At 71.9% G+C, this 56,154-nt stretch carries 54 protein-coding genes (2 of these 54 running past the window's edge); 43 read left to right on the top strand and 11 right to left on the bottom strand.

The window, feature by feature from the left end; all coding sequences use genetic code 11:
* From Leucomu_RS14780 to Leucomu_RS14770, 3 genes are all read right to left on the bottom strand, one after another.
* Positions 1–925: the 5' portion of a Gfo/Idh/MocA family oxidoreductase gene (locus Leucomu_RS14780; protein ID WP_128387691.1), read on the bottom strand. The gene continues 104 nt to the left of window position 1, outside the view; 925 of the gene's 1,029 nt are visible here — the first part of the coding sequence; the start codon lies at positions 923–925; the stop codon falls past the left edge of the window.
* A gap of 116 nt (positions 926–1,041) precedes the next feature.
* Positions 1,042–2,037, bottom strand: coding sequence for a sugar phosphate isomerase/epimerase family protein (locus tag Leucomu_RS14775; RefSeq protein ID WP_128387690.1), 996 nt, complete (start codon positions 2,035–2,037; stop codon positions 1,042–1,044).
* Positions 2,038–2,206: 169 nt separating this feature from the next.
* A complete protein-coding gene (locus Leucomu_RS14770) occupies positions 2,207–3,397 on the bottom strand; it encodes a Gfo/Idh/MocA family protein (protein ID WP_128387689.1) in 1,191 nt (396 codons plus the stop codon).
* A 143-nt stretch (positions 3,398–3,540) separates the two neighbouring features.
* Between Leucomu_RS14770 and Leucomu_RS14765 the strand changes: the two genes are divergently transcribed.
* From Leucomu_RS14765 to Leucomu_RS14740, 5 genes are all read left to right on the top strand, one after another.
* Positions 3,541–4,635 carry a LacI family DNA-binding transcriptional regulator gene (locus Leucomu_RS14765; protein WP_128387688.1) on the top strand — a complete coding sequence of 365 codons (1,095 nt, stop codon included), beginning with the start codon at positions 3,541–3,543 and terminating at the stop codon, positions 4,633–4,635.
* 469 nt (positions 4,636–5,104) lie between these two features.
* Positions 5,105–6,112 (top strand): inositol 2-dehydrogenase, encoded by a 1,008-nt coding sequence (iolG, locus tag Leucomu_RS14755; protein ID WP_017884046.1) that lies wholly within the window; start codon positions 5,105–5,107, stop codon positions 6,110–6,112.
* A gap of 43 nt (positions 6,113–6,155) precedes the next feature.
* Entirely contained in the window at positions 6,156–6,980 is an 825-nt protein-coding gene (locus Leucomu_RS14750; protein WP_228407126.1) for a TIM barrel protein, read from the top strand.
* Between the two features lie 9 nt (positions 6,981–6,989).
* Positions 6,990–7,169, top strand: a complete 180-nt coding sequence (locus tag Leucomu_RS14745; protein WP_017884044.1) for a hypothetical protein — start codon at positions 6,990–6,992, stop codon at positions 7,167–7,169.
* Positions 7,170–7,195: 26 nt separating this feature from the next.
* Positions 7,196–8,293 (top strand): LacI family DNA-binding transcriptional regulator, encoded by a 1,098-nt coding sequence (locus tag Leucomu_RS14740; RefSeq protein WP_017884043.1) that lies wholly within the window; start codon positions 7,196–7,198, stop codon positions 8,291–8,293.
* A gap of 138 nt (positions 8,294–8,431) precedes the next feature.
* Here Leucomu_RS14740 and Leucomu_RS14735 read toward each other — a convergent pair whose 3' ends face one another.
* The gene (locus Leucomu_RS14735; protein WP_128387687.1) at positions 8,432–9,604 is read right to left on the bottom strand and encodes a Gfo/Idh/MocA family protein; all 1,173 of its coding nucleotides are present in this window, start codon (positions 9,602–9,604) and stop codon (positions 8,432–8,434) included.
* A complete protein-coding gene (locus Leucomu_RS14730) occupies positions 9,601–10,290 on the bottom strand; it encodes a GntR family transcriptional regulator (RefSeq protein ID WP_017884041.1) in 690 nt (229 codons plus the stop codon). Before Leucomu_RS14730 ends, Leucomu_RS14735 begins: the two co-directional genes overlap by 4 nt.
* 194 nt (positions 10,291–10,484) lie before the next feature.
* Between Leucomu_RS14730 and Leucomu_RS14725 the strand changes: the two genes are divergently transcribed.
* From Leucomu_RS14725 to Leucomu_RS14670, 12 genes are all read left to right on the top strand, one after another.
* Positions 10,485–11,513, top strand: a complete 1,029-nt coding sequence (locus Leucomu_RS14725; protein ID WP_017884040.1) for a sugar ABC transporter substrate-binding protein — start codon at positions 10,485–10,487, stop codon at positions 11,511–11,513.
* Positions 11,506–12,987: a sugar ABC transporter ATP-binding protein gene (locus tag Leucomu_RS14720; RefSeq protein ID WP_164884583.1), complete on the top strand. Its 1,482-nt coding sequence runs from the start codon at positions 11,506–11,508 to the stop codon at positions 12,985–12,987. Before Leucomu_RS14725 ends, Leucomu_RS14720 begins: the two co-directional genes overlap by 8 nt.
* A 22-nt stretch (positions 12,988–13,009) precedes the next feature.
* Complete coding sequence (locus Leucomu_RS14715; protein ID WP_128387685.1) at positions 13,010–14,068, top strand: ABC transporter permease; 1,059 nt, start codon at positions 13,010–13,012, stop codon at positions 14,066–14,068.
* Between the two features lie 25 nt (positions 14,069–14,093).
* Positions 14,094–15,272, top strand: a complete 1,179-nt coding sequence (locus Leucomu_RS14710; RefSeq protein ID WP_128387684.1) for a M24 family metallopeptidase — start codon at positions 14,094–14,096, stop codon at positions 15,270–15,272.
* Entirely contained in the window at positions 15,269–15,769 is a 501-nt protein-coding gene (locus Leucomu_RS14705; RefSeq protein ID WP_017884036.1) for a VOC family protein, read from the top strand. Before Leucomu_RS14710 ends, Leucomu_RS14705 begins: the two co-directional genes overlap by 4 nt.
* Complete coding sequence (locus tag Leucomu_RS14700; RefSeq protein ID WP_128387683.1) at positions 15,766–16,827, top strand: zinc-dependent alcohol dehydrogenase; 1,062 nt, start codon at positions 15,766–15,768, stop codon at positions 16,825–16,827. Before Leucomu_RS14705 ends, Leucomu_RS14700 begins: the two co-directional genes overlap by 4 nt.
* 14 nt (positions 16,828–16,841) lie before the next feature.
* A complete protein-coding gene (locus Leucomu_RS14695) occupies positions 16,842–17,660 on the top strand; it encodes an SDR family NAD(P)-dependent oxidoreductase (protein WP_017884034.1) in 819 nt (272 codons plus the stop codon).
* Positions 17,657–18,532 (top strand): sugar phosphate isomerase/epimerase family protein, encoded by an 876-nt coding sequence (locus Leucomu_RS14690; RefSeq protein WP_128387682.1) that lies wholly within the window; start codon positions 17,657–17,659, stop codon positions 18,530–18,532. The genes Leucomu_RS14695 and Leucomu_RS14690 overlap by 4 nt, the downstream gene beginning before the upstream one ends.
* Before the next feature lie 222 nt (positions 18,533–18,754).
* The gene (locus tag Leucomu_RS14685) at positions 18,755–20,134 is read left to right on the top strand and encodes an aldehyde dehydrogenase family protein (RefSeq protein ID WP_228407125.1); all 1,380 of its coding nucleotides are present in this window, start codon (positions 18,755–18,757) and stop codon (positions 20,132–20,134) included.
* A gap of 118 nt (positions 20,135–20,252) precedes the next feature.
* On the top strand, positions 20,253–22,202 hold the full coding sequence (iolD, locus tag Leucomu_RS14680; protein WP_128387681.1) for a 3D-(3,5/4)-trihydroxycyclohexane-1,2-dione acylhydrolase (decyclizing): 1,950 nt from the start codon (positions 20,253–20,255) through the stop codon (positions 22,200–22,202).
* Positions 22,190–22,999 carry an HpcH/HpaI aldolase family protein gene (locus Leucomu_RS14675; protein ID WP_017884030.1) on the top strand — a complete coding sequence of 270 codons (810 nt, stop codon included), beginning with the start codon at positions 22,190–22,192 and terminating at the stop codon, positions 22,997–22,999. The genes iolD and Leucomu_RS14675 overlap by 13 nt, the downstream gene beginning before the upstream one ends.
* Complete coding sequence (locus Leucomu_RS14670) at positions 22,996–23,928, top strand: NAD(P)-dependent oxidoreductase (protein ID WP_128387680.1); 933 nt, start codon at positions 22,996–22,998, stop codon at positions 23,926–23,928. Before Leucomu_RS14675 ends, Leucomu_RS14670 begins: the two co-directional genes overlap by 4 nt.
* A gap of 39 nt (positions 23,929–23,967) precedes the next feature.
* On the opposite strand, the gene Leucomu_RS14665 is transcribed toward Leucomu_RS14670, so the two are convergent.
* Positions 23,968–24,843, bottom strand: coding sequence for a sugar phosphate isomerase/epimerase family protein (locus tag Leucomu_RS14665; protein WP_128387679.1), 876 nt, complete (start codon positions 24,841–24,843; stop codon positions 23,968–23,970).
* Between the two features lie 325 nt (positions 24,844–25,168).
* Here Leucomu_RS14665 and Leucomu_RS14660 point away from each other — a divergent pair, with 325 nt between their 5' ends.
* The 11 genes from Leucomu_RS14660 to Leucomu_RS14610 all read left to right on the top strand — a co-directional run bounded on the left by Leucomu_RS14660 (position 25,169) and on the right by Leucomu_RS14610 (position 35,936).
* Complete coding sequence (locus Leucomu_RS14660) at positions 25,169–26,167, top strand: substrate-binding domain-containing protein (RefSeq protein WP_031290007.1); 999 nt, start codon at positions 25,169–25,171, stop codon at positions 26,165–26,167.
* Positions 26,168–26,188: 21 nt separating this feature from the next.
* Positions 26,189–27,235: an ABC transporter permease gene (locus tag Leucomu_RS14655; protein WP_017884026.1), complete on the top strand. Its 1,047-nt coding sequence runs from the start codon at positions 26,189–26,191 to the stop codon at positions 27,233–27,235.
* The gene (locus tag Leucomu_RS14650; protein WP_017884025.1) at positions 27,232–28,164 is read left to right on the top strand and encodes an ATP-binding cassette domain-containing protein; all 933 of its coding nucleotides are present in this window, start codon (positions 27,232–27,234) and stop codon (positions 28,162–28,164) included. The genes Leucomu_RS14655 and Leucomu_RS14650 overlap by 4 nt, the downstream gene beginning before the upstream one ends.
* Before the next feature lie 85 nt (positions 28,165–28,249).
* Positions 28,250–29,005, top strand: coding sequence for an MFS transporter (locus tag Leucomu_RS14645; RefSeq protein ID WP_128387678.1), 756 nt, complete (start codon positions 28,250–28,252; stop codon positions 29,003–29,005).
* Positions 28,921–29,454, top strand: coding sequence for an MFS transporter (locus Leucomu_RS14640; RefSeq protein ID WP_164884582.1), 534 nt, complete (start codon positions 28,921–28,923; stop codon positions 29,452–29,454). The genes Leucomu_RS14645 and Leucomu_RS14640 overlap by 85 nt, the downstream gene beginning before the upstream one ends.
* Positions 29,455–29,636: 182 nt before the next feature.
* Complete coding sequence (locus tag Leucomu_RS14635; protein ID WP_128387676.1) at positions 29,637–30,860, top strand: Gfo/Idh/MocA family protein; 1,224 nt, start codon at positions 29,637–29,639, stop codon at positions 30,858–30,860.
* Positions 30,861–30,937: 77 nt separating this feature from the next.
* The gene (locus tag Leucomu_RS14630; RefSeq protein WP_128387675.1) at positions 30,938–31,807 is read left to right on the top strand and encodes a sugar phosphate isomerase/epimerase family protein; all 870 of its coding nucleotides are present in this window, start codon (positions 30,938–30,940) and stop codon (positions 31,805–31,807) included.
* On the top strand, positions 31,804–32,841 hold the full coding sequence (locus Leucomu_RS14625; protein WP_128387674.1) for a Gfo/Idh/MocA family protein: 1,038 nt from the start codon (positions 31,804–31,806) through the stop codon (positions 32,839–32,841). The genes Leucomu_RS14630 and Leucomu_RS14625 overlap by 4 nt, the downstream gene beginning before the upstream one ends.
* 92 nt (positions 32,842–32,933) lie before the next feature.
* Entirely contained in the window at positions 32,934–33,761 is an 828-nt protein-coding gene (locus tag Leucomu_RS14620) for an SDR family oxidoreductase (RefSeq protein ID WP_128387673.1), read from the top strand.
* A gap of 49 nt (positions 33,762–33,810) precedes the next feature.
* Positions 33,811–34,896, top strand: a complete 1,086-nt coding sequence (locus tag Leucomu_RS14615) for a Gfo/Idh/MocA family protein (protein ID WP_128387672.1) — start codon at positions 33,811–33,813, stop codon at positions 34,894–34,896.
* The gene (locus tag Leucomu_RS14610) at positions 34,893–35,936 is read left to right on the top strand and encodes a Gfo/Idh/MocA family protein (RefSeq protein WP_228407124.1); all 1,044 of its coding nucleotides are present in this window, start codon (positions 34,893–34,895) and stop codon (positions 35,934–35,936) included. The genes Leucomu_RS14615 and Leucomu_RS14610 overlap by 4 nt, the downstream gene beginning before the upstream one ends.
* A 61-nt stretch (positions 35,937–35,997) precedes the next feature.
* Here Leucomu_RS14610 and Leucomu_RS14605 read toward each other — a convergent pair whose 3' ends face one another.
* Complete coding sequence (locus Leucomu_RS14605) at positions 35,998–37,404, bottom strand: amidase (protein ID WP_128387671.1); 1,407 nt, start codon at positions 37,402–37,404, stop codon at positions 35,998–36,000.
* A gap of 163 nt (positions 37,405–37,567) precedes the next feature.
* Between Leucomu_RS14605 and Leucomu_RS14600 the strand changes: the two genes are divergently transcribed.
* The 9 genes from Leucomu_RS14600 (at position 37,568) to Leucomu_RS14560 (ending at position 45,297) form a co-directional block, all read left to right on the top strand.
* Positions 37,568–38,716 carry a metal ABC transporter substrate-binding protein gene (locus Leucomu_RS14600; protein WP_128387670.1) on the top strand — a complete coding sequence of 383 codons (1,149 nt, stop codon included), beginning with the start codon at positions 37,568–37,570 and terminating at the stop codon, positions 38,714–38,716.
* On the top strand, positions 38,713–39,516 hold the full coding sequence (locus Leucomu_RS14595; RefSeq protein WP_128387669.1) for a metal ABC transporter ATP-binding protein: 804 nt from the start codon (positions 38,713–38,715) through the stop codon (positions 39,514–39,516). Before Leucomu_RS14600 ends, Leucomu_RS14595 begins: the two co-directional genes overlap by 4 nt.
* Complete coding sequence (locus tag Leucomu_RS14590; RefSeq protein ID WP_128387668.1) at positions 39,516–40,376, top strand: metal ABC transporter permease; 861 nt, start codon at positions 39,516–39,518, stop codon at positions 40,374–40,376. Before Leucomu_RS14595 ends, Leucomu_RS14590 begins: the two co-directional genes overlap by 1 nt.
* The gene (locus tag Leucomu_RS14585) at positions 40,373–41,242 is read left to right on the top strand and encodes a metal ABC transporter permease (RefSeq protein WP_128387667.1); all 870 of its coding nucleotides are present in this window, start codon (positions 40,373–40,375) and stop codon (positions 41,240–41,242) included. Before Leucomu_RS14590 ends, Leucomu_RS14585 begins: the two co-directional genes overlap by 4 nt.
* A 96-nt stretch (positions 41,243–41,338) precedes the next feature.
* On the top strand, positions 41,339–41,758 hold the full coding sequence (locus Leucomu_RS14580; protein ID WP_017884012.1) for a Fur family transcriptional regulator: 420 nt from the start codon (positions 41,339–41,341) through the stop codon (positions 41,756–41,758).
* Positions 41,759–41,989: 231 nt separating this feature from the next.
* Complete coding sequence (locus tag Leucomu_RS14575) at positions 41,990–42,709, top strand: amino acid ABC transporter ATP-binding protein (RefSeq protein ID WP_407656662.1); 720 nt, start codon at positions 41,990–41,992, stop codon at positions 42,707–42,709.
* Between the two features lie 78 nt (positions 42,710–42,787).
* A complete protein-coding gene (locus tag Leucomu_RS14570) occupies positions 42,788–43,669 on the top strand; it encodes a glutamate ABC transporter substrate-binding protein (protein WP_128387666.1) in 882 nt (293 codons plus the stop codon).
* 57 nt (positions 43,670–43,726) lie between these two features.
* Positions 43,727–44,377 (top strand): amino acid ABC transporter permease, encoded by a 651-nt coding sequence (locus tag Leucomu_RS14565; RefSeq protein WP_128387665.1) that lies wholly within the window; start codon positions 43,727–43,729, stop codon positions 44,375–44,377.
* Complete coding sequence (locus tag Leucomu_RS14560) at positions 44,374–45,297, top strand: amino acid ABC transporter permease (protein ID WP_128387664.1); 924 nt, start codon at positions 44,374–44,376, stop codon at positions 45,295–45,297. Before Leucomu_RS14565 ends, Leucomu_RS14560 begins: the two co-directional genes overlap by 4 nt.
* Here Leucomu_RS14560 and Leucomu_RS14555 read toward each other — a convergent pair.
* Both Leucomu_RS14555 and Leucomu_RS14550 read right to left on the bottom strand, forming a co-directional pair.
* Complete coding sequence (locus Leucomu_RS14555; protein ID WP_128387663.1) at positions 45,266–48,952, bottom strand: efflux RND transporter permease subunit; 3,687 nt, start codon at positions 48,950–48,952, stop codon at positions 45,266–45,268. The two genes, Leucomu_RS14560 and Leucomu_RS14555, sit on opposite strands and share 32 nt — an antisense overlap.
* Before the next feature lie 263 nt (positions 48,953–49,215).
* Positions 49,216–49,995, bottom strand: a complete 780-nt coding sequence (locus tag Leucomu_RS14550; protein WP_128387662.1) for an SGNH/GDSL hydrolase family protein — start codon at positions 49,993–49,995, stop codon at positions 49,216–49,218.
* Between the two features lie 161 nt (positions 49,996–50,156).
* Between Leucomu_RS14550 and Leucomu_RS14545 the strand changes: the two genes are divergently transcribed.
* From Leucomu_RS14545 to Leucomu_RS14520, 6 genes are all read left to right on the top strand, one after another.
* Positions 50,157–51,437 (top strand): dicarboxylate/amino acid:cation symporter, encoded by a 1,281-nt coding sequence (locus Leucomu_RS14545; RefSeq protein WP_128387661.1) that lies wholly within the window; start codon positions 50,157–50,159, stop codon positions 51,435–51,437.
* Positions 51,438–51,666: 229 nt separating this feature from the next.
* Positions 51,667–51,903, top strand: a complete 237-nt coding sequence (rpmB, locus tag Leucomu_RS14540; protein ID WP_017884004.1) for a 50S ribosomal protein L28 — start codon at positions 51,667–51,669, stop codon at positions 51,901–51,903.
* On the top strand, positions 51,903–52,070 hold the full coding sequence (rpmG, locus tag Leucomu_RS14535; protein ID WP_017884003.1) for a 50S ribosomal protein L33: 168 nt from the start codon (positions 51,903–51,905) through the stop codon (positions 52,068–52,070). The genes rpmB and rpmG overlap by 1 nt, the downstream gene beginning before the upstream one ends.
* 2 nt (positions 52,071–52,072) lie before the next feature.
* Positions 52,073–52,378 carry a 30S ribosomal protein S14 gene (gene rpsN, locus Leucomu_RS14530; RefSeq protein WP_128387660.1) on the top strand — a complete coding sequence of 102 codons (306 nt, stop codon included), beginning with the start codon at positions 52,073–52,075 and terminating at the stop codon, positions 52,376–52,378.
* A 287-nt stretch (positions 52,379–52,665) separates the two neighbouring features.
* Complete coding sequence (locus Leucomu_RS14525; RefSeq protein WP_017884001.1) at positions 52,666–52,944, top strand: HU family DNA-binding protein; 279 nt, start codon at positions 52,666–52,668, stop codon at positions 52,942–52,944.
* A gap of 128 nt (positions 52,945–53,072) precedes the next feature.
* A complete protein-coding gene (locus Leucomu_RS14520) occupies positions 53,073–55,133 on the top strand; it encodes a cytochrome c oxidase assembly protein (protein ID WP_194294562.1) in 2,061 nt (686 codons plus the stop codon).
* A 63-nt stretch (positions 55,134–55,196) separates the two neighbouring features.
* Here Leucomu_RS14520 and Leucomu_RS14515 read toward each other — a convergent pair whose 3' ends face one another.
* Both Leucomu_RS14515 and dcd read right to left on the bottom strand, forming a co-directional pair.
* Positions 55,197–55,838: a LysE family translocator gene (locus Leucomu_RS14515; protein ID WP_128387659.1), complete on the bottom strand. Its 642-nt coding sequence runs from the start codon at positions 55,836–55,838 to the stop codon at positions 55,197–55,199.
* A 21-nt stretch (positions 55,839–55,859) separates the two neighbouring features.
* Positions 55,860–56,154 carry the 3' end of a dCTP deaminase gene (gene dcd / locus Leucomu_RS14510; protein WP_128387658.1) on the bottom strand. Its footprint extends 311 nt past the window's final position, so the window shows 295 of its 606 coding nt (coding positions 312–606); its start codon lies off the right edge, out of view; the stop codon is at positions 55,860–55,862.

Genomic DNA, 56,154 nt, shown 5'->3' with positions numbered 1-56,154 from the left:
GTGCACCCTCGGCGAGCGCCGCGTGCAGACCGCGGTAGAACGCCGAGTAGTCACCGGCGGCCGAGGGCACCCGCCGCTCGCCCGCCGCAGTCGAGAGCACGCCCCAGCGCTCCTCCCGCTCCACGCCCCACTGCGCGGCCGCCGCGGGCCGCTCGCCCGCCATGATCCGGTCGAACTGCACGTCATGCATGCGCGACGCATACGATCCCTCGCTGCCGTAGACCACCATGCGGCGCTCCGACCGGCGCCCCAGCTTGCTCGCCGAGACTGCGCTGTAGACCCCCGAGCCGTGGTGCAGCCCGAGCGCGAAGCCGACGTCGACCCTGCCGCCGTCGACGTCGAGCCAGTCGAGGTGCCCGTCGAACCGGGCCACCGGCCCGAACAGCTGGATCGCCTGGTCGACGACGTGCGCCCCGAGGTCGCGCAGCAGGCCGTCGTCGGGCCCGGACTCGAGTGTGCCCGGGTCGTCCTGATCCAGCACCAGCTCCGCGCGCCACGGCGTGCCGAGCGCGCCCGACTCGAGCGCGCCGCGCAGCGTGACGAGATCCGTGTCCCAGCGCCGGTTCTGGAACACCGTCAGCACCCGGCCCGCGGCCCGCGCGGCGTCGGCCAACTCGCGGGCGCCCGAGAGATGCGGGGCGAACGGTTTGTCGGCCACCACGTGCGCGCCCCGCGCGAGCGCTCGCAGCACCAGCTCGCGGCGGGTACCCGGGGGCGTGGAGGTGACCACCGCGTCGACGCCGGCGTCGAGGAGGTCGTCGAGCGAATCGAAGGCCGGCACCCCGGGCGCCTCCTCGACGAGCTGCGCGCGGCGCGCGGGCGAGCGGGTGACGACACCCGCGATCCGCCACTCCGCCGCGGCCTGGATGTAGGGCAGGTGGAAGAGCCGGCCTCCGGCTCCGTAGCCGACGAGTCCGATGCGCATGGGGCTCCCTTCGAGACGTGCTGCGGTTCCGAGCGTACCCGGGGCGGCGAACGCGGCAGGGGTCGGCGGGTCCGATCCGCCGGCGATCCCGCCTGCGCCCGCCGCCCGGCCCGCGCCTACAGCGCGGCGGCGGCGTCGCGCAGCACCCGCGAGGCCACCTCGAGGCCCTCGATGCGCCCGAGCGACACGTCCTCGTGCTCGATATTGACCCACATCTCGGGATCCACGTCGCGCAGCGCCCGCAGGAACTCGGTCCAGAATGCCGTGTCGTGGCCCCTGCCGAGCGCCACGAAGTCCCACGCCGACTGCTTCGGCCACTCGTTCGCCCACTCGTCGCCGCCAAGGTTCGTGCGGGGCTCGTCGGGCGACAGACGGCGGAACGAGTTGTCGAGCACGCCGTTGAGGCGCGCGAACTCAAGGTTCACGCGCACGTCCTTCGCGGCGGCGTGGAAGACCAGCTCGCCGAGGTGCCGCACGACCGCGACCGGGTCCATCTGCTGCCAGAACAGGTGCGAGGCGTCGAGCTCGACCCCCACGTGGGTCGCGCCCGTCAGCTCGATGAGCTTGTGCACGTCGGCCGAGTTGAACACGAGGTTCTGCGGGTGCAGTTCGAGCGCCACCTTCACCCCGTGGTCGGCGGCGAAGCGGTCGATCTCGCGCCAGAACGCCGCCGCGATGTCCCACTGGTAGTCGAGCACGTCGAGCGCGGCCGAGTTCCACGCGTTGACCACCCAGTTGACGACGGTCGAGCCGGGCTCACCGCCCGGCAGGCCCGACATGGTGACCACGCGGTTCTGGCCGAGCCGCGCGGCGAGCTCGATCGAGCGGCGCACGTCGGCGGCGTGTGCGTCGCCGATGAGCGGCTTCGGGTGCAGCGGATTGCCGTTGCAGTTGAGGCCGGCGATCTGCACGCCGGTGCCCTCGAACCGGCCGAGGAACTCGTCGCGGGCCGCGTCGGAGGTGAGGATCTGCTCGCGGTTCGGCACGTGCACCGGGGGCAGGAAACCGCCCGTGTTCAGCTCGATGCCGGTGAGGCCGAGGCGCTGCACGACCGCGATCGCCTCGGGGAGGCTGCGGTCGTGCAGGATCGCGTTGTAGACGCCGAGTTTCATGTGCGGTGCTTTCTGTTGAAGGTGGTTGCTCGGGGGCTTGCTTGGTTGCTCGGTTGCCCGACTGGCTGCCCGCTCGTCGAAGCCGGTTGGGGGCCGGGACTGGCGAGCCGCACCGGTGGGCGGGGGAGCGGCGGGTGGGGAAGGGGCTCGGAGCCGGTGCTGGGCGGGATCAGCGCACCGTGATCTCGGATCCGCCCCGCGCGGCCGACTCCGCCACCGCGGCGAGGAACTCCATGTTGTGCACGCCGTCGTCGAAGGTGCGGCAGCGGGGCAGCGATTCGGCCTCCGGGATGCCTGCGACCTCCTCGAGGAATGCGCGGGCCTGGTGCACGAACAGGTCGTTCTGGCCGATGCCGACACCCGGTGCATCCATCGCCCAGCCCCCGGCGTAGTGGGGGTGCTCGGGGCCGAGCGGCACGGTACGGTAGCCGGCGAGGTCGGTCTGCTCGTCGTGCAGCATGACCTCGACCTGGCCGGGATTGGTCTGGCTCCAGCGTGCGGCGCCCTTCGAGCCGAAGATCTCGAGGGAGAGGTCGTTCGGGTGCCCGGCGGCGACGCGCGATACCTCGAGCGTGCCGACGCAGCGCTCGAACTGCGCATTGAAGGTGGCGTAATCGTCGTTCTCGACCGGCGCGAGCTCGTCGCTCACGTTGCCGCGGGTGTGACCGACGACGGCGCCGAGCGGCTTCGGGCGCTCGGTGATCGAGGTGTGGAAGCGGCCGCCCGAGACCCGCTGAACGTCGCCGCAGAGGTACTCGGCGATGTAGCTGAGGTGGCTGCCGACGTCACCGAGGGCGCCCGATCCGGCGGGGCCCTGGTATCGCCAGCTCATGGGCGCGTCGGGTCGGCAGCCGTAGTCGGTCCAGTAGCGACCCGAGAAGTGCAGCACGTCGCCGAGGCGACCGTCGTCGATGAGGCTGCGAATGAAGGCGATGCCCGGGGCGCGCAGGTAGCTGTAGCCGATGCGGGCGAGCGCGCCTCGGTCTGCGGCGGCGCGCGCGGCCTCGGCCATGGCGCGCGCGTCGTCGATGGTGTCGCTCAGCGGCTTCTCGCAGAGCACGTGCTTGCCCGCGGCGAGCAGGGCCTCGACGATCTCGCGGTGCAGGAAGTTCGCCACGACCACGCTCACCACGTCGATGCCGTCGTCGTCGACGATGGCGCGCCAGTCGGAGTCGTGGCGTTCGAAGCCGTAGCGAGCGGCGGCCTCGGCGCCGAGTTCGACGTTGATGTCGGCGATCGAGGCGAGGCGGATGGGGGGCAGCGTGGGCTTGTAGAGCGTGGAGGCTGCGCGGTAGGCGGCGGCGTGGGCCTTGCCGGCCATGCCTGCGCCGATGACGGCGACGCCGAGTGATGCGGTCACGGATCTGGTCCTTTCGGAGGGCGGTGGAGGGGTGCGGAGACGGCGGAGCGCGTATGTCACATTGCGTTGGAGCGCTCCAATGAGGATCACGCTAACCTTGACTGGTCGCCGCTGTCAACGCGAAACACCGAGAGGAGATCCCGATGCGCAGACCGCCCACCATCTACGACGTGGCCGAGCGCGCGGGCGTCTCGAAGTCCCTCGTCTCGCTCGTGCTGCGCGACTCCCCCCGGGTGAGCGACGAGAAGCGCGCGGCGGTGCTCGCGGCCGTCGCCGAGCTCGACTACACGCCGAGCCGCCTCGCGGCCGGGCTCGCCGGAACGCGCACGCGCGGCATCGGCGTGGTCGTCGACGAGTTCGAGAACCTGTGGTTCGCGCCCGCGCTCGCCGGGCTGCGCGCGGCCGTCGCCGACGGCGGCTACAGCCTCAGCGTGGCCGACGCCGCCCTCAACGCTCATCTCGGGCTCGACCCGCTCGAGGTGTTCCGCTCGCTGCGGGTCGACGGCGTCGTGCTCGCCGGCGAGGCGCCCGCCGAGTCCGCCGCGCGGCTGAGCGTGCCCGCGGTGGTGCTCGGCACACGATCGCTCCGTCTGCCGGGGGCGCCGGTCATCGCGAGCGACGAGACCGCGGGGGGCCGGCTCGCCACCGCGCACCTCGCCGACCTCGGGCACCGCGACATCGTGTGCGTCGGCGGGCCCGGCGCGAGCGCTGCGACTCGCGAGGCGGGCTATCTCGCCGAGATGCGGGATCGCGGCCTGCCCCCGCGGGTGCTGCGGGCGCAGCAGACGAGCGAGGCCGCGGGGCGCGCGGCTGCGGCCGGGCTGTTCGCGGGATCCGGATCCCGAACCGGTTCCGAATCGCCCCCCACCGCGGTGTTCGCCGTGAACGACCCGATGGCGGTGGGTGTGATCGGCGCGGCCCGGGATCGCGGCCTCGAGGTGCCGCGCGACCTGTCAGTGGTCGGCTACGACGACTCGCCGCTCGCGGCATACGAGCTCGTCTCGCTGACCTCCGTGAGCGGTGACCCGCGAGAGCTGGGCGAGGCTGCGGGTCGCGCGCTCGTCGCGCTGATCGCGGGCGGAGCGGAGCGTCCGGGTTCAGAGGAGGCCGCCGATCGTGCCTCGGTCGCGCGCGGGGGCGGCTTCGTCGACCCCGACGCGACGGGCGGCGAGCCCGATGCGGGCGGGCTGCTCACTCCCGGGCTCGTGCTGCGGCGCTCGACGGCCGCGCGCGCCTGAGGCGCTGCCGCGCTGTCGCGCTGTCGCGCTCCGGCGATCCCTCCGCGCCCCCTGCGATCCCTTCGCGCCCCCCTGCGGCCCGCCGCCCCCAACAGCACCGATCGACGCACGAGCACCCGTTGTCCCGCTCCATTCGGTGCTTGAGGGTCGATCGGTGCTGGAAGGCGGGATTCGGAGGTTTGGAGGTTTGGGGGTCTGGAGGTTGGGGGGTTGGAGGTTTGGGGATTGGGGTCGGGGTTGGGGGTTGGGGGTTGGGGCCGGGGTTGGGGGTCGGGGCTGGGGCCGGGGGCGCGGGAAGCCCGGTGCTCGGCGCGGCTCCGGAGCGCCGTGGGCGACGACCGCCGGGGCTCGGCGACGCGGCTCTATTTGTACCGGTCCAATAGTCGTATACTGATCGCGACCCAATTGTCTTATCAAACCGGGCGAGGGTGATCCTCGCAGCCCGGCCCAGACCCAGAGGAACCACGCAATGACGCAGACCCCGGTTCGTTTCGGACTCATCGGCACCGGCCGCATCGGCCAGGTGCACGCCGCCAGCATCGCCGCCGCCCCCGACGCGGCGCTCTCGTGGGTGGCCGACCCGTTCGTCGACGGCGCCCGCGGTGTGGTCGAGCGCTTCGGCGGCACCGCGACCGACTCTCCGGAAGCGCTCATCGCGTCGGGCGAGATCGACGCCGTGCTCATCGCCTCGCCCACCCCCACCCACGTCGATCTCATCGAGGCCTCGGTCAAGGCCGGCCTGCCCGTGCTCTGCGAGAAGCCCATCGACCTCGACATCGCTCGCGTCGATGCACTGCGCCCGCTGGTGGCATCGAGCGGCGTGCCCGTCGCGCTCGGCTTCAACCGCCGCTTCGACCGCGACTTCGCCGCGGTGCGGGCCCGCGTCGCCGCGGGCGAGATCGGCGAGCTCGAGCAGCTCATCATCATCAGCCGCGACCCGGCCGCCCCGCCGGCCGACTACGTCGCGGTCTCGGGCGGCATCTTCCGCGACATGACGATCCACGACTTCGACATGGCCCGCTTCTTCCTGCCCGAGATCGTGTCGGTCAGCGCCACCGGCACGCAGGCCTTCGACCCCGGCGCCCGCCAGCACGGCGACTTCGACACGGCCGTCACCACGCTGCGCACCGCCTCGGGCGCGGTGGTCACCATCGTCAACTCGCGGCACAGCGCGATCGGCTACGACCAGCGGATCGAGGCCTTCGGCGCCAACGGCATGCTGCAGGTCGCCAATGCGCCCACCAGCCTCGTGAGCGCCTCGACGGCCGCGGCGGTCGACGCGAAGCCCGCCTTCGGCGCCTTCTTCCTCGAGCGCTACGCGCAGGCCTACGCCGATGAGCTCGTGGAGTTCGTGAAGCTCGTGCGGGGCGAGGCGTCGACCAGCCCCACGTTCGAGGACGGTCGCGCCGCCCTCGTCCTCGCCGATGCCGCCCAGCGCTCCGCCGTGGAGGGCGTCGCGGTGCCCGTCGAGCTCTGAGCCGGCCCCGCCGACCGCACCACCACGTCCACCGAGAGGGCCGATGATGACCTACCGACTCGCCGCCTGCGCGGAGATGCTCTTCCTCGAACTGCCGTTCGAGGAGCGCGTGCGCCGCATCCACGACCGGGGCTTCCTCGTCGAGATCTGGGACTGGAGCTCGAAGGACCTCGCCGCGCTCGCCGCGACCGGCGCCGAGTTCTCGTCGATGACGGGCTACCTGCGCGGCGACCTCACGACCGACGAGGGCCGCGCCGAGCTGATCGCCACCGCGCGGGAGTCGCTGCGCGCCGCCGAGGTCATCGACTCGCCCCGCCTCAACCTGCACGGCACGGGTCTCGGCGAGGGCGGCCTGCCGGTCGTGCCCCGCGAGAGCGTGGACGGCGACGACTGGATCCGCGCCGCCGACACCCTGCGCGAGCTCGCCGCGCTCGGCGAGGAGACGGGGCGCACCTTCGTGCTCGAGAACCTCAACCTCGCGGTCGACCACCCGGGCACCCCGTTCGCGCGAGCGGCCGACACCCTCGCGCTCGTGCGGGCGGTCGACCGGCCCGGCATGCGCCTCAACCTCGACCTGTACCATGCGCAGATCGGCGAGGGGAACCTCGTCTCGCTCGTCACCGAGGCCCTGCCGTGGATCGGGGAGATCCAGGTCGCCGACGTGCCCGGCCGCTGTGAGCCCGGCACCGGGGAGATCCGCTACGAAGCCGTCGCCGCCGCGCTGCGCCGGCTCGGCTACGAAGGCGTGATCGGCATGGAGGCCTGGGCCAGCGGCGATCCGGACGCCGCACTCGACGCCTTCGCGGCGGCGTTCGGCGAGGGACCGGGCGCCGACGGCCCCGGCGCCGGCTCCGGCGCGAGTGCGTAGGCTCGGATCGTGAGCGGGGATCGTGAGCGCAACGCCTACCGCGCGGTGGTGTTCGCCGTGCTGATCGCCGGGGCGCTCGGCTTCCTCTGGTATCTCGGCCAGGGCGGCGAGGGGCTGGGCGAGGGCGGTATCTTCCGCTTCTTCTCCGATCCGGCGAGCACTCCGGCGCCTCCGGTCCCGGGCGAGTGACCGCGCCGAGCCCTAGGATGTGAGGGATGCCGCAGCGGAGTGCGGCGACCGGTGAGGCGGCGGAGGTGACGATGGCGGAGCAGACCCAGGATCGGCTGCAGGATCCGACCGCGCCCGTTCGCCCGCCCACGATCCGCGACGTCGCCCGGGAGGCGGGGGTCTCGAAGTCGCTCGTGTCGCTCGTCTTCAACGGCGGCGAGAACGTGAGCGAGGAGCGCAGGCTGCGCGTGCTGCGCGCGGCCGAGCGGCTCGGCTACCGGCCCAATCTGGTCGCGCAGTCGCTCTCGGCCGGGCGCCGCGACCTCGTGGCGATCCTCGTCTCCAATCTCTCGAATCCGATCTTCGCCGACATCGTGGGCGCCGCGAAGGCCCGCCTCAGCGAGGCCGGCCAGCGCACCATGATCGTGACCGCCCAGGTCGACGACGGCAGCGGCGAGCCCGTGCTCGACCGCGACAACCTCGCGGTGCTGCGCGACCTCCGCCCCGCGGGGCTGCTGACGGTCGGCACGATCCCCGAGTTCTCCGAGCTGTCCGACCTGACCGCCACGATCCCCACGGTCGTGGCGAGCGCGATCGACGCGACCGACGACACGGTGGCGGCGGTGCGCACGGACGACGACGCGGGCATCGACCTCGTGGTCGACCACCTCGTCGACCGCGGGCTCGAGCGCATCGTCTTCGTGGGCGGCGACGGCGGCACGGTCTCGGCGTCGCGCGAGCGCGCCTTCCGGGCGGCCGTGGGCCGTCGCGGGCTCGGGGAGTCGGCCCGGGTGGAGCGCGCCGACTTCACCGAGGCCGGCGCCCGCCGTGCGGTGGAGCGCATCCTCGCGGCCGGCCCGCCGCCCGAGGCGATCGTCGCGGTGAACGACCTCACCGCGCTCGGGGTGATCGCCGCGCTCGAGGAGGGCGGCGTGCGAGTGCCGGAGGGGTGCCGCGTGACGGGCTACGACGACTCGACGCTCGCGGCGATCCCGCGCATCTCGCTCACCAGCGTCGACCCGCACAACCGTCGCATCGGGCGCGAGGCGGCCGAGGCGCTGCTCGCCGCCTCGGGCCCGTTCCGCCGCGGGCGCGAGGTGCTGATCCTGCCCAGCCTCGTGGTGCGCGGGTCGACCGCGGGCTGAGCGGCGCCCGGCCCCGGCGCCCGGCCCCCGGCCCTCCGCTGCCGCGGACCCTCCGCCGAGGAACGGGGGCGCGCCACTCCGCTTCGCCTCGGGGCGCCGGCGCGACGAGACTCCCGGTTGCCGATGCGGCCGAATCCCTTAGCTCACCGCGATCCAGCTTCCCGATGCCGTCGACCGCCTGAGCGCATCCTCCACCCTCGCGACCCGCAGGGCGTCGTCGATGGTCGCCGCCTCGGACGGCATGCCGCGGAGCAGCTTCACCAGTTCGCCGAGCTCGATGAGCTTCACGTCGTCGAAACCGATGCCGAGCCCCGGGCCGGGCAGGAAACGACCGTACTCGGGCATGCCCGCGTCGACGTACTCCTTCGAGACCGCCGACATGGTGCGATCGCGCCACAGGAACTCGTTGGGGTGCTCCGAGTTCCAGCTCGCGTAGCCGAGGCTGCCGTGGATCTCGATCACGAGGGCGTTCTCGCCCGAGCGGGATACGCGGCTCGCGTTGAGGGTGCCGAAGGACCCGTTCGCGAACGACGCGAGTGTCACCGCGATGTCGTCGTTGTCGACCTCGCCGACCTCGTTGAGCGCCCGCCCGCCGAAGTGGCCGCCCGTGCCTGCCGGGAGCGGGCGAGAAGCGTGAACCGTCCGCAGCCTTCCCACGACCTCGGCGACGGGGCCGTTCAGGTACTGCGCGAGATCGATGAGGTGGCTCAGGATGTCGCTTGAGGCGCCGCCCCCGGCCTGGGCCTCGGAGAACCGCCAGGTGAGCGGAGCCGCCGGGTCGGTCGCGAAGCCCGCGTCGTAGTGACCGCGAACGTGCTCGACGGTGCCGATGCGGCCGTCCGCGATGCGGGTGCGCAGTTCGCGCACGGCAGGGGAGGACCGGTAGTTGTGCCCGACCACCAGGACGGTGCCGTTGCGCTGCACGGCGTCGTGGACGCGCTGCACCTCCTCGAGCGTGCGCCCGACCGGCTTCTCGATCCAGACCGCCTTGCCGGCGTTCGCGGCCGAGACGGCGAGATCGGCGTGCTCCGAGTTCGGGGTGCAGATCGAGACGAGGTCGACGTCGGCGGCCGTCGCGGCCGCTCCCGGCGCCGCGACGGTCCGCTCGAACCCCCAGCGCCGCTCGGCCTCCTCGCGCAGCGACTCCGCCCGGCTGGCGGCTACGGCGAGCGAGAACGAGACGTCGAGCTCCGGGTAGGCCTCGGCGAAGCGCCGGTAGCAGCGCGCGTGGAGCCCTCCCATCCAGCCGAGTCCGGCCACCGCGACGCGGACGGCCGACGGCGAGGAGGCCGCGGAGCGTCGTGCGCTCATGCGTCTGCGCCGGTGCCGAAGTTGATGTGGCGGAGGAGGCGCGCCGCGATCCCGTCGATGTGTTGCACGACGGCGTCGCGCAGCAGTTCCGGCGATCCCGCCTCCATGGCGTCGAGCGCGACCATGTGCTCGTCGATGGATGCGCGTAGGTGCTCGTGCAGCGGGTCAGCGAAGACCCGCACGCGCGCGAGCGGGCCATGGAGGCGCTCGATGAGGTGGATCAGCATCGGGTTGCCGCACCGCTCGATGTACAGGTCGTGGAAGGCGAAGTCGGCCTCGCTGAAGGAGTGGTGGGGCGCGTCCGTCGCGAGCTCCGACCGCACCTTCTCCATCAGCGCCCGCACGCGGGCGATCGCCGCCGGGGGGATGTCTCTCGCGAGGAAGGCGGCTTCCGCCTCGAGCGCGCGCCGCACCTGGTAGATCTGGGTGACGAACTCCGAGGTGATGGGCGGAACGCTGAACCCCCGCGGGCCCGACTCGTTCAGCATGCCCTCGTCCTGGAGCCGACGGATCGCCTCCCGGAGCGGCGACCTGCTGACCGAGAGCTGCCGCGCGAGATCGTTCTCGCTCAGGATCGTCTCCGGCGTGATCGTGCCGGAGACGATCAGATCCTGAATCGCGTCGTACGCCTGCTCGGCGAGCGAGGGGCCGCGCTGCAGCGCGCTTCCCGGCTGAAACGTAGTCATGTTCGTTACCAGTCTCCAGATCTCCGCATCCTCGAGGATCTCGCGAATCGTGTGCCATCGCGTTTCCTGATCGTTTCAGCGGAGTTTCAGTTTTATTGACAACCTATCGGAATCATCCTAACGTGTATACAGGCGACTGACGACTGGCGACAGCCACTCGCTTCGGCTCAATGGAGAGACAGAGGAGAAACTTGATGCTCAGAAAGCTTGCACAGGCAACGCTGGCGCTCACGGCAGTCGGCGCGCTCGTCGGAGTGACGGCTTGCTCATCGGGCGGCGGAAACGGCGAGGGCGGCGGAGCGGGTGACGCCGGCATCACCATCGGCTACTCGGGATACACCGTGTCGAACCCATTCTTCGCCGGCCTGCTCGAGGGGCTCGAGCGCGGTGCCGAGGAGACCGGGGTGACCCTGATCACCACCAACGCGAACGGCGACCCGAACCAGCAGGTCACCGACGTGGAGAACCTGATCACCCAGGGCGTCGACTACATCGCGATCAACCCGGCCGATGGCAAGGCCATCGTGCCGGCCGTCAGGGCGGCTGACGCGGCGGGAATCCCCGTCATCGCACTGGCCGATTCGATCCCGAGCGACCTGATCACGTTCACCGTCAGCCAGAACCACGTCGACGCGGGCAAGATGGCGGGCGAGGAGATCGTCTCGTTCCTGGAGGATCGCTACGGCGAGGCGAAGGGCAACGTCGTCAACATCCAGGGCGCTGCCGGATCGCCCGCCGCCATCGACCGGGACAAGGGCTTCCTGGAGGTCATGGACGCCCACCCGGACGTGCAGGTCGTCGCGACGGCCGACGGGGGCTGGGACACCGCGATCTCGAACGAGGTCATGACCGACATCCTGCAGGCGCAGCCCGAGATCGACGCGGTCTTCTCGGGGAACGGGGCCGAGGCGGTCGGCGTCAGCCGCGCGATCGAGTCCGCCGGACGCTTCGCGCCGATCGGCGAGGACGGCCACATCTTCGTGATCGGCATCGACGGCCCGAAGCCCGCGATCGAGAACATCCGCGCCGGCATCCAGGACGCCGAGATCAGCCAGCAGCCGATCGCCATGGCCGAGGAGGCCGTACGATTGATCGTCAAGCTGCACAACGGCGAGACCGTCGAGGGGTTCGTCGAGTGGCCCTCGATGCTCATCACGCCCGCCAACATCGACAGCGACGAAGTGAAGGAATTCGGCATCTGGGCCGATGAAGTCGATGGCTGATCCACTCGTCAAGCTCGCAGGCGTCAGCAAGCACTACCCGGGAGTCCGTGCGCTGACCGATGTCAGCCTGCAGATCTTCCCGGGGAGGGTGCTGGCGCTCGCCGGCGAGAACGGCGCCGGAAAGTCCACGCTCATCAAGAGCCTGGCCGGCGCGGTGCGGCCCGACGAGGGCACGGTCGAGGTCGGCGGGAACCCGGTTCCCGCCGACCCCGGCGAGGTCATCAAGGCCGGGGTGAGCGTCATCTACCAGGAGCTCACCGACGTGCCGGACATGTCGATCGCCGACAACCTGCTGCTGGGCGCGTTCCCGAGCAGTGCCGGCTTCACCCGGCGTCGCGAGGCGGAGAAGCTCAGCCGCGCATCGCTCGCGCGGGTCGGGCTCGCGCACATCGACCCCTGGCGCCCGGTGTCGAGCCTGACGCTCTCCGAGCGCCAGCTGCTCGAGATCGCCCGCTGCCTCGCCCGCGATGCGAAGGTGCTCGTCTTCGACGAGCCCACCTCGTCGCTCCCGGAGAGCGAGGTCGAGATCCTCATGGCCGTGATCAAGGGCCTCAAGGCCGACGGCCTCGGCATCCTGTACGTGAGCCACCACCTCGACGAGTTCTTCGAGATCGCTGACGACATCCTCGTGCTCCGCGACGGCCGGGCGGTCGAACAGCGCCCGACCGCGGAGTGGGACGAGCAGCAACTCGTGCGCGCCATGCTGGCCCGCGACCTGGGCCGGGCCTATCCCTTCAGGGAACGGCGTCTCGGCGACGACGTGCTGAACGTCGAGGGGCTGAACGCGCCTCGCGTGAAGGACGCGCGGGTGCACGTGCGCGGCGGTGAGGTCGTCGGCCTGATCGGCCTCGCCGGTGCAGGGCGCACGGAGCTGATGCGGGCGATCGCGGGCATCGACCGTCCGGAGAGCGGCGGGGTGAAGATCGACGGGGCCGAGGTGAAGACCGGCAGCATCGCCGCGGCCCGCGGCGCCGGGATCGCCTATGTCACGGAGGACCGCAAGCAGAGCGGGCTCGTGCTCGAGAGCAGCGTGCGCGACAACATGGCGTTCGGCAACTACGGACTCTTCTCCAAGCTCGGCTGGGTGCGCAAGACCAAGCTCGCCAGGCTCTGCAAGAAGTGGGTCGCCGACTTCGAGGTCAAGACCGCCGACACGAACGGCGCGGTGGGCAGGCTCTCGGGCGGCAATCAGCAGAAGGTGGTGCTGGCGCGCTACGCCGCCACCGAGCCGCGCGTGATCCTGCTCGACGATCCCACGCGCGGCGTGGACGTCGGCTCGAAGGCCGCGATCTACGAGAAGGTCTTCGAACTCGCCGAGGGCGGGGCCGGCGTGATCATCACGAGCTCGGACACCGACGAGGTGCTCGCGGTCAGCGACCGCGCCTACGTGCTCCGGGCCGGCCGCATCGTCGGCGAGGTCGACCGGGCCGCTTTCGACCGGGAGACCGCGCTGCACCTCGCGTCGCTCGGCTGACTCTCTACCTGAGGAAGAACTCATGAATCTCAATACACAGAAGCTCGAAGACCGGGTGCTGCCGCCCGAGACGTCGGCGCTGCCGACGCTCGCCGAGCGGCAGCTCGGCTGGGGCGCCCGCACCTGGCGGCGCATCAAGCTGAGCCCGACGACCCCCATCTTCGTCGCACTCATCCTGGTCTGCGTCGTGATGTCGGTGCTCACCGACCGGTTCTTCAGGGCCGCCAACATCCTGAACATCCTCAACCAGTCGGCGATCGTCGGCATCGCGGCGGTCGGCGCCACGCTGGTGATCATCACCGCGGGCATCGACCTGTCGGTCGGATCCAACATCGCGCTCTCCGGCATGGTCGCGGCGACCTTCGTCGCGGGCGGCGGAGACGGTGTGCTGGGGGTGATCCTCGCTCTGCTCGTCTCGACGCTGATCGGCGCCTTCAACGGCGCCTCCGTCGCCTGGCTCAATCTCGCGCCCTTCATCGTGACGCTCGCGACACTCGGCATGGGCAGAGGGCTCACGCTCCAACTCAGCCAGGGTCAGAGCGTCTACGATCTGCCCGACGCCTTCAACTGGATCGGCAGCGCTTCGGTCTTCGGCATCCCGTTCGCGTCCGTGCTCACGGTGCTGATGTTCATCGTGGGGCACCTGATCCTGAACAACACGGTCTTCGGGCACAAGGTGTACGCGACCGGCGGAAATCGCGAGGCCGCGCGCCTCTCGGGCATCAAGGACCGCCAGACCCTGTTCTTCGTCTACGGGTTCGCGGGCCTCTGCGCCGGCATCTCGGCGGTCGTGCTGGTGGGGCGCCTCGGCTCGGCCACGCCCACCGCGGGCACCGGGCTCGAACTGCAGGTGATCGCGGCCGTCGTCATCGGCGGCACCAGCCTCTTCGGCGGCAAGGGCAGCATGTTCGGCACCTTCGTCGGCGTGCTGCTGATCGGCGTGATCAACAACGGCCTCACGCTGCTGAACGTGAGCCCGTTCTGGGTGCAGTTCGTGCAGGCCGCGATGATCTTCCTCGCTGTGCTGCTCGATTCGTTCAACAGCCGTCGCCTCGCGCGGCGCAAGGTCACAGCGGGCTGAGGCCCGAATCCCGAAGGAGACATCTGTGGACATTCCATTCAAGACGCACCATCTCGACGAGCTGATGGCGGCGGAGGGCATCGACGCGCTTCTCGTCACGTCGAAGCACAACGTGCAGTACCTGCTCGGCGGGCACCGCTTCTTCTGGTTCGACTACATGGACGCGGTCGGGGTGAGCCGCTACCTGCCGGTGGTCGTCTACTTCCGCGGCGCCCCCGAGGCCTCGTGCTTCGTCGGTAACGCCATGGAGGGGTTCCAGATCGAGAACGAACCCGTCTGGGTTCCGCGCATCAAGGCCGAGGCCTGGGGCGTGCGCGACGCGATGGAGTTCGCGCTCGAAGCGGTGCGCGAGCGACTCGGCACGCGCGCGCGGCTCGGGATTGAGTCCAGCTTCCTCCCCATCGACGCGCTGCCCGTGCTCGAGAGCCGCGGATCGTACGACCTCGCCGACGCCGAGTTCCTGCTGGAGCGGTTGCGCGCGTGCAAGAACGAGACGGAACTCGAACTCGTCGAGCAGGCGTCGGATCGCACGGTGGACGCGATCCTCGACGTGTTCGGGCAGCTCGAGCCCGGTATGACGAAGCGCGACGCGGTCGAGCGGCTGCGCCTGGCCGAGGTCGAGCGGGGGCTCATCTTCGAGTACTGCCTCGTCTCGGCTGGATCGAACTTCAATCGCGCCGCATCCGACGACCGGCTGGAGGAGGGCGACGTCATCTGCCTCGACTCCGGCGGCAACTACCGCGGATACATCGGCGATCTCGCGCGGATGGGGGTGCTCGGCGCCCCCGACGCGGAGCTCGAGGAGGCGCTCGCCGAGATCGACGCGGTGCAGCAGGCGGCTCGCGAGGTCATCGTCGCCGGTGCGCTCGGCCGCGAGGTCATCGCCGCGGGCGACGCCAGGGCGGCGCAGAGCCCCTTCTCCGACAAGCTCGCCTACGTGACGCACGGGATGGGCCTTATCAGCCACGAGGCGCCCCGAATCACGGCGAGCGGGCCGGTGCCGTATCCGGACACGGATGCCGATTCGCCGCTGCAGCCCGGTATGGTGCTGTCCGTGGAGACGACGCTGTGGCACGAACGAAGAGGTTTCATCAAGCTGGAGGACACGGTCATCGTGACCGAGGGCGGTTACCGCGCCGTCGGCGACGTCGGCCGCGGGTGGAACGTCTGCGGTCAGGGTGCGAACCGCCTGGTGACCGCATGACGCGGGGCTTCGCACTGCATCATCTCGGCCTCGTCGTCGAGGATCTCGACCGCGCGGTCGGGTTCTACACCGACGTCCTCGGGATGAGCCGTGAGGGCCGGACCGAGTGGACCGTGATCGAGGGCGCTCCGCTGGGGATCGACGCCGATCGGGTCGAACTGCGCTGGGCGTTCCTGGGCCTCGGACCGGTGCGCCTCGAACTGCACGAGTTCCGCGACCTCCCCGTCTCGCCCGGACGCCGGAGGACGCAGGATCCTGGCCTCGGGCACGTGGCGCTCTCCGTGCCGGACATGGCCGAAGCGGTTGCGGCGCTCGAGGCCGCAGGAGCCGAGTTCTTCTCGGCCCCGAACCTGCTCACCGACTCCCCCGGACAGGAGGGCGACCAGTGGGTGTACTGCAGGGACCCCTTCGGATTGACCATCGAGCTGTACCAGGCCGCGACGCCCGGGGAACGGGCGCGGGCGACGGCCGCTCAGACGGAAAGGAATGAACGATGAACGACACCATGCGTGCCGCGGTGTTCAAGGGTGAGGGGCGGCTCGAGCTGGAGCCGCGGCCGCGTCCGGGCATCGAACGGCCCGACGACATCGTGCTGCGCGTGCGCGCGGTCGGGATCTGCGGTTCGGATCTCCACATCCTCGACGTGCCGCCGACGCACCCCGCAAAGCCCGGAGTGATCTTCGGTCACGAGTTCTGCGGCGAGGTGGTCGAGGTCGGCCCGGAGGTGCGCGACCTCCGCGTCGGCGACCGGGTGGCGATCGACCAAAATCCGCCCTGCGGCCGCTGCGAGGCCTGCCGCACCGGCAGCCCCAACTTCTGCAAGGTGGTGTTCGACAACCCGGAGTGCGATGTGCCCGGATGGCCGCACACCCCCGGCCAGTGGTGGGACGGCGGTATGGCCGAGTACGTGCGCGTGCCCTCCTACTTCGCCTACCGGGTCTCCGACGAGACGCCGATGGAGCACATCGTCGTCGCCGAGCCGCTCGGCTGCGTGCTGAACGGGGTGCACAAGGCCGGCGTGCGGCCCGGTGAAGCGGCCGTGGTCGTGGGCGGCGGGCCCATCGGCCTGCTCGCCGTCATGGTGCTCCGGCTGCTGGGAGCCGGCGAGATCGTGATCGTCGAGCCTTCGGAGGAGCGCAGGAACGTCGCCCTCGAGCTCGGTGCCACGGTGGGCGTCGACCCCCGGGCGGTCGACGTCGTCTCGGCGGTGCGCGAGGCGACCGGCGGCCTCGGCCCCACGCTGATCTACGAGGCGGTCGGCTCTCAGCTCGACGCCGCCGTGTCGATGGCCGCCGACGAGGCGAGGATCGTGGTCGTCGGGATCAACTCGGCGGTCCGCGCAGGGTTCGCGCCGACCGACATCGTCACGAAGGAGCTGAGCATCCACGGCGCGTTCCTGATGCGGAACACGATGCGCGAGGCGCTCGACCTCATCGAGAGCGGCGCGATCCCGATCGGCGAGATCGTGAGTCACGTGCTCCCGCTGGAAGAGGTGCACGAGGGCATGCGCCTCGCTCGAGCCGGCGAGGCGCTGAAGGTGGTGTTCACGCCGTGACGCAGGAGGAAGCGATGGCAATCGGAAATCAGGAGCGCGCGCGCTGGGTCCTCGTGACCGGCGGCGCGTCGGGGATCGGCGCGGGCATCGCCCGGGCTCTGCACGACGACGGCTACGGGGTGATCCTCGCGGATCGCGATGCGGACCGCCTCGACGAGGTCGCGGCCTCGTTCGAGCGCGTGCGCACGGTGGTCGCCGACGTGAGCGACTCGGCCGCGACAGCGGCGCTGCGCGAGGCTGCCGAATCGGTCGACGGCCTGTGGGGGCTCGTGAACGCGGCCGGCATCTCGCTCGTGAAGCACTTCCTGCTCAACACGGAGGAGGAGTGGACGCGGATCCTGCGCGTCAACCTCGAGGGCACCTTCCGGTCGTGCCAGGCCGTCGCCCCGGTGCTGCGGAGCAACGGCGGGGGAGCGATCGTGAACATCGCGTCGATCACGGGCCGCACCCCGGCGGCGCTGCAGGGCGCATACGCGGCGTCGAAGGCCGGCGTGATCGGGTTCTCGAAGAGCCTCGCCTTCGACCTGGGCCCGCTGAACATCACGGTGAACGCGGTGTGCCCCGGTGTGGTGCGCACGCCGATCTGGGACCGCATCCTGGAGCAGGACGCGGCGGCCACCGGGCGCGGAGAGGACGAGATCTTCGCCGAGCACGTGAAGCCGATCCCGATGGGCCGGCCGCAGACCGTCGAGGAAGTCGGCGAGCTCTGCCGCTTCCTGCTGTCCGACGGTGCGCGGAGCATCTCCGGGGAGGAGATCGGCGCGACGGGCGGCATGGCGTTCGTCGAGTTCGATTTCGCCGCGGCTGCGGGCGAACTGCCGGAGGAGCTATGAGCCGGACACCGGACGCCGAGGTGGTCGCGTCGAGCTGGACGAGCGCCGGGGCGGTCGCTCCGCTCTACCCGGATGAGCGCAGCACCTATTCGATCGACGAGCGGATCGCCGCGCTCGCGAAGACGGGCTGGTCCGGCATGGGGCTGAACCAGGCCGATCTCGCCGAGATCAAGCGCACGATCGGGTTCGAGGAGCTGCGCAGGAGGCTCGATGCGGCGGGGCTGGAGTACCGCGAGGTCGAGTTCCTGAACGACTGGTGGCTGGAGGAGGAGCTCTGGCGCGAGACGTGGGAGCTGCTGCTCGAGGCGGCGGGGGCCATCGGGGCCTCGTTCGTGAAGGTGGGGGCGGCGTTCAACGGCCCGGAGGAGGACTTCGGGTATCTGGTCGAGCCGTTCCGCCGGCTGGGGCGGGAGGCCGCCGAGCGGGGGCTGCGGGTGGCGATCGAGCCGATCGCGTTCTCGGGCGTCGACACGACGCCGAAGGGCGCGGCGCTCGTGCGCGAGGCGGGACTGCCGAACGTCGGGATCTGCATCGACTTCTGGCACGTCTTCCGCGCGGGCACGCCGTTCTCGGAGATCACGGCAGCGGTCTCGGGCGAGCAGGTGTTCTCGGTGGAGATGGGGGACTGCCCGGCTGAGTCGCTGCCGGATCTCTTCACCGACACGATCGACAACCGGCGGCTCTGCGGCGAGGGCGACTTCGACGTGCAGGGTCTCGTGGACGCGATCCGCGCCACGGGCTTCGCCGGCCCGTGGGGCGTCGAGATGCTGTCCAGGGAGTACCGGAAGCTGCCGCTCGAGGACGCGGTGCGGGTCGCCCGCGACGCGGCGCTGCCGTACCTGGTGCGACGCGGCGCTGCCGTATCCGGTTGAGAGTGCGCGGAGGCGGCGGTGAGGGATCCGGGCAGGCGGATGGTGAGTTCGCGGGCCCCGGTCCTCGCCTCCGGAGCGTGGCGAGGTTGACGGGACCGCGATCTCGCGCGTACAATTTGGACCGGTCCAAGTTCGAGGGTGAAGGGGCGGCGATGAGCGCGCAGGCACGTGAGTACGGCAGTTTCGGTCTGTTGATCGGCGGCGAGTGGCGCGAGGCGGCCGATGGCGCGCGCAGCGGTGCGCTCGCCCTACGACGCCCGCGCCGTGGGCGAGGTGGCCGTCGCCACCGCCGCCGACGTCGACGCCGCGATCTCGGCCGCCGAGCGGGGAGCCGTCGTCTGGCGCCGCACCCCCGCCCACGAGCGCGCCGCGATCCTGAACCGCGCAGCCGACCTCGCCGACGCCCGCGCCGAGCGGATCGCCGCCACCATCTCGGCCGAGAACGGCAAGCCGCTCGCCGAGGCGCTCGGCGAGGCGCGCCGATCCGGATCCATCATCCGCCTCTCGGCCCACGAGGGCAGCCAGCTCTACGGAGACAGCCTGCCGCTCGACGCGAACCCGGGTACGGGGCAGGACAAGGTCGGCTTCACGCTGCGCCAGCCTGTCGGGATCGTCGTCGCCATCACCCCGTTCAACTACCCCGCGTTGCTGGTGCTGCACAAGGTTGGCCCGGCCCTGGCCGCCGGCAACGCGGTCATCCTCAAGCCGGCGGCGGCCACCCCGCTCACCGCCCTCGCTCTCGCGCAGCTCTTCGTCGAGGCCGGCGTGCCCGAGGGCGTCATCTCGGTGGTGACCGGATCGGGTGGCGTGCTCGGCGACGCGCTGGTGACGGATCCGCGCGTGCGCAAGATCTCGTTCACCGGCTCGACCGGCGTGGGCGAGCGCATCGCCTCGATCGCCGGAGTGAAGAAGCTCTCGCTCGAGCTCGGCGCCTCCTCGCCCACGCTCGTCCTGCCCGGAGCCGACATCGAGAAGGCCGCGTCGGCCGTGGCCGCCGGCGGCTACGTCAACGCCGGCCAGGTGTGCATCTCGGTGCAGCGGGTGATCGTGCACCGCGAGGTCGAGGCCGACTTCCTCGACGCGCTGCTGCCGAAGGTGCAGGCGATCCGCACCGGCGACCCCTTCGCCGAGGGCGTCACCCTCGGCCCGCTCATCACCGAGACCGAGGCGCGCCGAGTCGAGCGCAGCCTCGCGCAGGCCGTCGCCGACGGCTCGACCCTGCTCACGGGAGGCGAGCGCGACGGAGGCTTCGTGTCGCCCGCGATCGTGACCGGCGTCGACACCCGGCAGGCCCTCGCGCAGCAGGAGCTCTTCGGCCCCGCCGTGGCCGTCACCGCGGTCGACGACCTCGACGCGGCCATCGATGCGGCGAACGGCACGCCCTACGGCCTCGCCGCCGGCGTGTTCGGCGGCACCCTCGCCGAGGGGATCCGCGCGATGCGCGAGATCGACGCCGGCAGCGTGCACCTCGGCTGGACGCCGCTCTGGCGGGCCGACCTCATGCCCTACGGCGGCTTCAAGGCCAGCGGATACGGCAAGGAGGGCGTGCGGTCGACGATCGACGAGATGACGGAAGTGAAGACCGTCGTGATGCACGGGTGATCCGGATCGGGATCGCGCCCGATCGAACTCCGCGCGAGCAGCCCGACCGGCCGCGCGCCACCAGCATCATCCGCACCTCTTCTACAGACCGCAGGAACACAGCAACAGAAGGAGCATCATGGTCCAGGGAACCTCGGGGCGAACCGTGCGCCTCACCGTCGCGCAGGCGATCGTGCGCTACGTCGCCGCCCAGCACTCGGTGGCCGACGGCGAGCGTCGCCGCTTCGTGCCCGCCGCGCTCGGCATCTTCGGGCACGGCAACGTGGCCGGCCTCGGTCAGGCGCTCGCGGAGCACGCGGATCGCCTGCCGTTCGTGCAGGGCCGCAACGAGCAGGCGCTCGGGCACATGGCCACCGGCTTCGCGAAGGCGTCGAAGCGCCGTCAGACCCTCGCCGTGACCGCGTCGATCGGCCCCGGGGCCACGAACCTCGTCACCGCGGCCGCGCTCGCCACCGTGAACCGCATCCCGCTGCTGCTCTTCCCCGGCGACACCTACGCGACCCGTCGACAGGGGCCCGTGCTGCAGCAGCTCGATCTGCCCGGCACCCCCGACGTGACGGCCAACGACACCTTCCGCCCGGTGGCGCGCTTCTTCGACCGCATCACTCGGCCCGAGCAGCTGCTCACCGCCCTGCCGCAGGCGTTCCGCGTGCTCGCCAACCCCGAGGAGACGGGTGCCGTGGTGGTCGCCCTGCCGCAGGACGTGCAGTCGCACGCCTTCGACTTCCCCGCCGAGTTCTTCGAGGATCGCGACTGGGCGATCCGCCGGCGCGTGCCCGACCCCGCCGAGATCGCGGGCGTCGCCGAACTCATCAGGGGGGCCGAACGTCCGCTCGTCATCGCGGGCGGCGGCGTCATCTACTCCGATGCCCAGGCCGAACTCACCGAACTCGGCCGGCGCACCCTGCTGCCCATCAGCGAGACGTTCGCAGGCAAGGGAGCCGTCGTCGAGGACGGCCCGTGGAGCGTCTTCGGCGTCGGCCTCGAGGGCGCCCCCACCACCAACCGCCTCGCCGAGCGCGCCGACCTGGTGGTGCACGTCGGCACCCGTCTCACCGACTTCGCCACCGCCTCGCAGTCGCTGTTCGCGAACCCCGACGTGCGCTTCGCCTCGATCAACGTGGTCGAGCACGACGCCGTGAAGCAGGGCGCCACCGCCGTGATCGCCGATGCGAGGCTCGCGCTCGCCGCGCTCGCCGCCGAACTCGACGGCTACCGTGTGCCGGACGCGTGGGCCGACGAGGTCGAGGCCTCGCGGGCCGCCTGGCTGCCGGTGCGCGACGCCGCGCTCGATCCCGACACCCTCTTCCCGAAGCAGCAGCACCCCGAGCTGCCCGACACCGACGCCGTGCTCACCCAGGGCCAGCTCATCGGCCTCATGCAGCAGCACGCGCGGCCCGGCGACACGATCGTCGCCGCGGCGGGCGGCCCTCCCGGCGACCTGCAGAAGGTGTGGGACGCGACGGGAGGGCGCCACGCGCACCTCGAGTTCGGCTTCTCGTGCATGGGGTACGAGCTGCCCGCCGCGATGGGCGTGCGCGTCGCCGACTCCGATCCCGAGCACCGGGTCACCGCGTTCATCGGTGACGGCACCTTCGTCATGATGCCGACCGAGATCGTCACCGCGGCGCAGGAGGGCATCCCGTTCACCGTGGTCATCTCGGAGAACCACGGCTACCAGGTGATCCGGCGCCTGCAGATGTGGCGCACGGGCGAGCACTTCGGCAACGAGTTCCGCTACCGCGAGGGCGACGGGTCGCTCGCCGCGGCCGACGCCGGCCGGCTCGAGGGCGACTACCTGCGGATCGACCTGACCCGGATCGCGGCGGGCCTCGGCGCCGAGGTGCGCCGGCCCGTCACGGCCGACGAGGTGCGCGTCGCGCTCGACGAGACCCGCGGGGTGCGCGGGCCCGTGGTGATCGTGGTGCCCACGATCCCCCACGCCGACCTGCCGTCGTCGGAGGTGTGGTGGGACGTGTCGCCCGCCGAGGTGTGGGAGCGGGTCGACACCTCCGAGAAGCTGGCCGAGTACGGCGAGGGCTTCGCGATGCAGCGGTGGCACGGGTGAGCGGGCCGGATCGCGCCGCCGGCCCCCTCTCCGCCGGCCGCGGGCTGCGCGAGCGGCTGCTCTCGGGCGAGCCGACGATCGGCACGTTCCTCGGCCTCGGCTCGGTGACCGCGGCCGAGGTCTGCGCCGCCGCCGGCCTGGACTGGGTGCTCGTCGACCTCGAGCACGGCGGTGGAGACGAGGATCAGGTGGGCGCGATCGTCGCGGCCGCCGGCGCGTACGGCGCGGCCACGCTGGTGCGCGTCGAGCAGCCGGAGCGGATCCGGATCGGCCGCGTGCTCGACGCGGGCGCCGCCGGGGTGATGCTCCCGCGCATCTCGAGCGCGGCCGAGGCCGCCGAGGCGCGCCGGCATCAGCTCTATCCGCCGCAGGGCGACCGCGGCGTGGCGAGTTACAACCGCGCCGCGCGCTGGACGCTCGACACGGCCGCGCTCGACCGCTCGAACGAGCAGACGGTCGGCATCGTGCAGATCGAGACGCTCGGCGCGGTCGAGCAGTTGGACGAGATTGCAGCGACCGACGGCGCCGACGTGCTCTTCGTGGGCCCGCAGGATCTCAGCTACGCGCTCGGCGTGCCGAGACGTTTCGACGACGAGGGGTTCCAGCGGGTGCTCGACCGCGTGGTCGAGGCGTGCCGCAGGCACGGCAAGACGGCGGGCATCCTGGCGAACGACCGCGCGGGCGCCGAGCGGTACCTGGAGCGCGGCTTCGGCTTCCTCGCGGTCGGTTCGGACGCCACGCTGCTCGCCGCGACCGTGCGCGACGCGATCCCCGATGGGGTGGGGGCGCCGCGATGACCGGTCCGGCGCGAGGGGGAGCCGACGCCGTCGTGGTCGGGCTCGGCCCGGTCGATCCCGCCCTCGTGCGCCCGTTCCTGCCCGAGGGCGCGCTCTTCGTGGCCGATCCCTCGGCGGGCGACCTCGCGGTGGCCGAGGGGGCCATCGTGCGCGCCGCGTTCGACGTCGATCGCCCGCTGCTCGATCGCATGCCGCGGCTGCGGGTCGTGGCCCGCACGGGCGTGGGCGTCGAACGCGTCGACGTGGCCGCGGCGGCCGAGCGGGGGATCGCCGTCGCGGTGACGCCCGGCAGCAACAGTCGAGCCGTCGCCGAGGGGGCGTTCGCGATGGTCTGCTCGCTCGTCAAGCGGCTGGGGGAGTCGAACGCGTTCGTCGCCTCGGGGAACTGGGGGAGCGGGTCCGCGCCCGTTCCCGGCGACCTGTTCGGCAAGACCCTCGCCGTGCTCGGCTTCGGGCGGATCGGGCGGATCATCGCGGGCTTCGGCGCCGCGTTCGGCATGCGGGTGATCGTGCACGACCCGTTCGTGCGGTCGGAGGAGTACGAGAACGCGAGCCTCGAGGAAGCGGTGCGCCTCGCCGACGCGATCACCCTGCACTTGCCGGGCGGCGGCGGCGAGCTGCTGCCGATCGAGCTGCTACGCACGGCGCGGCCCGGGCTCGTGCTCGTGAACTGCGCCCGCGCCGATCTCGTGAGCGCGGCGACGCTGCTCGCCGGCCTCGACGAGGGGCTGCTCGCGGGCGTCGGTCTCGACGTGTTCGAGGTCGAGCCGGCGCGGGACCGCCCCCTGGCGGGGGATCAGCGCGTGCTGCTGAGCCCGCACACCACCGGGCTCTCCGAGGGCGCCATGGCGGCTACGTTCCGCATGGCCGCGGAGGCGGTGACGGCGACGCTCGCGGGCGGATCGCCGGCCCACGTGGCCGCGGTGTAGCCGCGCGGGCCCGCGACGCGCGCAGATCGGCTCCGGCGCTCAGGCGGCGCGGTGGTCCGCCTCGGCGAAGCAGGCGAGCGCGGCCTCGCGCGCCTCGCGGAGCGCCTGCGGCAGGGGCAGGCCGCGGTGCCGATCCGAGAGCATCTCGACGCCCCAGGGCCCGTCGAAACCGGTGGCGCGCACGGCGGCGATGAACGCTGGCACGTCGAACGAGCCCTGCCCGGGCAGCAGGCGGCGTTGCGCGGTGTCCTCGAAGAGGGTGCCGACGGGCTCTGCGGCAGCGTCATCGAGCTCGACCGCGAAGAGGTGCTCGCCGGGCAGGGATTCGGCGATCAGGGCGTAGTCGGTGCCGGGGCGCGCGACGTGCCAGACGTCGAGGCAGAGCCCGCCGGCCGGGTGGCCGACCCGCGTCACGAGGTCGATGCCGGCCCGCAGGTCGCGCAGGGTGCCGGCGAAGGGCAGGAACTCGAGCGCGACGCGGGTGCCGTGCTCGGCCGCCTCGGCGGCGAGCGTGGCGAAGCTCTCGGCGAGGCGATCGGGGTCGGCGGGCGCCGAGGTGTCGGGTCCCACCTTGACGGTGGCCGCCCCCGCGGCCTCGGCGGCGTCGAAGACGTCGCGTCGCACGCGGTCGGAGGCGGTTCGCCGCTCGCCGTCGGTCCCCCAGTCCTCGATGAGCTCGAGCTCGAGGTGCTCGACGCCGTGATCGTCGAGCAGGCGGCGCAGCTCGCCGAGCGGGCGGGTGCGGCGGAACTCGACGAGGTCGGCGTGCACGAGCCCGAAGCCGCTCCAGCCGTCGGCTGCGGCTGCGGCGATGCGGTCGGCGACCGTGAACGGGCTGCGGGTGAGGGGCCCGGAGGGGCTGGCGGCGCCCGCCGTGGTCCAGCAGGTGGCGAGCAGTCTGGGTTCGCGGTTCACGTCGCTCCTCTGTGTGGTCGGCGGAGCCGTCCTTGACAGCGCCGCGCGGTCGTGTGATGATTTGGACCGGTCCAAGTTTACCAGGATGTTTCATCTCGGGAACAGGGATCAGGCGGTGCCGATCCCGGGCGCGTCGGCGGCGATTCGCCCCGCGCGCGGGGCGAATCGAGGCGCGGGCAGGCGTTTCGGGGCAGAATTGCGGTGTCGCCAGGTCGTTATCGAACCTTTACCGTAGATGTCGCCCGACTCGGGAAGTTGCGGTACTGTAAATCCAGAGCGCAAGCTTTGTAACGACATTAGTTCAAAAACACGATGGAGTGAAACTATGTTGAAGTCACGTATGGGCCGTTGGACCAAGTTCGGACTCGCGGGTGCGGCGGCCGCCGGTGCGCTGCTGCTCGCGGCCTGCGGATCCCCCGCGGGCGCAGGCGGCGGCGCGGCAGGCGGCGATGACGGCGGTGGCGGCTCGGATCTCGAGCCGCTGAAGGTCGCGCTCGTCACCCACGCGGCTCCCGGCGACACCTTCTGGGACACCATCCGCGCAGGCGCCGAGGATGCGGCCGAGAAGAATGCGGTCGAGCTGCTCTACAGCTCCGATCCCGACGGCGCCCGCCAGGCTCAGCTCGTGCAGCAGGCGGTCGACCAGGGGGTCGACGGCATCGTGGTCACGCTCGCGAAGGCCGACGCCATGTCGGGCGAGGTGCAGAAGGCCGTCGAGGCCGGCATCCCCGTCTTCAGCATCAACGCCGGCGAGGAGCAGTTCAAGGACATGGGCGTGCTCGCGCACTTCGGCCAGAACGAGTTCATCGCGGGCCAGGCCGCGGGCGAGCAGTTCAACAACGCCGGCCTGAAGCGCGTCATCTGCGTCATCCAGGAGCAGGGCCACGTCGGCCTCGAGTCGCGCTGCGAGGGTCTCGCCGACACCTTCACCGGCACCTCCGAGGTGCTGTACGTGCAGGGCACCGACATGACCAACGTCGCCTCGACCATCACGTCGAAGCTGCAGACCAACTCCGATATCGACGGCGTGCTCACCCTGGGCGCACCGTTCGCGCTCACCGCGCAGGATTCGATCGCCGACGCGGGTTCGAGCGCGCTGCTCGCGACGACCGACCTCAACGGCGACGTCTACAACGCGATCAAGGACGGCTCGATCCTCTTCGGCATCGACCAGCAGCCGTTCCTGCAGGGCTACTCCAGCGTCGAGGCCGTGCGCCTGTACAAGCAGGGCGGCTACGTGCTCGGCGGCGGCCAGGCCGTGCTCACCGGCCCCGCGGTGGTCAACGCCGACAACCTCGACAGCGTCGCCGCACAGTTCGAGTAAGCAGGCGGCGGGATCTCTCACATGTCTACGACAACAGCCCCCAAGGCTGACGAGCGGCTGGCCTCCGGCAACCTGTTCACCAGGTTCTTCACCAAGCCGGAGGCCGGCGCCACCGCCGCAGCACTGGTCCTCGTGATCATGTTCGCGGCGGTCGCGCCCCAGTTCACGAAGCCGGAGTCGATCGCCACGATCCTCTACGGCGCCTCGACCGTCGGCATCATGGCCGTCGGCGTCTCGCTGCTCATGATCGGCGGCGAGGTCGACCTCTCCGCCGGCGTGGGCGTGGTCTTCTCGGCGCTCTCCGCGTCGCTCTTCCTGTACTGGTTCGGCGGCAACGTGTGGATCGGGGTGATCGTCGGCCTCTTCACGTCTCTGCTGCTCGGATTCGTCAACGGGTGGTTGCTCACGAAGACGAAACTCTCCAGCTTCATCATCACGCTGGCGACGTTCTTCATGATCACCGGCCTGAATCTCGGCGTGACCCGCGCGATCACGGGCGGCGTCGCCGCCCCCTCGATCGAGCAGTGGCCCGGCTTCGAGTCGGCCGCGGCGGTCTTCGCCTCCGACATCCCCGTCTTCGGCGTCAAGGTCAAGATCACGGTGTTCTACTGGATCCTGCTCGTGATCATCGCGACCTGGATCCTGCAGCGCACGAAGACCGGCAACTGGATCTTCTCGAGCGGCGGCGCGCCGGACGCGGCCCGCGCCGTGGGCGTGCCCGTGGTGTGGACCAAGATCGGCCTCTACATGGGCGTGAGCTTCTGCGCCTGGCTGCTCGGCATGCACCAGCTGTTCGCCTTCAAGACGGTGCAGTCCGGCGAGGGCATCGGCAACGAGTTCCTCTACATCATCGCCGCGGTCGTCGGCGGCTGCCTCATGACGGGCGGCTACGGCAGCGCGATCGGCGGCGCGATCGGCGCCCTCATCTACGGCATGGCGCTCAAGGGCGTCGTATACGCGGAGTGGAACCCCGACTGGCTGAAGTTCTTCCTCGGCGCGATGCTCCTCGGGGCGACCGTGCTGAACTTCACGCTGCAGCGCCGCGCGGGCAAGGGAGGCAGGAAATGAACGCCACCGCAACGGTCGAGCCGAAGACCGGCGCGCCGCTCGTCGAGCTTCGCGAGGCGGGCAAGCGCTACGGCAACATCATCGCGCTGCGCGACGTGAGCCTGAAGGTGAGCCCGGGAGAGGTGATGTGCGTGCTCGGCGACAACGGCGCCGGCAAGTCGACGCTCATCAAGATCATCGCGGGTCTGCACCAGAACACCGAGGGCGCCTATCTCGTCGAGGGTGAGGAGGTGAAGTTCGGCTCCCCCCGCGAGGCGCTCAACCGCGGCATCGCCACGGTCTACCAGGATCTCGCGGTCGCGCCGCTCATGCCGGTGTGGCGCAACTTCTTCCTCGGCTCCGAGGTGACGAAGGGGTGGGGGCCGTTCCGCCGGCTCGACGTCGACTTCATGCGGAAGACGGCGAAGAAGGAACTGCTCGACATGGGCATCGATCTGCGCGACGTGGATCAGCCGATCGGCACCCTCTCGGGGGGCGAGCGCCAGTGCGTCGCCATCGCCCGAGCCGTGTACTTCGGCGCGAAGGTGCTGATCCTCGACGAGCCGACCGCCGCGCTCGGCGTGAAGCAGTCGGGTGTCGTGCTGCGCTACATCATCCAGGCGCGCGACCGCGGTCTGGGCGTGATCTTCATCACGCACAACCCGCACCACGCCTACCCCGTGGGAGACCGGTTCCTGCTGCTGAAGCGCGGCCAGAGCATCGGCTACCACGAGAAGTCGGAGATCTCGCTCGAGGAGCTGACCGGCCTGATGGCGGGCGGCGCCGAGCTCGAGCAGCTGGTGCACGAGCTGCGTCAGGTGGGCACCAGCACCGACACGGTGCGCACGATCCGCAACGAGATCGAAGGGGACACCGCCGCGGGTGTCGGCCACGTGCCGGTCACGGAGGCCGTGACGGCGATCCCCATGGAAGAGGACGACGGCCGATAGGCCGCCCCCGTGGTGAACGGGGTGACCGCTCGAGCGTTCGAGCGGTCACCCCGTTCACGTGCGCGCCGTTCGAGAGGAGCCCCGCATGTCCGGTCATCGCCGTCTTCGGGGCGCGATCCTGATCGCCGCCCTCGTGTGCGGGGGATTCGGGATCGGCGTCAGCGAGTTCATCGTGATGGGGCTGCTGCCGCAGATCGCCGCGGATCTGCTGCCGACGCTGTACGCGAGTCGCCCGGAGGCGGCGCTGGCGGCGAGCGGCGGGCTCGCCTCGGCCTACGCGCTGGGCGTGGTGGCGGGCATGGTGTCGACGCCGATCGTGATCCGATGCCTGTCCGAGCGCGGCGCCCTGCTCGTCTGCGCGGGCGGCATGCTGCTCTTCACCGTGCTCACGGCGTTCGCCCCGTCGCTGCCGGTGGCGCTCGCGCTGCGGTTCCTCGCGGCGCTCACGCACGCGAGCTTCATCGGGGTGGGTGCGATGGCGGGCGCGCACATGCTCGGGCACACGCGCTACGGCCGGGGTTCGGCGATCGTGCACGGCGGGCTCGCCGCGGCGAACCTGCTGGGGGTGCCGGTGCTCACGGCGATGGGGCAGGCGGCCGACTGGCGGCTGATCGTGGGCGGCGCGTCGCTGCTGTTCGCGGTGCCGTTCGTGGCGCTGCTGCGCGTCGCACCGCCTGCGGGGGCGGTGTACGAGCCGGGGCTGCGGTCGGCGGCCATCGGCCGGCGCCCGGGCTGTTCGTGCTCGGGGCTGCGGCGGTGCTGGTCGCCGCGAGCGGGTTCGCGGTCGTCACCTACGTCGCCCCCGTCATCGGGTGGGTGCAGGGCGGCGGGGGTCTGCTGACGACGGCGTGGGCGATGCTCGCGTTCGGGATCGGCATGAACCTCGGCAACCTCGGCGCCGGGTGGCTGGCGGATCGGGCTGCGGTCGCTGCGTTCTGGGTCGCGGGAGGCGCGGGCGCGGTTGGGGCGTGCCTGCTGCTGGTGCCGGGCATCGGCTGGGCGGGCGCGGCAGCGGGGCTGCTGCTGATCGGCGCGATGCTGGGCGGGGGCAGTCCCGCGGGCCAGGTGCTGTTCCTGCGCGAGCTGCGCCGCTTTCCGCGGCTCGCGTCGTCGATGCCGTCGGGCACCGCGAACCTCGGCAGCTTCGTCGGGTCGCTCGCGGGCGCGGGGCTGCTCGCGGGCGTCGGCCCGGGCGCACTGCCGTATGGGGCGCTGGGGCTGCTCGGGATCGGGCTGCTGCTGTTCGCGGTGCGCGGGATCCGCGGCCCGTTCTTCGGCGCTGACCGATGATTCGGATCGAGGCTCGCGATCCGCTCCGAGATGCGGGTGAGCTCCGAAGCGCGGGCGGGACGAGCCGACCGTGTTGACAGCCCCAACGCCTTGTCCTTACAATTTGGACCGGTCCATAATTCGAGCCGACCGACCCGCGACGACGCACGGTGCCCAGCACCTCGACTGAAAGAACCACGATCATGCAGACGAACGAAGACGGCACCACCACGATCGGCGTCGGGCTCATCAGCGTGGGCTGGATGGGGCAGCTGCACAGCCGTGCCTACACGAACCTGCGCTACGCCTACCCCGACCTCAAGATCCGCCCCCGTCTCGTGCACGCGGCCGACCCCGCCTCCGCCCGCGCCGAGGAGGCCGTCGAGGTGCTCGGCTACGAGCGGGCCTCGGCCGACTACCGCGACGTGCTGAACGACCCCGAGGTCGATGTCGTCTCGATCTGCGCCCCCAACTTCCTGCACGCCGAGATCGGCGTCGCCGCCGCGCGCGCAGGCAAGCACTTCTGGATCGAGAAGCCCGTCGGCCGAGGTGAGCACGAGACCCGCGAGGTGGCCGAGGCCGCGGCCGAGGCCGGCGTCGTCTCGTCGATCGGATTCAACTACCGGCACGCGCCCGCCGTCGAGTACCTGCGCGAGCTCGTCGCCGAGGGCCGGCTCGGCCGCATCACCAACGTGCGCGGCCAGATGTTCGCCGACTACTCGGCCGACCCCCGCGGCGCGCTGTCGTGGCGCTTCGTGCGCGGCCTCGCCGGCAACGGGGTGCTAGGCGACCTGATGGGGCACCTCGTCGACCTCGTGCAGTACGCGCTCGGCCCGATCCGCGAGGTCAGTGCGCTCACCTCGACCGTCTACGTCGAGCGCCCCGAGCTGCCCATGGGCACCGGCACGCACTTCGCCGTCATCGAGGACGGCGAGATGAAGCCCGTCGAGAACGAGGACTACGCCGCGATGCTCGTGCGCCTCTCGGACGACGCCTCGGCCTCGGGCGCGGTCGGCACGCTCGAGGCGTCGCGCGTCGCGGTCGGCCCGCGCGCCAGTTACGGCATCGAGGTCTACGGCACCGAGGGCTCGGCCCACTGGGACTTCGAACGCATGAACGAGCTGCACCTCTCTGGCGGCCTCGGCGCCGAGAACCAGGGCTACACCCGCATCATGGCCCGCCCCGGCATGGGCGACTTCGGCCGTTTCCAGCCCGGCGCCGGCACCGCGATGGGCTACGACGACCTCAAGGTGATCGAGGCGAAGAAGTTCCTGCAGGCCGTGCTCGGGCGCGAGGCGCTGAACTCGAACATCCAGGACGCGCTGTCGGCCGCGCAGGTCGTCACCGCGGCCGAGCGCTCCGCCGAGTCGCGCGGCTGGGAGCAGAGCTCCCCGGTCGCCGGCACGACCGCCTCGACGCGGGTCTGATCCGCCCCGAGCCCACCGCCGCTCCCCTCGCCGGACCCGGGGGGAGCGGGAGCACCCGCACCGACGAAGGAGTCACCATGAACGCACGCATCGCATCCGCGCCCATCAGCTGGGGCGTCATCGAGGTTCCCGACTGGGGGGTGCAGCTCGACCGCGAGCGGGTGCTCTCGGAGATGGTGGGCCTCGGGATCGCGGCCACCGAGTTCGGGCCCGAGGGCTTCCTGCCCGACGCGCCGGCCGAGCGGGCCGCGGCGCTCGCCGAGGCCGGTCTGCAGGCGGTCGGCGGGTTCTTCCCCGTGGTGCTGCACCGGGCCGACGAGGACCCGCTCCCCGTGATCGAGCGCGAGCTCGAGGCGTACGCGGCGGCCGGCGCCGGCACCATGGTGCTGTCGGCCGTGACGGGCGAGGAGGGCTACGACGGCGCCGCCGAGCTGAGCGACGAGGAGTGGGCGGCCCTGCTCGCGAACCTCGACCGCGCGCTCGACGCCGCGGCCGCGGTGGGCGTCGTGGCCACCCTGCACCCGCACCTCGGCACGGTCGTCGAGACGCCCGAGGCGGTCGCGCGCGTGGTCGAGGGGTCGCGCATCGGACTCTGCCTCGACACCGGCCACTACACGCTGGGCGGCGGCGACCCCGTCGACTTCGTGACGCGGCACGCCGACCGCATCGTGCACGCCCACCTCAAGGATGTGAGCCTCGATGTCGCGGGCCGGGTGCGCGCCGGCGAGATCGACTACCGCGAGGGGGTGCGGCAGGGCATGTACCGGGCGCTCGGCTCCGGCGACGCCCGCATCGGCGAGATCGTCGCCGCCCTGCGCGGCGCGGGCTACGACGGCTGGTACGTGCTCGAGCAGGACACGGTGGTCGAGAACGACGACGACGCGGTGCGCGCGCTCGACAACGCGCGCCGCAGCGTCGAGTTCATCCGGCAGGCGGTCGCGGCGTGAGCGAGCCGCTGAGGATCGGACTGCTGGGCGCCTCGCGCATCGCCGAACTCGCGATCACCGACGCGAGCCGCGCGACGGGCGATGTGCGGGCCGCGGTCGCGGCGCGGGATCCCGAGCGCGCCCGCGCCTACGCCGCCGAGCACGGCTACGGCGGCATCCGCGAGAGTTACGAGGCGCTCGTCGCCGACGACTCGCTCGACCTGATCTACATCGGCCTGCCGAACGGTCTGCACGCCGAGTGGACGGCGAGGGCGCTCGAAGCCGGGCGCTCGGTGCTGGTCGAGAAGCCCTTCGCGGCGAACCTGGCCGAGTTCGACGCCGTCGCGTCGCGGCTCGCGAGCTCGAGCGGCTGGGCCTGGGAGGCGTTCCACTACGCCGACCATCCCGCGGTGCAGCGCCTGGTCGACCTGGTGCGGCACGGCGACGCCGGAGCCGGCCTTTCGGAGGGCATCGGCGAGCTGCGCGAGGTCGAGGTGCGCATGCACATGCCCGCCCCGCCCGCGAGCGACCCGCGCTGGAGCTTCGAGCTCGCCGGCGGCACCATGATGGATCTCGGCTGCTACGCCCTGAACGCCCTGCTGCTGCTCGGCGACGCGATGGGCGCGCCGGTCGAGCTGGAGACGGCGGAGGCGGAGCCGTACGCGGGCGACGAGCGGGTCGACGCCGCCGTCGACGCGCGGCTGACGCTCGGCGACGTGCCCGCGACGGTGCGCACGAGCATGAACAGCTCCCGGTGGGACTTCGGCCTGCGGGTGACGGGCAGCCTGGGCGAGGTGCTGCTGCCGAACTTCGTGAAGCCGCAGGAGGACGACCGCCTGATCGTGCGCACGACGACGGGGGCCGGTGTCGAGGAGCGCGTCGAGCGCGCCGGCACGGTCTCGTCGTACGCGTACCAGCTGCGCAGGATCCGCCGCGAGCTGCGGGGCGGCGAGCGCCCCGCCGAGCCGCTCGCGCGATCCCGCCGCACGATGGCGCTCATCGATGCGATCTACACGGCGAGCGGCCTGCCGCTGCGCCCCGGCCGGCTCGACTGAACCCTCGGTGAGAGATCCGGCTTCGGTGCGTCGCCGTTTCTCTCACCGAAGCCGGATCTCTCACCGAACCCGAACTTGCGAGGAGAACGCACATGCAGAACCTGATGGCGGGCAAGATCCTGCTGGTGACCGGCGGCACGCAGGGCCTCGGCCTCGCGATCGCCGAGGCGGCGGCACGGGAGGGCGCGACGGGGATCGCGATCGTGGGCCGCAGCGCGGAGAAGGCCGAGCGGGCCGCGGCCGCGATCCGGGATCGCGCGATCGGGGGCGGCCCCGAAGGCGCGGCGCGCGCCGAGTCGGGCGTCGAGGTGCTGGCGATCGCGGCCGATCTGGCCGCCCCGGGCGAGGCCGAGCGCACCGTGACCGAGACGATCGAGCGCTTCGGCCGCGTCGACAGCCTGGTGAACGCCGCGGGCGCGACGAGCCGCGGCACCCTGCTCGACACGACGCGGGAGCTGCTCGACGAGCACCTGACCGTGAACCTCGTGGCGCCCTTCATGACGATGCAGGCAGCCGTGCTCGACATGCGGCGGCGTGGTGCGCCCGGCACGATCCTGAACATCATCTCGATGGCGATGCACGGCGGTCAGCCCTACCTCGCGCCCTACACCGCGTCGAAGGCCGGGCTCGCGGGGCTCACCCGCAACGCCGCGTTCGCGCACCGATTCGACCGCGTTCGCATCAACGGCCTCAACATCGGGTGGACGGCCACGCCCGGCGAGACGGTCACGCAGCGCACGTTCCACGGCGCCGACGCCGACTGGCTCGCCCGGGCCGAGGCGGCGCAGCCGATGGGGAAGCTGGGGCAGCCGGACGAGATCGCCGATGCGGTCGTGTTCCTGCTGAGCGAGCGCAGCGGCGTGGTGACGGGGTCGATCATCGACTGGGACCAGAACGTGCCCGGCGCCTACGATCAGTAGACGCCGGGCGATCATCGAGAGCGGATTCGTGAGAACAGAGGAGCAGCGCATGAGGATCGGCATCATCGGCACGGGTGTGATGGGAGCCTTCCACGCGCAGTGCCTGCACGCGCAGGTCTCGGGTGCGACGGTCACCGCGGTGGCCGATCCCGACCCCGAGCGCGCCGGCGCCGCGGCGGCCGCGATCGGCGCGATCGCGCTGAGCGACCCGCACGAACTCATCGCCCACCCCGAGGTCGACGCGGTGCTCATCGCGTCGCCCGATTTCCTGCACGCCGAGCAGACGCTCGCCTGCATCGCCGCGGGCAAGCCCACGCTCTGCGAGAAGCCGCTCTCGTACTCGGTCGACGAGGCCGAGCGGGTGGTGGCGGCGCACCGTGCGGCGGTGGGCGAGGGCGGATCCCGAGGGCGCGCGGCGTCCGAGGGCGCGACCGGTGCGGTCGCTTCGGCAGCCCACGGCGCGCCGCGAGGCGCCGGCATTCCGCTCGTGCACCAGGGCTTCATGCGCCGCTTCGACCCCGACTACGTCGCGCAGAAGCGCGCCGTCGCCTCCGGCGCGCACGGCCGGCCCGTGATGGTGCGTTCGGTGGGGCGCGGCGTCTCGTCGGGCCCCGGTGCCACCGACGAGTCGGTGATCTTCAACTCGGCGATCCACGACCTCGACCTCGTGCCGTGGCTGCTCGACTCGCCCGTGACCGAGGTGAGCTGGCACGCGCCGGCCGCGCCGAGCGCGACGGGCGGCGGCCTGCGCGACCCCTTCCTGCTGCTGCTGCGCACGGCCGACGGCGCGCTGTCGACCGTCGAGATCTTCCTGAACGCGCGCTACGGCTACGACATGCGCTGCGAGGTCGTCTGCGAGACGGGCGCGGTGGCGATCACCGAGCCGCACCGGCTCGCGGTCTCGTCGGCGCTCACCACGAGCACCGGCATCCCCGACGACTTCAGGCCCCGCTTCGCGGAGGCGTACCGCCTCGAGCTGCAGGAGTGGGTGACCGCCCTGAACGAGGGCCGCGCACCCGCGCTCGCGACCGTCGAGGACGGCGCGACCGCCACCCGCGTCGCCGCCGCCGCGGTGGCGTCGATGCGGGCCGGCGGCGCGTTCGCGCCCGTGGCGCAGGCCGGGGGCGCGCGATGAGCGAGCGGGTGATGCCGCAGCCGGTCGTGCCCGACCCGCACGCCGGCCCCTCGCTGCGCTGGGCGATCCTCGGCACCGGCTGGATCGCGGCCCGCTTCGTGGAGGCGCTGCAGCAGCACACCTCGCAGCGCGTCGTCGCGGTCGGATCGCGCACCGCTGCCCGCGCCGAGGAGTTCGCGGCCCGGTACGGCATCGAGCGGGCCTGCGGCGGCTACGAGGAACTCGTGGCGAGCGATGCCGACATCGTCTACGTGGCGACCGGGCACCTCGACCACTTCGCGCACGCGTCGCTCGCGCTCGCGGCCGGCAAGCCGGTGCTCATCGAGAAGCCGATGACGCCGCGGCTCGCCGAGGCGCGAGCGCTCGCGGCCTACGCGCGATCGAGAGGGCTGTTCGCCATGGAGGCGGTGTGGTCGCTCGCGCTGCCGCGGTTCTCGGTGGTGCGCCAGGTGCTCGAGCGGGGCCTGCTCGGCGACGTCGTCGAGGTGCACGCGAACCTCGGCGAGCGACTCGTGGGCCATCACCGCGCGATGGACCCCGCGCAGGGCGGCGGCGCGATGAACGACATCGGCACCTACGTGATGATGTTCGCGAACGAGGCGCTGCCCGGCCTGCGGGTGCTCGCCGCGCACGGGCAGCGCTGCGCGGCCCCCGGGGCGCAGGGGCGGGGCGCGATCGGTCAGTTCCACGCGCTGCTGGGCGACGACGCGGATCGCCAGGCGACCGTGAGCGCCTCGATGCTGGCGGATACGCCCACGACGGCCTACATCGCGGGCACCGAGGCGACGCTCTCGCTCGACGCGCCCTTCTACCAGCCCGGCGGGGTGGCGGTGCGCTTCCACGACGGCGAGCAGTTGCGCTACGAGGAGCCCGCGCTCGCGCACACCCAGCTGTTCTGGGAGGCGCTCGAGGCGGCCCGCTGCATCGACGCCGGGCTCACGGAGTCGCCGCTGCGCCCGCTCGACCGGACGCTCGCGACGCTCGCGCTCATGGAGCAGGCGCGCGAGCTGATGGGCGACCCGATCGACCCGCTGCCGTAGGGGTTGCCGGACACGTCCCGGGGCGGGGGCTCGGGACGCGCTGAGGCGGATGCCGGGCCGCTCAGGCCGCGGTGAGCTGCGCCGCGAGCTGCAGCAGCAGGGTCTCCGAGCCGGGGCGGCCGATCAGCTGGGCGCCCATCGGGAGCCGCCCGGCCCCGTCGGGGTTCGGCGCGTCGAGCATCGGCACCGCGATCGCGGGCAGGCCCGAGACGTTGACCATCGAGGTGAAGGGCGTCCACTCGCACTGCGCGCGGTAGTCGGCGTCGGCGTCGAGCTCGGCGAAGGCCCCGATGCGCGGCGGCAGCGCTGCGAGGCCGGGCGTGAGCACCACGTCGTACCGGCCCCACTCGGCGCGCAGGCCCGCCGCGATGCCCCGCAGCTCCTCGGCGGCGCGCAGGTGGGTCTCGCGGGGCGTCGTGAGGGCGCGCTCGCGGAAGACGCGCGTGAACGGCGTGAGGCGCGCCTCGGCCTCGGGGGTCAGTTCGATGAGCGAGAGCCCGGCCATCCAGCAGCTCGTGAAGACCTCGGTGTAGCGCGGGTCGTAGGCGATCGACGCCTGCTCGACGTGGTGCCCGTGCGCGGCGAGCCCGGCCGCGGCGGCCTCGTAGGCGGCGCGCGCCTCTGCCGAGATCGGGGTGGGGTGCGCCGCTTCGAAGGGCGAGGCGGCGCTCATGCCGATGCGCAGGGCCGTCAGCCCCTCCGCCTCGCGCACGGCGGCGAGAGCGGGCGTCGGCGAGCCCGTCATGGCGTCGAGCAGCAGCGCCGCGTCTTCGACCGTGCGGGCGAGCGGGCCGCTCACCACGAGCTTCGGCGCCCCGAAGTCGTCGAGGGGGCCGCCGATCACGTCGGTGGGCACGGTGCCGAGGCCCGGCTTCAGTCCGATCAGCCCGCAGGCGAGGGCGGGGATGCGGATCGAGCCGCCCCCGTCGCTGCCCGGGGCGACGGGCAGCAGGCCGGCGGCGACCGAGGCGGCGCTGCCGCCCGACGAGCCGCCGGGCGTGCGCTCGGGGTCGAACGGGTTGCGCGCCGGCGCCGCGACCAGGTTCTCGGAGTAGGCGTTGAGGCCGAGCTCGGGCACTTGCGTCTTGCCGAGCGAGACGGTTCCGGCTGCGCGCAGCACGGCGACGCCGGTGTGATCGTGCTCGGCGACGACCGCGGGCAGGGCGGCCGTGCCGCGCGTGGTGGGAGCGCCCGCCACCTCGACGAGGTCCTTGTGCGCGATCGGCAGACCGTGCAGCGCGGGCAGAGCGCCCGGCACGGCGCGCTCCTCGGGCGTGAGCGCCGTGAACCGGGCGTCGGCGGCCGAAGCCTCGGCGAGCGCCTGCTCGGCGGTCACGGTGACGAAGGCGCCGAGGTCGGGGCGCTCGGCGATGCGGCCGAGGAAGTGCTCGGCGGTCTCGCGCGCGGAGATCCCGCCGGTGCGCAGGGCGGTCTGCAGGTCGACGGCGGTGCCGGGGAATTCGCTCATACCGCCACTCTAAGCGCTGGTCTTCCGCGCTCGCCTCCCGAGGCGCGGCGGGGTACGGCTGGGTCGTGGAGGGGGAAGCGGCGCGGGCGCCTGCATCGCCGTTGTTGCGAACGATTATCAGAGTCCGCTAGAGTGATACTCGTTCTCATCTAGAAAGTGCAGCATGCCCCACACCTCACACACGCTCCGTTTCGCGAAGCCCGCCGTGCTCGGCGGCGCCGCGCTCGCCGCCGCTCTGCTGCTCGCCTCGTGCAGCGGATCGGCCGAGGCCGGCGGCGGATCCGGCGAGCTCAAGGTCGTCGCGACCACCACCCAGCTCACCGACTTCGCCGGACAGGTCGGCGGCGACGACATCGAGCTCACCGGCCTGCTCGCCCCCGGAGGCTCCGCCCACCACTTCGATCCCACCCCGGCCGATCTGCTCGTCCTGGGCGAGGCCGACGTGCTCATCGTCAACGGCGCCGGGCTCGAGACCTTCATCGACAGCGCCATCGAGGCGTCGGGCTTCGACGGCGAGGTCGTCACCGCGGCCGACGGCCTCGATCCCGAGCTGCTGCGCGAGATCACCGCGGAGGGCGGCGAGGCCCACGATCATGATCACGATCATGCCGAAGAGGATCACGCGCACGCCGCCGACGAGGCCGACGCGCACGCCCACGATGAGGCCGAGGGCGACCACGCTCACGACGACCACGCCGAGGAGGAGCACGACCACGACCACGGCGACGTGAACCCCCACATCTGGACCAGCCCCCGCAACGCATCCGGCATGGTGCGGGAGATCGCCGCGGGCCTCGGCGAGGCCGACCCCGCGCACGCCGACGACTACGCCGCGCGCGCCGAGGCGTACTTCCAGCAGCTCGGCGACCTCGACACCTGGGTCACTGCGCAGTTCGAGCGCGTGCCCGCCGAGGATCGCGTGCTCGTGAGCGGCCACGACTCGCTGCGCTACTACCTCCACGACTACGGTATCGAGTTCGCGGGATCGATCCTGCCGAGCTTCGAGGACAACGCCGAGCCGAGCGCGGCCGACATCGACGCCCTCGTGGCCTCGATCAAGGAGCACGGCGTGAAGGCCGTCTTCGTCGAGTCGTCGATGAGCCCGAAGCTGGCGCAGACGATCGCCTCCGAGGCGGGCGTCGAGGTCGTCGACGCCGAGTCGCTCTACGCCGACTCGCTCGGCGCTCCGGGCGACGGCGACGGCGACGTCAGCACCGACACCTACATCGGTGCCACCGTGCACAACACGCGTGTGATCCTCGAAGCCTGGGGCGTTGCGCCCGAGCCGCTTCCCGCTAGTCTGCAAGGGTGACAGCCGCACCCTCCGCCTCCGAAGCCGCGCTCGTCCTCGACGGCGCGGCATTCGGCTATGCCGGCGAGACCCGCGTCGAGCGGCTCTCGCTCGACGTGCCGCGCGGTGCGGCCGTGGCGCTGATCGGTCCCAACGGCTCGGGCAAGTCGACGCTGCTGCGCGGCATCCTGGGGCTGGCCGAGCTCACGGCGGGCGAGGTGCGCGTGCTGGGCGGCTCGCCGGATCGGGCCCGGCGCAGCATCGGCACGCTGCCGCAGACCGACAGCCGGGACACGACGCTGCCGGTGAGTCTGCGCCAGGTGGTGACGATGGGGCTGTACCGCTCGCGGGGGGCGCTGCGACCCATCGGTCGCGAGGGGCGCGCCGCGGTGGCCGCGGCTCTGGAGCGCGTCGGGCTCGCCGCGTTCGCGGGGCGCCGCTTCGGCGAGCTGTCGGGCGGCCAGCAGCAGCGCGGCATCCTGGCCCGGGCACTCGTGTCGGATCCGCAGCTGCTGCTGCTCGACGAGCCGTTCAACGGACTGGATCGCGAGAACCGCGATGCGCTGCTGCGCCTGGTGCGCGAGCTGCGCGACGAGGGCCGCACCGTGATCGTGTCGACGCACGACCTCGAGATCGCGCAGCAGGCCTGCACGCACGTGCTGCTGCTGGCGAGCGGCCACACGCCGGATCAGCCGGGGCACCCCGCCGCGTTCGGCCCGCTCGACGAGGCGCTCACGCTCGACGCGGTGCAGCACGCCTTCCAGGACACCACGGTCGAGCTCGACCACCACACCGTCACCACGACCCGGGAGACCGAGTAGTGGTCGCTCTGATCGCGTCGTCCGCGCTCGAGATCTTCGCACTGCCGTTCATGTGGCGCGCGCTCGTGACGGTTGCGATCCTCGCGGTCGCAGCGGGGGTGGTGGGCCTCTTCATCAGCTTCCGCGAGCTCGAGTTCGTGAGCGACGGCCTCGTGCACGCGGTCTTCCCGGGGCTCGTGGTGGGGGCGGCGCTCGGCGGCACCGCGGGCGTGCTGCCCGGCGCGGTGGTCGCCGCCCTGCTGGCGGCGGTGCTGTTCACGGTGATCGAGCGGCGCGGGATCGGGGCCGACGCGGCGATCGCGGTGGTGCTCACGGGCCTGTTCAGCCTGGGCGTGGTGCTCGTCTCGCGACAGGAGGGCTACGTCTCGCAGCTGCAGGAGCTGCTCTTCGGCCGCCTGCTCACGGTGACGTCGGCGCAGCTCTGGCAGATCCTGGTGGTGGCCGTCGCGGCGATCCTGATCGTGCTCGTCACGCGCCGTGCGCAGCTCTTCCGCGCCTTCGACCCGGCCGGCTTCGAGGCCGCGGGGTTCCGCACGCTGCGCACCGACCTCGCGCTCGGCGTCGCGGTGGCGCTGCTCACGGTGGCCGGGGTGCAGGCCCTCGGCGTGCTCATGGTGGTGGCGCTGCTGACGGTGCCCATGGCCGCGGCCCGCCTGATCTCGCGCGGATTCGCGCTGCTCATCCCGATCGCGATCCTGCTGCCGCTGCTCGCTGGCGCGGCGGGGCTGTGGCTGTCGTTCGAGTGGTCGGTCGGCGCGGGGGCGACGGTCTCGCCCGGCTCGGTGGTCGTGCTGCTGCTCATCGCCGTGTACCTGCTGGCGGCGGCGGTGCGTACAGTGCGGGATCGGGGGCGCGCATGAACTACTTCGCGCTCGCGGCCGTCGAGCTGATCCTGCTCGGCCTGCTCTCGGGTCTGGCCGGCACGCTCATCGTGCTGCGCCGCCGCTCGTTCTTCGCGGTCGCGCTGAGCCACGCGACGTTCCCGGGGGGCGTGGTCTTCGCGGTGCTCGGCTGGAATCTGCTGCTCGGGCAGGCCCTGTTCGCGCTGCTGCTCGTGCTGGTGATGACGCTGCTCTCGCGCATCCCGGGGCAGGGCCGGCAGGTGGCGAGCGGTGTGGTGCTCTCGCTCGGCTTCGCGCTGGGCACACTGCTGTCGAGCCTCAACCCGGGCCTCGGGGTGCCGGTCGAGGCGCTGCTCGTGGGTTCGCCGCTCGGGGTGACCGCGAGCGACGTGGGAGTCACCGCGGTGGTGCTGGTGCTCGTCGCGGGTGTGCTCGCGGCGGCGCGGCGCCCGATCCTGTTCCACACCTTCGACCCCGTCGGGTTCGCGGCCGCGGGCTTCCGCGCCTGGCCCGTCGAGCTCGTGGTGTCGGGGGTGGTGGCCGCCTCGGTGGTGGTGGCGATGCCGGCTGTGGGGGCGATCTTGGGCGTCGCGGTGCTCATCGGCCCGGCGGCCGCAGCGCGGGCGCTGACGTCGCGGATCGAGTGGCTGCCGCCGATCGCGGCCGGCATCGGCGTCGCGGGCGGGCTCGTCGGGCTGTGGGCGTCGCGGGAGTTCGGGATCGCGGCGGGCGGATCCGTGGGGCTCGTGATGACGGCGATGTTCCTCGTGGCGCTCGCGATCCGCGCCCTGCTGCCGCGCCGCGGGGCGGGGCGCTCCGGGGCCGCCGTGGGCGCCGCGTCGGCGATGGGCGTGCCGGAGGCGCCGGGATCGCACCCGGGCTGAGCCGTGCTCACCCGCCCGCGTGGTGCCCGAATCGAGGGAACTTCGCTACGGTTGAGGGCAGATGCGGGGGTCGCTCCCCGGGAGAGGAGGCGCGCTGTGCAGCCGAAACGGAACACGTGGCAGCGCGAGGCGGTGCGCGCGGCCCTGGCCGAGGCGCGCGGGTTCGTGAGCGCGCAGCAGCTGCACCAGGAGCTGCGCGACGGCGGGTCGACGATCGGTCTCGCGACCGTGTACCGCGCGCTCGCCAGCCTCACCGACACGGGCGAGGCCGATTCGCTGCAGTCGCCCGAGGGCGAGAACCTGTTCCGCTCGTGCACGATGACGGGCCACCACCACCACCTCATCTGCCGCAGCTGCGGCGACACCCGCGAGCTCTCCGCCACCGTGGTCGAGGAGTGGACGCGCAAGGTCGGGGCCGAGCACGGCTTCACCGAGATCGAGCACGTGGTCGACCTCTTCGGCCTCTGCGAGCGCTGCCGTGCGAAGGCGTCGACGCAGGTCGCGGCCGGGGAGTGACAGAACGATAACGATTGCCGTCGGGGGTGATGCCCTCGGTGCCGCGAGCTCGCGATTCGGGTCCACGCGCGTGATTTATGCCCTGTGATCAGGTGTTTCGGCAAATTATACAGAGGTGTCGCCTCCCGCCGCAAGCCCTCCCACCGAGCTGAGGCCGCTGCCTACGATCGGCCCATGGGAAAGACGACAGCGGTCAGAGTAGTCCGCGATGATCGCGAACCGCTCGTGATCATGGACGCGGTCAACAAGCACTACGGCGAGCTGCACGTGCTCAACGACATCAACACCCAGGTCGGCCGCGGCGAGGTGGTGGTCGTGCTCGGGCCGTCGGGATCGGGCAAGTCGACCCTGTGCCGCGCCATCAACCGCCTCGAGACGATCGACTCCGGCACCATCACGATCGACGGCGTGCCGCTGCCCGAGGAGGGCAAGGGCCTCGCGAAGCTGCGAGCCGACGTGGGCATGGTGTTCCAGGCCTTCAACCTCTTCGCGCACAAGACGATCCTCGAGAACGTCACGCTCGGCCCCGTCAAGGTGCGCGGCCTCGGCCGCAAGGCGGCCGAGGAGCGGGCAATGGCCCTGCTCGATCGGGTGGGCATCGCCGACCAGGCGCGCAAGCTGCCTTCCCAGCTCTCGGGCGGTCAGCAGCAGCGGGCGGCGATCGCCCGCTCCCTCGCGATGGAGCCTAAGCTGATCCTGCTCGACGAGCCGACGAGCGCCCTCGACCCCGAGATGATCAACGAGGTGCTCGACGTGATGATCGGCCTCGCGAACGACGGCATGACGATGGTCGCGGTCACGCACGAGATGGGCTTCGCCCGCAGGGCCGCCGACCGGATCCTCTTCATGGCCGACGGCCAGATCGTCGAGGAGGCGACCCCCGAGCAGTTCTTCACCGACCCCCAGACGTCTCGAGCGCAGGACTTCCTGTCGAAGATCCTGGGCCACTGATCCTGGCGCGCAACCGTGCGCGTCCGTACCGAAATCGAACGGCCGGCACCCCCGGAACCGACGAAGAGAAAGTAGGAAATGATGCGAATCACCAAGTACGCGGCGGTCATGGCGGCCGCCGGAGCGCTGCTGCTCACCGCCTGCGCGTCGGGATCGCCGAACGAGACCGGCGATGACGCCGCACCCGCGCCGGCCGAGGACGTGAGCTTCGACGAGGGCACGACGATGGCGAAGCTGCACGACGCCGGCAAGATCACCATCGGCACGAAATACGATCAACCGCTCTTCGGCCTCATGAATCCGGCCTCGAACGAGCCCGAGGGCTTCGACGTCGAGATCGGCAAGCTCGTCGCCGCGAATCTCGGCCTCAGCGAAGACCAGATCGAGTGGAAGGAAGCGGTCTCGGCGAATCGCGAACCGTTCATCCAGAACGGCGAGGTCGACATCGTCGTCGCCACCTACACGATCAACGACGACCGCAAGCAGGTGATCGACTTCGCGGGTCCGTACTACATCGCAGGCCAGGATCTGCTCGTGCTGCAGGGCAACCCCGAGGGCATCACCGGCATCGACGACGTGAAGGGCAAGCGGGTCTGCTCGGTCACCGGTTCGACCTCCGAGGAGAACCTCAAGGAGGCCGGTGTCGAGGTGCTCGCCACCGACACCTACTCCAACTGCCTCGAGCCGCTGCGCTCGGGCGACGTCGTCGCGGTCTCGACCGACAACGTGATCCTCGCGGGCCTCGCCGACCAGAACGAGGGCGAGTTCGAGGTGGTCGACAACCCGTTCACCGAGGAGCCCTACGGCATCGGCCTGAAGAAGGACGACCAGGAGTTCCGCGACTTCATCAACGACGTGCTGGAGCAGTCGTTCGAGGACGGCGCCTGGGCCGCGGCCTGGGACAAGACGGCGGGCACCGTGCTCTCCACGCCCGAGCCGCCGGCCATCGACTGCTACTGATCCGTCGGCGGGGCGGCGCGAGCCGCCCCGCCGATCCGGCAGGAAGGACACCGCACCGTGGACGTGCTGATCGCGAACTCCGGCGACATCCTCGCCGGGTTCCTGATGACGCTCAGGCTGCTGGTCTTCGGCGGCCTCGGAGCGATGGCCATCGGCCTCGTGGTGGCCACCATGCGCATCTCGCCGGTGGCGTCGCTGCGCACCTTCGCGACGGTCTACACCGAGCTGGTGCGCAACACCCCGCTGACGCTGCTGCTGATGTTCATGGTGTTCGTGCTGCCGCTCATCGTGCCGAGCCGCCCGCCCTACGAGGTGCTCGCCTCGATCGGCCTCGCGATCTACACGTCGCCGTTCGTCGCCGAGGCGCTGCGCAGCGGCATCAACGGCGTGCCGGTGGGGCAGGCCGAGGCGGCCAGGTCGATCGGCCTCGCCTTCGGGCAGACCCTCACCCTGGTGGTGCTGCCCCAGGCGCTGCGCATGGTGGTGCCGCCGCTGATCAACGTGTTCATCGCGCTCACGAAGAACACCTCGGTCGCGGGCGGCTTCTTCGTGGTCGAGCTGTTCGCCACCGCGAGGCAGCTCACGAACGCCAACGGGCAGGCCGTGATCCCGATCCTCATCGGCGTCGCCTGCTTCTATCTGCTGATCACCATTCCGCTCGGCCTCATCGCCGGGCAGATCGAGAAGAGAGTGCGGGTGCTGCGATGAGTCAGGCGACGGTTCTCTACGACGCGCCGGGCCCGAAGGCGCGCACGCGGTCGCGCATCATCTCGGTGCTGGGCGTGCTCGCGCTCGCCGCGCTGCTCGGCTGGGTGGTCTGGCGGCTCATCCAGCCGCAGGTGGCGGTCAACGGCAACGAGACGCCGGGCATGCTCGACCCCTCCCGGTGGGACGTGCTCGCCTACTCGGAGGTGTGGCAGTACATCGGGCGGGGCGCGTGGAACACGATCCGCGCCGCCGCGGTGGCGATGGTCGGCGCCATGCTGCTCGGCATGCTCTTCGTCTTCGGACGCCTCGCCGACAGCGCGCTGGTGCGCGTGCCGGTGGCCGTGATCCTCGAGTTCTTCCGCGGCATGCCCGTGCTGCTCATGATGCTGTTCATCCTGCTCGTCGCGTCGACCGGCGCGTTCTGGGCGGTGGTGATCGCGCTCATCATCTACAACGGCGCGATCGTGGGCGAGGCGCTCAGGGCGGGCATCCTCGCGCTGAACAAGGGGCAGCGCGAGGCCGGCCTGTCGATCGGCCTCACCCCGGTGCGCACGCGGCTGCTCATCGAGTTCCCGCAGGCCTTCACCCAGATGCTGCCGATCCTCGTGGCGCAGATGGTGGTGCTGCTGAAGGACACGTCGCTCGGCTACATCGTCGCCTACTCCGAGCTCGCGAAGACCGTGAAGGACGCCTCGACGTTCTACGGCAACCGTTACCTCTTCACCTTCTGGGTGGTCGCGGTGGTCATCTACCTCGCGATCAACCTGACGGTGTCGTGGTTCGGGCGACGCATGGCCCGGTTCGCGGCGGCGCGCGGCGGCCGCGGCGCGGGCGCGACCAAGGGGCTGGCCGGCCCGGCCGCGGCCGAGGCGGGCGGCGAGATCGCGATCACGCCGCCGCCCGGTTCCTCCGCGAGATGATGCGCTTCGCCCTGCGGCGCGCCCGTCGCAGGGCGACCCGCTCGCGGCGCCGCTCGACGAGGGTGTAGAGGATCGGCACGAGCACCAGGGTGAGCAGCGTCGACGAGACGAGGCCGCCGATCACCACGATGGCGAGCGGGCGCGAGATGAACACGCCGCCGCCCGTGAGTCCGAGCGACATGGGCACGAGGGCGAAGATGGTCGCCGCGGCGGTCATGAGGATCGGGCGCAGGCGCAGACGGGTGCCGTGCTCGACGGCCTCCTCGAGCGATGCGCCGGCGGCGCGCAGACGGTTCACGAGGTCCATGAGCACGATCGCGTTCGTGACGACGATGCCGATCAGCATGAGCAGGCCGATGAGCGCGGGCAGCCCGAGCGGGGTGTTCGTGAGCAGCAGGCCGAGGATCGCTCCCGTCGCCGCGAACGGGATCGAGATGAGCAGCACGAGAGGGCCGCGGAAGCTGCGGAACGTGGCGACCATCACCAGCAGCACCAGCATGATGGCGGCGAGCATCGCCGCGCCGAGCTGGGCGAACGCCTCGTCCTGCTCGGCGCTGACGCCGCCGAGTTCGAAGCCGACGCCCGCGGGCAGCTCGGCGGTGGCGATGGCGCGTTCGACGGCGGCGTTCGCGGCGTCGAGCTGACCGCTGCGCGGAGTGACGGTGAGGGTGACCTGGCGCTCGCCGTCGGCCCGCGTAATCGTCGGGGCGGTGAGCTCCTCCTCGACGGAGGCGATGTCGGCGAGGGTGATCGCGGTGCCGCTGACCCGTGCCGCCGCCTTCTGCTCGGCCTCGGCCTGCTGCTGCTGCACGAGCTGCTCGGCGGCGTCGGACTGGGCCTGGCGCAGCGCCGAGATCTGCTCGTCGATGCCCTCGATGCCGCTGCGCGCCCCCGCGATGGCGCCCTCGATCGCGGCGAGCTGCTCGGCGCGCTCCATGTGGGCGCGCGCGACGGCCTCATCGGCGGGATCCTGCGGCTGCTGCGGCACGACCGGCAGGCTCTGCAGCTCGGCGAGCTGCGCGTTCAGCTCTCCCAGCTGGGAGACGAGCTGAGTGCGCTGCGCCCCTGCCTCGTTCAGCTGCTCGGCGAGCTCGCCCGCCGCCTTGGCGCGCTGGGTCTCGGCCTCGGCCTCGGCCTTCTGCTCGAGTTCGTCGGCGGCGAGCTTCTGGGCCTGCGCGGTCTGCTGCGGCGTGACCGGCAGCACGACGGCCCCCAGCTGCTCGGCGGTGCGTTCGGCGCCGGGGGTGCGCAGCACGATGTCGCGCTCGCGGCCCTCGAGCATCATTCGGCCGACGGTCTTGCCCTCGAGCGCGGTGCGCACGGCGTCCGCCACGAGTGCGCGGTCGAAGCCCAGCAGCGCGGCCCGATCCTCGTCGAGCTTGACGCGCACCACGGGCTGCTCTCCCGTGAGCTCGCTCCGTACGGACTGCACGCTCGACGACTCGCCGAGCTGCGCCTCCAGCAGCTCGCTGGCCTCGCGCAGCGCGGCCGGGTCGTTGCCGCGGATCTGCAGGGCGATGCCGCCGCCGGCGCCGCCCACGAAGGCGTCCTGGGTGAGCAGTTGCACGTCGCCGGCGTCGGGCACCCGCTCGAGCGCGCGCTCGACGGCGTCGCCGACGGTCTCGGCGTCGGCGCCGTCGTCGAGCTGCACGTCGTAGGAGATGCTGGTGGGCGTGCCCGCGGTGCCGCCGACGGGGATCGAGGTCATCACGTCGCGCACGCCGGGCACTTTGCCGAGGGCGCGTTCGACGGGCTCGGCGGCCGCCACGAGCTGCGCGCCGTCACCGGTCTGCTCGGGGGTCTGCGTGAGCTGCAGGCTCTCGTTGCCCGACGATCCCAGGAAGTCGGTCTGCAGGAAGGGTGTCATCGCGAGCGTCGCGACGAGCACCAGCGTCGAGGCGATGAGCGTGAGCACGGGGTGGCGGCGGGTGGCGCCGAGCGCCGGCATGAGGGCGCGCTGCAGCCGGTCGGGGGCGGAGCGGGTCTCGGCCAGCTCGTCGTCGTGGTGAGGCTCCGCGGATCCCGCCCCGGGCGTCGGCACGGCCTCGGCGGCGGGCGCGGCCGGAAGTACCCGGGTCTCGGCGGCGGAGGCGTCCGCCGCCGCAGGGTGCGCGACGGCGTCGACCGTGTCCGGCTCCGCCGCGTCCGCAGCCCGGGCCCGGCCGACGCGCCGGCTCCGCCCGCGCATGAACCAGTACGCGAGCACGGGCACGATCGTGAGCGCGACGAGCAGCGAGGCGAGCAGCGCGATCGTCACCGTGACGGCGAAGGGGCGGAAGAGCTGACCCGCGATGCCCGAGACGAGCGCGATGGGCAGGAACACGGCGACCGTGGTGAGCGTCGACGCGGTGATGGCCCCCGCCACCTGGCGCACGGAGGCGACGACCCCCGCGATCGTGAGCGGCCCGGAGCCGCGGCGTCGGCTGATGTTCTCGATGACCACGATCGAGTCGTCGACGACGCGGCCGATGGCGATCGTGAGCGCGCCGAGGGTGAGGATGTTGAGGGTGTTGCCGCTCCACCACAGGCCGATGAGGGTGATGAGCAGCGAGAGCGGGATCGACACGGCCGCGATCACGGTCGAGCGCCACGAGCCGAGGAAGGCGAGGATCACGAGCACCGCGAAGAGCAGGCCGAGCCCGCCCTCGACCGAGAGGTCGTGGATGGACTGCTCGATGAAGGGCGCCTGGTCGAAGATCGTCACGAACTCGCCCCCCAGCGCGGGCGCGAGCCGATCGAGCTCGGCGGTCACGGCGTGCGAGATGTCGACCACGTTGGCGCCCTGCGCGGGGAGCACCTGCAGGGTGAGCGCCGGCTTGCCGTTGACGCGCGAGATGCTGTCGGCGGGCACCGTCTCGGTGGTCACATCGGCGAAGTCGGAGAGGTGCACGAGGGCGACGGCGCCGTCGTCCGCGGTGACGGCGAAGGGCAGCGCGGCGATCTCCTCGACGGAGCCGAGGCCCGTGCCCACGGTGACGGAGAGCTCGCCCCGCTCCGAGTCGGCCTGACCGGCGGGCATGGCCGCGCCGCGGGCCTCGAGCGCGGGCGCGATCTGCGCGGGGTCGATCCTCAGCCGCTCGACGTCGGCCGGGCGCAGCGCGATGAGGATCCGCTGCTCCTCGCGACCGGCGAGCTCGACCCGCTGCACCCCGTTCAGGCCCTGCAGCGCGGGCACGACCTCGCGGGCGAGCGCATCGGCGAACGCCGCGGCGTCGCCCGAGGTGCCGGCGCTGAGCACCATCGCGGGCATGTCGTCGGCGCCGCCCGAGAACACCTGCAGCTCGGTTCCGCTCGGGAACGACGGCTTCAGGGCCTCGGCCGCCGCGCGCACGGCGCGCAGCGTCTCCTCGTCGCTCTCGTCGAAGGGCCACTCCACCGTGACGTCGGCGGTGCCGCTCGAGGTGCTCGAGGTCACACGGGTCACGCCGGGAACGGCGCGGAGGGCCTGCTCGGTGGGCTCGGTGACGGTGCGGGCCATCTCCTCGGGTGCGAGGCCCTGCGACTGCACCGACACGAAGGCGGCGGGCACCTGCATCGAGGGCATGAGCTCCTGCTTGAGCGAGCCCATCGAGATGAGGCCGAGCACGGCGACGGCGACGGTGGCGAGCCCGACGATCAGGCGGTTCTTCAGACTGGTGCGGGTGAGAAAGGACATGCGCTCTTCCGGTGTGAGCGGGCCCGCGCAGCCGCGTGGCTGCGGTCGCCGGGCCTGCTGCGGGCGGATCGCCGCGGCTGCTGCGCGCACGGCTCGGTCGACGCTTCCAGCCTGGCGCGCGGCGCGGGCCCGCGCATCGTCCCGGGGTACTATTTCGGCTCATCCCGAAGTATGAATCGGGAAACCCGGAGGGCGGACCGCGGGCTGTCCCGCATCGGCTGCTGCGGGCGCGGCACCGACCCTCCGCGCAGCGCTGCGGCCGGTCAGGGGCGCGGTGCGATCCAGGTCCAGTCGGCGTACTTGGCGGTGCGCCCATCGCCGCTCGAGCGGCCGGTGAGGCGGCGCTTCATCCACGGCACCACGTGCTCCCGGGTGTAGCGCAGCTGCTCGCGCCGCGAGGGGTTCGGGATCGGCGCCGCGTCGAGCACCCAGTCGATCGGGGCGGGGCGGTCGAGTGCGCGCAGCACGTTCGCCGCCACGCGGCGGTGGCCGACCGGTGCGAGATGCAGGCGGTCGGGCGACCAGTACTGGCGCCCCGCGAGCTCGGCGTCGCTCCAGTTGTCGGCGAAGCGGATGCCGAGCCGCTCGACGATGCCGCGCGCCTCGCGCACCAGCTCGTCGCCCTTCGCCCGCACGCGGGCGCCGCCCGGCAGGCCCGCGGTGGGGTTGGCGCCGGCGAGCAGCAGCGGCTCGGCGCCCGCGTCGACGATGCGGCGCAGCGCCTGCTCCGTCTCGGCGCTGATCCACGCGAGGTCGGTGCCGGGCCGCAGCATGTCGTTGCCGCCGCCGTTGAAGGTCACGAGTGTGGGGCCGAGCGCCAGAGCCGGCTCCAGCTGCTCGGCGATGATCGGGCCGAGCAGGCGGCCCCGGATCGCGAGGTTGGCGTACTGGATCGGTTCACCCGCGGCGTCGGCGAGGCCCTGGGCCACGAGGTCGGCCCAGCCGCGCACCGATCCGTCCGGCTGCTCATCGCCCACGCCCTCGGTGAAGCTGTCGCCGATCGCCACGTAGCGGATCGCGGCCCCCGCCTGCTGTTCGTCCACCGCTCCAGCCTACGCCCGCCCCGCGGGCTGCTGCGCCGGGAGGCCCGGCGGGCGCGCCGCCCTCGGCGCTTACACTGTCTGGAGCGCTCCGAGCCGGGGCGCGCCCTCGCCGGAGCCGTCGAGCGCCGCGCGATCCGCCCGTCACCGGCCCGAAGGAACCTATGAAACTGCTCCGCTCCATTCCGCTGCTCGGCTGGATCATCTTCGCGATCGTGCTCGGCATCCTGCTCGGACCGGTGATGCCCGCCTGGCTCGGCGCCGTGTTCCTCACCTACAACTCGGTCTTCTCGGGCTTCCTCGGCTTCGCGGTGCCGCTCATCATCCTCGGCCTCGTGACGCCCGCGATCGCCGAGCTCGGCAAGGGCGCGGGCAGATGGCTCGGGGTCACGGCCGCGATCGCCTACGGCTCGACCGTCGCTGCGGGTCTGCTCGCCTACTTCGTGAGCCGGTGGCTGTTCTCGGCGTCGATGGCCGGCGGCGGTCTGCGCGAGCTGGGCGACGCGGGAGGCTCGGGGTTCGCCCCCTACTTCACCGTCACTGCGGCGCCGGACGGGGCGGCGACCGAGATCGTGCTGGCGCCGGTCATCGACGTCATGAGCGCGCTCGTGCTCGCGTTCGTCATCGGTATCGGGCTCACGGCGTTCCGCAGCCGCGTCATCTTCCGCGGCGCAGTGGAGTTCCGCACGATCATCGAGTCGCTGATCCGGCGCATCATCGTGCCCGCTCTGCCCCTCTTCATCTTCGGCATCTTCATGGATCTCTCGGCGAGCGGCGCGGCGCTCGAGGTCGTCGGCAAGTTCCTGCTCGTCGTGATCGTCTCGTTCGTGCTCACCCTCGTGGTGCTCCTGCTGCAGTACAGCGTGGCGGGGGCCATGTCCGGCGGCAACCCGCTGCGGGCCCTGTGGAACATGCGCGACGCGTACTTCACCGCTCTCGGCACCTCCTCCTCGGCCGCGACGATCCCCGTCACGCTCGCCTCAGCCAAGAAGAACGGCGTCTCCGACTCGGTCGCGGGCTTCGTGGTGCCGCTCTGCGCGACGATCCACCTCTCGGGGTCGATGGTGAAGATCACCTGCTTCTCGATCGCGGTGCTGCTGCTGACCGGCGGCGATGTGACGTTCGGCGCGTACTTCCCCTTCATCCTCATGCTCGGCGTGATGATGGTCGCGGCTCCCGGTGTGCCGGGCGGCGCCATCGCCGCGGCGGCCGGCCTGCTCGTGCAGATGCTCGGCTTCGGCGCGATGGAGGTCGGCCTCATGTTCGCCGCGTACATCGCGCTCGACAGCTTCGGCACCGCCACCAATGTGACGGGCGACGGCGCGATCGCGATGATCGTGAATCGCCTCACCCGGGGCAGACTCGGTGCGCAGGCGCAGGACGCCGGTGACGAGACCGTCGACATGGTCGACGGCGAAGCGGATCAGCGCCACAGCCTCGGTTGAGCGTCGCAGCGGCGATCATCGCGCGGCCGCCCGTCGTGCCGCGACACGCCCGGATGTTGCGGAAGATGCGATCCTCGTCTAGGCTCGATCTTTGGCTGTGCGCCGTCCCAGTGCACAGACCGCGGGAGCCGCTCGGCTTCGAGACCGGAGTGATTCGTCAGGCCGGGGCTCCTGCAGACAAGAAATCTTGGGTGAGGCCGTCCGGTCTCACGGTATGAGAGGAAACACCATGGCAGCAGTGTGCCAGGTGACCGGCGCCGTTCCCGGCTTCGGTCACAACATCTCGCACTCGCACCGTCGCACCAAGCGCCGGTTCGATCCGAACATCCAGAAGAAGACCTACTACGTGCCGTCGCTCGGCCGCAAGGTGACCCTCACCCTGTCGGCCAAGGGCATCAAGGTCATCGATGCCCGTGGCATCGAGGCCGTCGTGGCTGATCTGCAGAAGCGTGGGGTGAAGTTCTAATGGCGAAGGACAAGGACGTACGTCCGATCATCAAGCTCCGCTCGACCGCGGGCACCGGGTTCACCTACGTGACGAAGAAGAACCGTCGCAACACCCCCGATCGCCTCGTGCTCAAGAAGTACGACCCGGTCATCCGCAAGCACGTCGAGTTCCGAGAGGAGCGTTAATCATGGCGAAGAAGAGCATGATTGCGAAGAACAAGCAGCGCCAGGCGATCGTCGACCGCTACGCGGAGAAGCGCGCCGAGCTGAAGAAGGCCCTGGTCGATCCCAGCGGCACCGACGAGAGCCGCGAGGCCGCCCGCGTGGGCCTGCAGAAGCTGCCCCGCAACGCCTCGCCGGTGCGCGTGCGCAGCCGCGACGTCATCGACGGCCGCCCCCGCGGCGTGCTGTCGAAGTACGGCGTCTCGCGCGTCCGCTTCCGCGACATGGCGCACCGCGGCGAGCTGCCCGGCATCACCAAGTCGTCCTGGTAACACGTCGTCCGCCGGTGGGCGTGCCGCTGAGCGCGGCCGCCACCGGGTGACGAGCGGGCGCGGATCCTTCGGGATCCGCGCCCGCTTTGTCGTTTCCGCCGCCCGCACCCTGGGATTCCACTCCCTTTTTCGGGTTTCTGCGGCGAAATCGACGTGAGATCCGCAGGATTCCGCCGAATTAGGGTAGATTCGTACGCGATCAACCGATCGGACCCTCCCAACGGGTGGGGGACACTGAACAAGATCAGGGGCGGACGCCCCGCGTCAATGCCCTGGAAGGACACAACATGGCACTCAACAAGACTGAGCTCGTCGCCAAGATCGCGGCCGAGACCGGCCAGAGCCAGGCCGCCGTTTCGAGCGTTATCGACGGCCTCTTCGCCGCGGTTTCCGAGACCGTCGCCGGTGGCGACAAGGTGTCGATCCCGGGCTGGATCTCCTTCGAGACCGCGACCACCGCCGCCCGCACCGGTCGCAACCCCCGCACCGGCGAGACCATCGAGATCCCCGCCGGCAAGCGCGTGAAGGTGTCGGTCGGCTCGAAGCTCAAGGCTGCCGTGAAGTAACTTCTTCACCTTCGGAAGACCCCGGTCGACGCTCGTCGTCGCCGGGGTCTTCTGCGTTTCGCCGGCCGTCAGCGGGCTCGGCGGGGCGCGCCGAGGAGACGCCCGGCTAGCCGCGTTAGGCTGGTTCGGTGCCCCGATACCTGCGCGTGCTCGCTCCCGCCATCCTGCTCGCGGCGACCCTTGCGGCGCTGCTCGTCGGGCTGGGCATCGGCGGCGCGGCCGACGAGCGCACGCTGGCGGATCCCGGCGCGCTGGTGCGTTTCGGCGTGCCGATCTCCCGCACGCTGGTGAACGTGTCGATGGCGGGGCTCATCGGCTCGGTCGTGATGGCGGTCTGGGCGCTCGCGGGCGCGAACCCGGCCGGTCACGCGGCCGGGCCGCGCGCGGCCGACGCCCGCCGTCAGGGCGAGCCGCCCGCGGAGACCCGCGCCGCGATGGACCTCGCCGCCGCCTCCGCCGCCGTGCTCACCGTCGCGAGCGCCGCGACGATCCTCTTCACCTACGTCGACGTGTCCGGTCAGTCGTTCTCGCCCGACCCGCAGTTCGGCGCCGGACTCGCCATGTTCGTCACCGAGATCGAGCTCGGGCAGCTGTGGATGCTCGAACTGCTGCTGGCCGCGGTCACCACGGTGCTGGCGTTCGCGATCCGAGGCCGCCGCCTCACGCTGCTCGTGCTCGTCGCCGCGCTGCTCACCGCCCTACCGCTCGCGCAGCAGGGCCACGCGGCGGGCGCCTCGGGGCACGGCCTGGCGGTCAACTCGCTGCTCGTGCACCTGCTGGGTGCCGCGGTGTGGCTGGGCGGGCTGCTCACCCTGATCTTCGTCGCGCGGGTCGTCGACCGGCAGCGGCTCGCGGTGCTCACCGCGCGCTACTCCACGCTCGCGCTCTTCGCCTTCGTCGGCGTCATGGCCTCGGGCGTGGTGAGCGCCTGGCTGCGCATCGGCTCGCTCGACGCGCTGTTCGGCACCGGCTACGGGCAGCTGGTCGTGCTCAAGACCGCGGCGCTCGTGGTGCTCGGCGTGTTCGGCGCGGTGCAGCGCACACGCCTGATCCCCCGCATCGCGCGCAGCGGCTTGCGCGTCTTCGCGTGGTTCGTGGTCGCCGAACTCGCGGTCATGGGCATCGCGAGCGGTGTCGCCGGGGCGCTCGGCCGCACCGCCACCCCGGTCGCGCTCGAGCCCGCCCGCGATCAGGGCGGCCGCATCAGCCCGGCCGAGTGGCTCACCGGCGATCCGCTGCCCCCCGAGCTGGTCTTCGAGCGGTACTTCACCGAGTGGAAGTTCGACCTCGCCTGGGTGCTCGTCTGCGCGTTCGGCATCGCCCTGTACGTGGCCGGCGTGATCCGCCTCGCCCGCCGCGGCGACCGCTGGCCCGTCGGCCGCACCGTCTCCTGGGTGCTGGGCATGCTGCTGCTCTTCTACACGACCAACGGTGCGCTCAACGCCTACGAGCAGTACCTGTTCAGCGTGCACATGCTGGGCCACATGATGCTCACCATGCTCATCCCGCTCGTACTCGTGCTGGGTGCGCCCGTCACGCTCGCGCTGCGAGCCGTCGAGCGCCGCACCGACGGCTCGTGGGGTGGCCGCGAGTGGATCTTGTGGGCCGTCGGCACCCCCTACTCGAAGATCATCACCCACCCCGCGGTGGCGGCGGTGGTGTTCTCGGGGTCGCTCTGGGTGTTCTACTTCACCCCGATCGCGCGCTGGGCGGCGCAGGAGCACCTGGGGCACCAGTGGATGATCATCCACTTCCTCATCGCGGGTTACCTGTTCAGCCTGTCGATGATCGGCGTCGACCCCGTGCCCTACCGCTTCCCGTACCCGCTGCGGCTCGTCACGCTGTTCGCCACGATGGCGTCGCACGCGTTCTTCGGCGTGACGCTGATGACGGGCGACGGTCTGCTGCTCGCCGACTGGTACGGGGCGATGGGCCGCACCTGGGGGGCGACGCCGCACGAGGATCAGTCGACCGGGGGCGGCATCGCGTGGGGGATCGGCGAGCTGCCGACGCTCGCGCTCGCGCTGGTGGTCGCGGTGCAGTGGTCGCGCAGCGACGCGAAGGAGCAGAAGCGCAAGGATCGCGCCGCGGATCGCTCGGGCGAGGCCGAGCTCGAGGCCTACAACGCGATGCTGGCCGCGCAGGCCGAGCGGGACGAGCGGGCGGCGGCGCGGAGCACCCGCGGCTGAGCCGCGCGGGCGCCGGGTACTCGGGGAAGACCGGCGGTCGCGGGGACCGCTCGTGCCCCTGCGTCAGGGGGCCGAGCGGAAGTCGAGCGCCAGGCGGACGCCGAACAGCAGCAGCACGCCGCCGGTGACCCGATCGAGCCAGCGCATCACGCGGGGCGAGCGCAGTCGAGCGCCGAGCGCTGAGCCGGCCAGGATGAGCGCCGCGAACCACACGAGCCCGAACGCGTTGTGCACGAGCGCGAGCACCGTGCCCATCACGATGGGCGAGACGCCCTCGGGCAGGAACTGCGGGATCGCCGCCAGGTAGAACACCCCCACCTTGGGGTTCAGCAGATTGGTGACGAGCCCCGTCGTGAAGCCGCGCCGGGCGCTGCCCCGCAGCGCCGGCAGCTCGGCATCCTGCGCGACCCCGCCGCGGAAGCTCTTGACGATGAACCTCGCACCCATCCAGGCGAGGTAGACGGCCCCCGCGAGGCTGAACACCCGGTAGACGAGCGTCGAGGCCGCGAGCAGCGCGGTCGCCCCGACGGCGGCCGCGATGCCCCAGGCGATCGTGCCGCTCAGCACACCGAGGGCCGTGGCGGCGGCGTAGCCGCGCGAGTGCGAGATGGAGCTGCGCAGCACCAGCGCCGTGTCGACGCCGGGCACGACGGTGAGCAGGGCTGCGACGACGGCGAATCCCAGTACGGCCTGCTCGAACGTCATGATGCGATGCGGGTCGGCGGGCTACTCGCCCGGGGCGCCCTCGGCGGTGACCGTCACGTCGGCGCGGTGGAAGTTGAGGTGCGAGCGCGAGGCGGTGGGCCCACGCTGGCCCAGGTAGCGGGAGAACGTGGCGCCGGCGCCGTAGGGTCGGTCGGCGGGCGACGAGAGCCTGAAGAAGCAGAGCTGCCCGATCTTCATGCCCGGCCAGAGCCGGATCGGCAGCGTGGCCACGTTCGAGAGCTCGAGGGTGACGTGCCCCTCGAAGCCGGGGTCGATGAAGCCCGCCGTCGAGTGCGTGAGCAGACCGAGGCGGCCG

The sequence above is a fragment of the Leucobacter muris genome (assembly GCF_004028235.1).
GTDB classification, from domain to species: Bacteria; Actinomycetota; Actinomycetes; order Actinomycetales; family Microbacteriaceae; genus Leucobacter; species Leucobacter muris.
Note: the sequence above shows the minus strand (reverse complement) of the source record. Positions and strands in the feature narration are given on the sequence as shown.

Bases quoted from the DNA above. Each gene is read 5' to 3' on its own strand.
- Leucomu_RS14545 (WP_128387661.1), top strand. From the start codon at position 50,157: ATGAAACTGCTCCGCTCCATTCCGCTGCTCGGCTGGATCATCTTCGCG.
- Leucomu_RS14735 (WP_128387687.1), bottom strand. From the start codon at position 9,604: ATGAGCGCACGACGCTCCGCGGCCTCCTCGCCGTCGGCCGTCCGCGTC.
- Leucomu_RS14700 (WP_128387683.1), top strand. From the start codon at position 15,766: ATGAACGACACCATGCGTGCCGCGGTGTTCAAGGGTGAGGGGCGGCTC.
- Leucomu_RS14575 (WP_407656662.1), top strand. From the start codon at position 41,990: ATGGACGCGGTCAACAAGCACTACGGCGAGCTGCACGTGCTCAACGAC.
- Leucomu_RS14775 (WP_128387690.1), bottom strand. From the start codon at position 2,037: ATGAAACTCGGCGTCTACAACGCGATCCTGCACGACCGCAGCCTCCCC.
- rpsN (WP_128387660.1), top strand. From the start codon at position 52,073: ATGGCGAAGAAGAGCATGATTGCGAAGAACAAGCAGCGCCAGGCGATC.
- Leucomu_RS14765 (WP_128387688.1), top strand. From the start codon at position 3,541: ATGCGCAGACCGCCCACCATCTACGACGTGGCCGAGCGCGCGGGCGTC.
- iolG (WP_017884046.1), top strand. From the start codon at position 5,105: ATGACGCAGACCCCGGTTCGTTTCGGACTCATCGGCACCGGCCGCATC.
- Leucomu_RS14635 (WP_128387676.1), top strand. From the start codon at position 29,637: ATGCAGACGAACGAAGACGGCACCACCACGATCGGCGTCGGGCTCATC.
- Leucomu_RS14730 (WP_017884041.1), bottom strand. From the start codon at position 10,290: ATGACTACGTTTCAGCCGGGAAGCGCGCTGCAGCGCGGCCCCTCGCTC.
- Leucomu_RS14610 (WP_228407124.1), top strand. From the start codon at position 34,893: ATGAGCGAGCGGGTGATGCCGCAGCCGGTCGTGCCCGACCCGCACGCC.
- Leucomu_RS14655 (WP_017884026.1), top strand. From the start codon at position 26,189: ATGTCTACGACAACAGCCCCCAAGGCTGACGAGCGGCTGGCCTCCGGC.
- Leucomu_RS14605 (WP_128387671.1), bottom strand. From the start codon at position 37,404: ATGAGCGAATTCCCCGGCACCGCCGTCGACCTGCAGACCGCCCTGCGC.
- Leucomu_RS14515 (WP_128387659.1), bottom strand. From the start codon at position 55,838: ATGACGTTCGAGCAGGCCGTACTGGGATTCGCCGTCGTCGCAGCCCTG.
- Leucomu_RS14560 (WP_128387664.1), top strand. From the start codon at position 44,374: ATGAGTCAGGCGACGGTTCTCTACGACGCGCCGGGCCCGAAGGCGCGC.
- Leucomu_RS14630 (WP_128387675.1), top strand. From the start codon at position 30,938: ATGAACGCACGCATCGCATCCGCGCCCATCAGCTGGGGCGTCATCGAG.
- Leucomu_RS14685 (WP_228407125.1), top strand. From the start codon at position 18,755: ATGGCGCGCGCAGCGGTGCGCTCGCCCTACGACGCCCGCGCCGTGGGC.
- Leucomu_RS14725 (WP_017884040.1), top strand. From the start codon at position 10,485: ATGCTCAGAAAGCTTGCACAGGCAACGCTGGCGCTCACGGCAGTCGGC.
- Leucomu_RS14660 (WP_031290007.1), top strand. From the start codon at position 25,169: ATGTTGAAGTCACGTATGGGCCGTTGGACCAAGTTCGGACTCGCGGGT.
- Leucomu_RS14740 (WP_017884043.1), top strand. From the start codon at position 7,196: ATGCCGCAGCGGAGTGCGGCGACCGGTGAGGCGGCGGAGGTGACGATG.
- Leucomu_RS14585 (WP_128387667.1), top strand. From the start codon at position 40,373: ATGAACTACTTCGCGCTCGCGGCCGTCGAGCTGATCCTGCTCGGCCTG.
- iolD (WP_128387681.1), top strand. From the start codon at position 20,253: ATGGTCCAGGGAACCTCGGGGCGAACCGTGCGCCTCACCGTCGCGCAG.
- Leucomu_RS14690 (WP_128387682.1), top strand. From the start codon at position 17,657: ATGAGCCGGACACCGGACGCCGAGGTGGTCGCGTCGAGCTGGACGAGC.
- Leucomu_RS14650 (WP_017884025.1), top strand. From the start codon at position 27,232: ATGAACGCCACCGCAACGGTCGAGCCGAAGACCGGCGCGCCGCTCGTC.
- Leucomu_RS14695 (WP_017884034.1), top strand. From the start codon at position 16,842: ATGGCAATCGGAAATCAGGAGCGCGCGCGCTGGGTCCTCGTGACCGGC.
- Leucomu_RS14615 (WP_128387672.1), top strand. From the start codon at position 33,811: ATGAGGATCGGCATCATCGGCACGGGTGTGATGGGAGCCTTCCACGCG.
- Leucomu_RS14705 (WP_017884036.1), top strand. From the start codon at position 15,269: ATGACGCGGGGCTTCGCACTGCATCATCTCGGCCTCGTCGTCGAGGAT.
- Leucomu_RS14720 (WP_164884583.1), top strand. From the start codon at position 11,506: ATGGCTGATCCACTCGTCAAGCTCGCAGGCGTCAGCAAGCACTACCCG.
- Leucomu_RS14670 (WP_128387680.1), top strand. From the start codon at position 22,996: ATGACCGGTCCGGCGCGAGGGGGAGCCGACGCCGTCGTGGTCGGGCTC.
- rpmB (WP_017884004.1), top strand. From the start codon at position 51,667: ATGGCAGCAGTGTGCCAGGTGACCGGCGCCGTTCCCGGCTTCGGTCAC.
- rpmG (WP_017884003.1), top strand. From the start codon at position 51,903: ATGGCGAAGGACAAGGACGTACGTCCGATCATCAAGCTCCGCTCGACC.
- Leucomu_RS14525 (WP_017884001.1), top strand. From the start codon at position 52,666: ATGGCACTCAACAAGACTGAGCTCGTCGCCAAGATCGCGGCCGAGACC.
- Leucomu_RS14750 (WP_228407126.1), top strand. From the start codon at position 6,156: ATGATGACCTACCGACTCGCCGCCTGCGCGGAGATGCTCTTCCTCGAA.
- Leucomu_RS14570 (WP_128387666.1), top strand. From the start codon at position 42,788: ATGATGCGAATCACCAAGTACGCGGCGGTCATGGCGGCCGCCGGAGCG.
- Leucomu_RS14555 (WP_128387663.1), bottom strand. From the start codon at position 48,952: ATGTCCTTTCTCACCCGCACCAGTCTGAAGAACCGCCTGATCGTCGGG.
- Leucomu_RS14645 (WP_128387678.1), top strand. From the start codon at position 28,250: ATGTCCGGTCATCGCCGTCTTCGGGGCGCGATCCTGATCGCCGCCCTC.
- Leucomu_RS14620 (WP_128387673.1), top strand. From the start codon at position 32,934: ATGCAGAACCTGATGGCGGGCAAGATCCTGCTGGTGACCGGCGGCACG.
- Leucomu_RS14715 (WP_128387685.1), top strand. From the start codon at position 13,010: ATGAATCTCAATACACAGAAGCTCGAAGACCGGGTGCTGCCGCCCGAG.
- Leucomu_RS14600 (WP_128387670.1), top strand. From the start codon at position 37,568: ATGCCCCACACCTCACACACGCTCCGTTTCGCGAAGCCCGCCGTGCTC.